Source organism: Bradyrhizobium sp. CCBAU 51745 (genome assembly GCF_028128715.1).
In the GTDB taxonomy this organism is placed as follows: domain Bacteria; phylum Pseudomonadota; class Alphaproteobacteria; order Rhizobiales; family Xanthobacteraceae; genus Bradyrhizobium; species Bradyrhizobium manausense.
Genome location: NZ_LBJP01000001.1, coordinates 149,013 through 206,523 on the forward strand (window position 1 = coordinate 149,013; position 57,511 = coordinate 206,523).

General features: G+C 63.7%; 51 protein-coding genes and 1 pseudogene (2 of these 52 only partly in view). 31 read left to right on the top strand and 21 right to left on the bottom strand.

What is annotated here, in order from left to right; translation table 11 throughout:
* A protein-coding gene (locus tag XH98_RS00690; RefSeq protein WP_271601405.1) for a S24 family peptidase crosses the window boundary here: on the top strand, window positions 1-503 show its 3' portion. Its footprint begins 106 nt before the window's first position; the window shows 503 of its 609 coding nt (coding positions 107-609); the start codon falls outside the window, past its left edge; it ends in the stop codon at window positions 501-503.
* A gap of 102 nt (window positions 504-605) precedes the next feature.
* Window positions 606-878 (top strand): annotated as a pseudogene (locus XH98_RS00695) (hypothetical protein).
* Between the two features lie 39 nt (window positions 879-917).
* On the opposite strand, the gene XH98_RS00700 reads toward XH98_RS00695, so the two are convergent.
* On the bottom strand, window positions 918-1,892 hold the full coding sequence (locus XH98_RS00700; protein WP_057749707.1) for a quinone oxidoreductase family protein: 975 nt from the start codon (window positions 1,890-1,892) through the stop codon (window positions 918-920).
* Window positions 1,893-2,120: 228 nt separating this feature from the next.
* Between XH98_RS00700 and XH98_RS00705 the strand changes: the two genes are divergently transcribed.
* The 3 genes from XH98_RS00705 (at window position 2,121) to XH98_RS00715 (ending at window position 4,772) form a co-directional block, all read left to right on the top strand.
* Window positions 2,121-2,321: a hypothetical protein gene (locus tag XH98_RS00705; RefSeq protein WP_271617477.1), complete on the top strand. Its 201-nt coding sequence runs from the start codon at window positions 2,121-2,123 to the stop codon at window positions 2,319-2,321.
* Window positions 2,322-2,466: 145 nt separating this feature from the next.
* Entirely contained in the window at window positions 2,467-3,414 is a 948-nt protein-coding gene (locus XH98_RS00710) for an AAA family ATPase (protein WP_220001011.1), read from the top strand.
* 5 nt (window positions 3,415-3,419) lie between these two features.
* On the top strand, window positions 3,420-4,772 hold the full coding sequence (locus XH98_RS00715; RefSeq protein ID WP_271617478.1) for a vWA domain-containing protein: 1,353 nt from the start codon (window positions 3,420-3,422) through the stop codon (window positions 4,770-4,772).
* A 48-nt stretch (window positions 4,773-4,820) separates the two neighbouring features.
* Here the strand turns inward: XH98_RS00715 and XH98_RS00720 are convergent, their stop codons facing one another.
* Complete coding sequence (locus XH98_RS00720; protein WP_271601409.1) at window positions 4,821-5,003, bottom strand: hypothetical protein; 183 nt, start codon at window positions 5,001-5,003, stop codon at window positions 4,821-4,823.
* A 351-nt stretch (window positions 5,004-5,354) separates the two neighbouring features.
* Between XH98_RS00720 and XH98_RS00725 the strand changes: the two genes are divergently transcribed.
* Complete coding sequence (locus XH98_RS00725; RefSeq protein WP_057749720.1) at window positions 5,355-5,576, top strand: hypothetical protein; 222 nt, start codon at window positions 5,355-5,357, stop codon at window positions 5,574-5,576.
* An 8-nt stretch (window positions 5,577-5,584) separates the two neighbouring features.
* Here the strand turns inward: XH98_RS00725 and XH98_RS00730 are convergent, their stop codons facing one another.
* Genes XH98_RS00730 through XH98_RS00740 form a run of 3 tightly spaced genes read right to left on the bottom strand, consistent with a single transcriptional unit; the run spans window position 5,585 to window position 9,528 of the window.
* Window positions 5,585-6,976 (bottom strand): NCS2 family permease, encoded by a 1,392-nt coding sequence (locus tag XH98_RS00730; RefSeq protein WP_271617479.1) that lies wholly within the window; start codon window positions 6,974-6,976, stop codon window positions 5,585-5,587.
* A gap of 10 nt (window positions 6,977-6,986) precedes the next feature.
* Entirely contained in the window at window positions 6,987-8,852 is a 1,866-nt protein-coding gene (locus XH98_RS00735) for an adenine deaminase (protein WP_271617480.1), read from the bottom strand.
* Between the two features lie 13 nt (window positions 8,853-8,865).
* Window positions 8,866-9,528 (bottom strand): TetR/AcrR family transcriptional regulator, encoded by a 663-nt coding sequence (locus tag XH98_RS00740; protein WP_271617481.1) that lies wholly within the window; start codon window positions 9,526-9,528, stop codon window positions 8,866-8,868.
* 227 nt (window positions 9,529-9,755) lie between these two features.
* Here XH98_RS00740 and XH98_RS00745 point away from each other — a divergent pair, with 227 nt between their 5' ends.
* Together XH98_RS00745 and XH98_RS00750 are read left to right on the top strand one after the other, a co-directional pair.
* On the top strand, window positions 9,756-10,769 hold the full coding sequence (locus XH98_RS00745; protein WP_271617482.1) for a formamidase: 1,014 nt from the start codon (window positions 9,756-9,758) through the stop codon (window positions 10,767-10,769).
* 86 nt (window positions 10,770-10,855) lie between these two features.
* Complete coding sequence (locus XH98_RS00750; protein ID WP_057749730.1) at window positions 10,856-12,175, top strand: dicarboxylate/amino acid:cation symporter; 1,320 nt, start codon at window positions 10,856-10,858, stop codon at window positions 12,173-12,175.
* A 9-nt stretch (window positions 12,176-12,184) separates the two neighbouring features.
* Here the strand turns inward: XH98_RS00750 and XH98_RS00755 are convergent, their stop codons facing one another.
* Window positions 12,185-13,558, bottom strand: coding sequence for a hypothetical protein (locus tag XH98_RS00755; protein WP_271617483.1), 1,374 nt, complete (start codon window positions 13,556-13,558; stop codon window positions 12,185-12,187).
* 82 nt (window positions 13,559-13,640) lie between these two features.
* Entirely contained in the window at window positions 13,641-14,900 is a 1,260-nt protein-coding gene (locus XH98_RS00760) for an allantoate amidohydrolase (protein ID WP_271617729.1), read from the bottom strand.
* A gap of 402 nt (window positions 14,901-15,302) precedes the next feature.
* On the opposite strand from XH98_RS00760, the gene XH98_RS00765 reads away from it, so the two are divergent.
* From XH98_RS00765 to XH98_RS00790, 6 genes are read left to right on the top strand one after another with little or no spacing between them, the layout of a single operon-like run.
* Window positions 15,303-16,415 carry a BMP family ABC transporter substrate-binding protein gene (locus tag XH98_RS00765; protein ID WP_271617484.1) on the top strand — a complete coding sequence of 371 codons (1,113 nt, stop codon included), beginning with the start codon at window positions 15,303-15,305 and terminating at the stop codon, window positions 16,413-16,415.
* Window positions 16,412-17,524: an ABC transporter permease gene (locus XH98_RS00770; protein ID WP_271617485.1), complete on the top strand. Its 1,113-nt coding sequence runs from the start codon at window positions 16,412-16,414 to the stop codon at window positions 17,522-17,524. The genes XH98_RS00765 and XH98_RS00770 overlap by 4 nt, the downstream gene beginning before the upstream one ends.
* Window positions 17,524-18,450, top strand: coding sequence for an ABC transporter permease (locus XH98_RS00775; RefSeq protein ID WP_057749742.1), 927 nt, complete (start codon window positions 17,524-17,526; stop codon window positions 18,448-18,450). The genes XH98_RS00770 and XH98_RS00775 overlap by 1 nt, the downstream gene beginning before the upstream one ends.
* A gap of 11 nt (window positions 18,451-18,461) precedes the next feature.
* Entirely contained in the window at window positions 18,462-19,145 is a 684-nt protein-coding gene (biuH, locus tag XH98_RS00780) for a biuret amidohydrolase (protein ID WP_271617486.1), read from the top strand.
* A complete protein-coding gene (locus tag XH98_RS00785) occupies window positions 19,142-20,674 on the top strand; it encodes an ABC transporter ATP-binding protein (protein WP_271617487.1) in 1,533 nt (510 codons plus the stop codon). The genes biuH and XH98_RS00785 overlap by 4 nt, the downstream gene beginning before the upstream one ends.
* Window positions 20,675-20,687: 13 nt before the next feature.
* On the top strand, window positions 20,688-21,173 hold the full coding sequence (locus tag XH98_RS00790; RefSeq protein ID WP_271617488.1) for a nucleoside deaminase: 486 nt from the start codon (window positions 20,688-20,690) through the stop codon (window positions 21,171-21,173).
* 192 nt (window positions 21,174-21,365) lie between these two features.
* Here XH98_RS00790 and XH98_RS00795 read toward each other — a convergent pair whose 3' ends face one another.
* On the bottom strand, window positions 21,366-22,472 hold the full coding sequence (locus XH98_RS00795; protein ID WP_057750732.1) for a hypothetical protein: 1,107 nt from the start codon (window positions 22,470-22,472) through the stop codon (window positions 21,366-21,368).
* Between the two features lie 557 nt (window positions 22,473-23,029).
* Between XH98_RS00795 and XH98_RS00800 the strand changes: the two genes are divergently transcribed.
* The 4 genes from XH98_RS00800 to XH98_RS00815 all read left to right on the top strand — a co-directional run bounded on the left by XH98_RS00800 (window position 23,030) and on the right by XH98_RS00815 (window position 27,736).
* Entirely contained in the window at window positions 23,030-24,601 is a 1,572-nt protein-coding gene (locus XH98_RS00800; protein ID WP_271601420.1) for an ABC transporter ATP-binding protein, read from the top strand.
* On the top strand, window positions 24,585-25,676 hold the full coding sequence (locus tag XH98_RS00805; protein ID WP_271601421.1) for an ABC transporter permease: 1,092 nt from the start codon (window positions 24,585-24,587) through the stop codon (window positions 25,674-25,676). The genes XH98_RS00800 and XH98_RS00805 overlap by 17 nt, the downstream gene beginning before the upstream one ends.
* Window positions 25,663-26,580, top strand: a complete 918-nt coding sequence (locus XH98_RS00810) for an ABC transporter permease (RefSeq protein ID WP_271601422.1) — start codon at window positions 25,663-25,665, stop codon at window positions 26,578-26,580. Before XH98_RS00805 ends, XH98_RS00810 begins: the two co-directional genes overlap by 14 nt.
* Window positions 26,581-26,659: 79 nt before the next feature.
* Window positions 26,660-27,736, top strand: coding sequence for a BMP family ABC transporter substrate-binding protein (locus XH98_RS00815; RefSeq protein WP_271617489.1), 1,077 nt, complete (start codon window positions 26,660-26,662; stop codon window positions 27,734-27,736).
* Window positions 27,737-27,836: 100 nt separating this feature from the next.
* Here the strand turns inward: XH98_RS00815 and XH98_RS00820 are convergent, their stop codons facing one another.
* Window positions 27,837-29,186 (bottom strand): 8-oxoguanine deaminase, encoded by a 1,350-nt coding sequence (locus XH98_RS00820; RefSeq protein ID WP_271601424.1) that lies wholly within the window; start codon window positions 29,184-29,186, stop codon window positions 27,837-27,839.
* 154 nt (window positions 29,187-29,340) lie between these two features.
* Here XH98_RS00820 and XH98_RS00825 point away from each other — a divergent pair, with 154 nt between their 5' ends.
* Together XH98_RS00825 and XH98_RS00830 are read left to right on the top strand one after the other, a co-directional pair.
* Window positions 29,341-30,168 (top strand): FAD binding domain-containing protein, encoded by an 828-nt coding sequence (locus XH98_RS00825; RefSeq protein ID WP_271617490.1) that lies wholly within the window; start codon window positions 29,341-29,343, stop codon window positions 30,166-30,168.
* A complete protein-coding gene (locus XH98_RS00830; protein WP_271617491.1) occupies window positions 30,165-32,891 on the top strand; it encodes a molybdopterin-dependent oxidoreductase in 2,727 nt (908 codons plus the stop codon). Before XH98_RS00825 ends, XH98_RS00830 begins: the two co-directional genes overlap by 4 nt.
* Here the strand turns inward: XH98_RS00830 and uraD are convergent.
* The 4 genes from uraD to XH98_RS00850 all read right to left on the bottom strand — a co-directional run bounded on the left by uraD (window position 32,888) and on the right by XH98_RS00850 (window position 35,516).
* Window positions 32,888-33,775: a 2-oxo-4-hydroxy-4-carboxy-5-ureidoimidazoline decarboxylase gene (gene uraD / locus XH98_RS00835; protein WP_271617492.1), complete on the bottom strand. Its 888-nt coding sequence runs from the start codon at window positions 33,773-33,775 to the stop codon at window positions 32,888-32,890. The genes XH98_RS00830 and uraD overlap by 4 nt on opposite strands.
* A gap of 7 nt (window positions 33,776-33,782) precedes the next feature.
* Window positions 33,783-34,718: an allantoinase PuuE gene (gene puuE, locus XH98_RS00840; protein ID WP_271617493.1), complete on the bottom strand. Its 936-nt coding sequence runs from the start codon at window positions 34,716-34,718 to the stop codon at window positions 33,783-33,785.
* The gene (locus XH98_RS00845; protein ID WP_057750758.1) at window positions 34,719-35,132 is read right to left on the bottom strand and encodes a DUF3830 family protein; all 414 of its coding nucleotides are present in this window, start codon (window positions 35,130-35,132) and stop codon (window positions 34,719-34,721) included. It abuts the gene before it with no gap.
* Between the two features lie 96 nt (window positions 35,133-35,228).
* The gene (locus tag XH98_RS00850) at window positions 35,229-35,516 is read right to left on the bottom strand and encodes a hypothetical protein (protein WP_205668255.1); all 288 of its coding nucleotides are present in this window, start codon (window positions 35,514-35,516) and stop codon (window positions 35,229-35,231) included.
* Between the two features lie 224 nt (window positions 35,517-35,740).
* Here XH98_RS00850 and XH98_RS00855 point away from each other — a divergent pair, with 224 nt between their 5' ends.
* The 4 genes from XH98_RS00855 to XH98_RS00870 all read left to right on the top strand — a co-directional run bounded on the left by XH98_RS00855 (window position 35,741) and on the right by XH98_RS00870 (window position 40,240).
* Window positions 35,741-35,959: a hypothetical protein gene (locus tag XH98_RS00855; RefSeq protein WP_271617494.1), complete on the top strand. Its 219-nt coding sequence runs from the start codon at window positions 35,741-35,743 to the stop codon at window positions 35,957-35,959.
* A gap of 862 nt (window positions 35,960-36,821) precedes the next feature.
* Complete coding sequence (locus tag XH98_RS00860) at window positions 36,822-37,850, top strand: metallophosphoesterase (RefSeq protein ID WP_271601430.1); 1,029 nt, start codon at window positions 36,822-36,824, stop codon at window positions 37,848-37,850.
* 257 nt (window positions 37,851-38,107) lie between these two features.
* Window positions 38,108-39,292, top strand: a complete 1,185-nt coding sequence (locus XH98_RS00865; protein ID WP_271601431.1) for a hypothetical protein — start codon at window positions 38,108-38,110, stop codon at window positions 39,290-39,292.
* Window positions 39,293-40,240, top strand: coding sequence for a glycosyltransferase family 2 protein (locus XH98_RS00870; RefSeq protein ID WP_271601432.1), 948 nt, complete (start codon window positions 39,293-39,295; stop codon window positions 40,238-40,240).
* A 612-nt stretch (window positions 40,241-40,852) separates the two neighbouring features.
* On the opposite strand, the gene XH98_RS00875 is transcribed toward XH98_RS00870, so the two are convergent.
* The 4 genes from XH98_RS00875 to XH98_RS00890 form a co-directional block, all read right to left on the bottom strand.
* Window positions 40,853-41,248, bottom strand: a complete 396-nt coding sequence (locus XH98_RS00875) for a hypothetical protein (RefSeq protein WP_271617495.1) — start codon at window positions 41,246-41,248, stop codon at window positions 40,853-40,855.
* Window positions 41,249-41,369: 121 nt separating this feature from the next.
* On the bottom strand, window positions 41,370-42,689 hold the full coding sequence (locus tag XH98_RS00880) for an alpha/beta hydrolase (protein ID WP_271617496.1): 1,320 nt from the start codon (window positions 42,687-42,689) through the stop codon (window positions 41,370-41,372).
* A 121-nt stretch (window positions 42,690-42,810) separates the two neighbouring features.
* Window positions 42,811-44,598, bottom strand: coding sequence for a chloride channel protein (locus XH98_RS00885; RefSeq protein ID WP_271601435.1), 1,788 nt, complete (start codon window positions 44,596-44,598; stop codon window positions 42,811-42,813).
* Window positions 44,599-44,610: 12 nt separating this feature from the next.
* Window positions 44,611-45,258 carry an L-fuculose-phosphate aldolase gene (locus XH98_RS00890; RefSeq protein WP_057751379.1) on the bottom strand — a complete coding sequence of 216 codons (648 nt, stop codon included), beginning with the start codon at window positions 45,256-45,258 and terminating at the stop codon, window positions 44,611-44,613.
* A gap of 485 nt (window positions 45,259-45,743) precedes the next feature.
* Between XH98_RS00890 and XH98_RS00895 the strand changes: the two genes are divergently transcribed.
* From XH98_RS00895 to XH98_RS00910, 4 genes are all read left to right on the top strand, one after another.
* On the top strand, window positions 45,744-46,313 hold the full coding sequence (locus tag XH98_RS00895; RefSeq protein WP_271617497.1) for a YciE/YciF ferroxidase family protein: 570 nt from the start codon (window positions 45,744-45,746) through the stop codon (window positions 46,311-46,313).
* 214 nt (window positions 46,314-46,527) lie between these two features.
* Window positions 46,528-46,911 (top strand): Hsp20/alpha crystallin family protein, encoded by a 384-nt coding sequence (locus XH98_RS00900; RefSeq protein WP_057751381.1) that lies wholly within the window; start codon window positions 46,528-46,530, stop codon window positions 46,909-46,911.
* An 8-nt stretch (window positions 46,912-46,919) separates the two neighbouring features.
* Window positions 46,920-49,307, top strand: a complete 2,388-nt coding sequence (gene lon, locus XH98_RS00905) for an endopeptidase La (protein ID WP_271617498.1) — start codon at window positions 46,920-46,922, stop codon at window positions 49,305-49,307.
* Between the two features lie 5 nt (window positions 49,308-49,312).
* Window positions 49,313-49,468, top strand: a complete 156-nt coding sequence (locus XH98_RS00910; RefSeq protein ID WP_271617499.1) for a hypothetical protein — start codon at window positions 49,313-49,315, stop codon at window positions 49,466-49,468.
* A 70-nt stretch (window positions 49,469-49,538) separates the two neighbouring features.
* Here XH98_RS00910 and XH98_RS00915 read toward each other — a convergent pair whose 3' ends face one another.
* The 4 genes from XH98_RS00915 to XH98_RS00930 all read right to left on the bottom strand — a co-directional run bounded on the left by XH98_RS00915 (window position 49,539) and on the right by XH98_RS00930 (window position 53,653).
* Window positions 49,539-49,841, bottom strand: a complete 303-nt coding sequence (locus XH98_RS00915; RefSeq protein ID WP_008139488.1) for an HU family DNA-binding protein — start codon at window positions 49,839-49,841, stop codon at window positions 49,539-49,541.
* A gap of 334 nt (window positions 49,842-50,175) precedes the next feature.
* A complete protein-coding gene (locus tag XH98_RS00920) occupies window positions 50,176-51,408 on the bottom strand; it encodes an acetyl-CoA C-acetyltransferase (protein ID WP_271617500.1) in 1,233 nt (410 codons plus the stop codon).
* A gap of 235 nt (window positions 51,409-51,643) precedes the next feature.
* The gene (locus XH98_RS00925) at window positions 51,644-53,107 is read right to left on the bottom strand and encodes a GH1 family beta-glucosidase (protein ID WP_271617501.1); all 1,464 of its coding nucleotides are present in this window, start codon (window positions 53,105-53,107) and stop codon (window positions 51,644-51,646) included.
* A 141-nt stretch (window positions 53,108-53,248) separates the two neighbouring features.
* On the bottom strand, window positions 53,249-53,653 hold the full coding sequence (locus XH98_RS00930; RefSeq protein WP_271617502.1) for a hypothetical protein: 405 nt from the start codon (window positions 53,651-53,653) through the stop codon (window positions 53,249-53,251).
* A gap of 383 nt (window positions 53,654-54,036) precedes the next feature.
* Between XH98_RS00930 and XH98_RS00935 the strand changes: the two genes are divergently transcribed.
* The 3 genes in view from XH98_RS00935 to XH98_RS00945 are tightly spaced (at most 30 nt apart) and all read left to right on the top strand, a layout consistent with a single transcriptional unit that may run on beyond the window.
* Complete coding sequence (locus tag XH98_RS00935; RefSeq protein ID WP_057750794.1) at window positions 54,037-54,990, top strand: sugar-binding protein; 954 nt, start codon at window positions 54,037-54,039, stop codon at window positions 54,988-54,990.
* Between the two features lie 30 nt (window positions 54,991-55,020).
* On the top strand, window positions 55,021-56,523 hold the full coding sequence (locus XH98_RS00940) for a sugar ABC transporter ATP-binding protein (protein ID WP_271617503.1): 1,503 nt from the start codon (window positions 55,021-55,023) through the stop codon (window positions 56,521-56,523).
* Window positions 56,524-56,535: 12 nt separating this feature from the next.
* Window positions 56,536-57,511, top strand: partial view of an ABC transporter permease gene (locus XH98_RS00945; RefSeq protein WP_271617504.1) — the 5' portion only. The gene runs 38 nt beyond the window's last position; 976 of the gene's 1,014 nt are visible here — the first part of the coding sequence; the start codon lies at window positions 56,536-56,538; its stop codon lies off the right edge, out of view.

Sequence of the window (57,511 nt, forward strand, 5' to 3'; positions counted from 1 at the left end):
TCGGTGGTGAACGCCTGGTGAAGGCCTCGGAAATCATTCCGATCATGGAATATCTTGAGCTGAACCTCGCGCCGATCATGGGTCGCGTCGGGGCCGGCGCCGTGATCGAGCCCGACGTCGAGCAGGTTCCGCCGGAAGGGCTCGGCGACATCGCGCTGCCCTTCCCGATCATGGAGGAGACCGTCGCGTTCGAGATCGTCGGCGATTCGATGCTGCCCAAATATCAAAGCGGCGACGTGATCGTTGTCTACAAGGACCAGCGTCACCCGTTATCGAGCTTTTACGGCGAAGAGGCCGTGGTCCGACTCAAGACCGGCGAGCGCTATCTGAAGACCATCGAGCGGGGCAAATCACCGTCCGTCGTCAACCTCACCAGCTTCAACGCCAAGCCGATCGTCGGCGTCAAGCTGGATTGGGTCGGAGAGATCTGCCTCTCGATGCCGAAAGGCCAGCTCGAGCGGTTGCGCGCCAAATCGGCCCGCTCGCGCAAGAAGGGTCGGTAAGCGAAGATTTTCCGATTCTCGGAAGTAAATCTTCACTTCCTTGTTATTTTCAGAAATTCTCTCTGCCGCGCCCCGATCATCTAGGCGCGGCAGGATCGTTTGATGCAGTATTTCGTCGTGATGACCGATTACGGGCGCCGCGGTCGCGAGGCGGTGGTCGATCCTGAAATCACCAGGCGCGAGGTCATCTCCCGCGTCAGCCCCGGCGAATATCAGAACATTTTGTTCATCACGAAGTCGCGGACAATTCCGTCGACAACGTGACCGAAGCCATTTTGGCCGAGGCCGCCCCCCGAAATCCCGCCTGAAGACGTTGACCTCCAGGCCAGCCGCCATGACCACGCTTGCGACCTGCGCAAGCACGAAAAAGCGTGATGCAGGCTGAAACAACCTGCGTCACGGCTCAACCCAAGCTCACACCGTCAGAACGGTCGATCCCGTGGTCTTGCGCGCGGCAAGGTCGGCATGCGCCTTGGCGGCATCCTTCAGCGCATAGGTCTGGTGCACCTCAATCTTGACCGCCCCAGACTTGACGACGTCGAACAGCTCGTTCGCCATGGCGACCAGGTTCTCGCGCTTGGCAGCGTAGGTGAACAATGTCGGCCGGGTAACGTAGAGCGAGCCCTTCTGCGCCAGCAGACCAAGATTGAGCGGTTCGACCGCGCCTGAGGACGCACCGAACAGCGCGGCGACGCCAAGCGGCGCGAGGCAGTCCAGCGACTTCAGGAACGTGTCCTTGCCGACGGAATCGTAGACCACCGGCACCTTCTTGCCGCCGGTGATCTCGTCGACGCGCTTCACGAAATCCTCGCGCGTATAGATGATGACGTGGTCGCAGCCATGCGCCTTGGCGAGTTTCGCCTTCTCGTCGCTGCTGACGGTGCCGATCACGGTTGCGCCGAGATGCTTCGCCCATTGGCTCAGGATCAGACCAACGCCGCCGGCGGCGGCATGCAGCAGAATGGTATCGCCGGCCTTCACCCGGTAGGTCTGCCGGATCAGATATTGCGTGGTCAGCCCCTTCAGCATCATCGCCGCCGCGGTCTTGTCGTCGACGCCGTCTGGCAGCTTCAACAGCCGGTCGGCCGGGATCAGCCGCTCCTCGGAATAGGCGCCGAGCGGCGAGGCGCCGTAGGCCACGCGATCGCCCGGTTTCAGATCAGTAACGCCGGGGCCGACCTCCTCCACGACGCCAGCTGCCTCGCTGCCGAGCCCGCTCGGCAATTGCACCGGATACACACCCGAGCGGTTATAGATGTCGACGAAGTTGAGGCCCACGGCAGTGTGGCGGATGCGCGCCTCTCCCGGGCCAGGCTTGCCGACACTGACCTTCTCCCAAACCAGGACTTCCGGACCACCGGTCTTGTGAAAACGAATGGCGTGAGTCATGGGCGTTGCTCCCTTATCGTTGCGTTGATGGTCCGACAAAAAGCGGATCGGCCGGAGAAATAGCCATTTGGTCCGCCCGTTACAGTATAGAAGACGTAACAAGAATGTCACAGTGAACGACAAACCCTCGCCGTTCCGCCTCTGTTCGAGAAAGTTGATGAGGGTCTGGGAGCCACCGGCAGTAGCTTCTGCGCGGGGTTTGGTGGTCGCCTGCGAAGGAGAGCCGAGATGCCAGCTTATGTACAGCATCATCAGGACATCGAAATCGCGCCTGTGATTTGCCCGACATGCATAGGGTTCCTGCCGATGTATGTGCGCGAGGTCGAGCCGCACTGGAGCCTTGCCAAGATCGACTTCGTCTATGAATGCGCCGATTGCGGCGCCGAGGTCAGGCAGACCATCCGCAAGCCGGAGCTGCTGCGGCACTGATCGCACGATCAGCTGCCCCTAAGTATTTGCGCTGAACGGAAAAAGTGCCGCTCAGCGCGGGTCAGGCCGTCCCAAACGAGGCTTGTTCTTTGCCGGGAACGCAGGCAGAACAAGCTTCAAGCAAGACATTTGGGAGCGCCATTTCGTGGCTGATCAGAACGCTTCGACCTCGATCGAGGCAGTGGAGAGCGGCCTCGCCGCGCAAGGCTATATCGCGAGCCGGCAGATCGCGACCGCCGTCTACCTGTCGCAGCAGATCGAGAAGCCGATCCTGGTCGAAGGCCCCGCGGGCGTCGGCAAGACTGAGCTCGCCAAGGCAATCGCCGCCTGGCGCGGCAAGAAGATGATCCGCCTGCAATGCTACGAAGGCCTCGACGAGGCCAAGGCGCTCTACGAGTGGAAATACGCCAAGCAGCTGCTCTACACCCAGATCCTCAAGGACAAGCTCGGCGAGGTCCTCGGCGGCGCGCAAACGCTGCATGCCGCGCTCGATCAGCTTCATGATTTCGGCGACGTGTTCTTCTCCAAGGAATTCGTCGAGCCGCGCCCCCTGCTCCAGGCGCTGGAACAGCCGGGCGGCTGCGTGCTGCTGATCGACGAGATCGACAAATCGGACGCCGAATTCGAATCGCTGCTGCTGGAGATCCTCTCCGACTTCCAGGTCACGATCCCCGAGCTCGGCACCGTCTCGGCGATCACACCGCCGACCGTGATCCTCACCTCCAACAGCGAGCGCGATCTCGGCGATGCCCTGAAGCGGCGCTGCCTGCATCTGCATATCGGCTTCCCCGAGCAGCGGCTGGAAGAGCGCATCGTCGAGAGCCGTGTGCCAGGCATCTCGCAGACGCTGCGCCGGCAAATGGTCGGCTTCATCCACGAGATCCGCTCGCTCGATCTGAAGAAACTGCCTTCGGTCAGCGAGACCATCGACTGGGCCCGGGTCCTGGTGCTGCTCCAGGCTTCCGAGCTCGACACCGAGATCGTCAAGGACACGCTCAACGTCCTGCTGAAATATGAGGCCGATATCGAGGCGGCATCGCCGCAAGTGACGACCTTCATCGCCAAGGCAGCCCGGTCCAACGTCTTCGGTTGACGCCGATGCGCGAGAACCTCCATCGTTTCTTTCGGGCGGCGCGGGGCGCCGGCGTCCATGTTTCGCCCGCCGAAAGCATCGATGCAATGCGTGCGGTCGCGCAGGTCGGCATCACCGACCGCACCATCCTGCGCGACGCCCTGCTGCTGACGCTGGCCAAATCTCAGGACGAGAAGCTCGCACTCGGCGACTGCTTTGATCTGTTCTTCAGCCAGCCCGAGCCGCGGCAGGATCAACCCGAGGCCAACGACAATGACGAGGCGTCGCCCGGCTCGAACAGCGAAGCGGGCGGTGGTCAGCCGCAAGGATTGGGCCCGCTCGCCGAGATGCTGCTCTCGCAGGATCGCAACGCGATATCAGCTGCGATCGCCAGCGCCTCCGGTGCGGCCTCGCTCTCCGACATCCGCTATTCCACCCAGCGCGGCATCTTCTCAAGCCGCATCCTCGACGCCATGGGCCTTCAGCGCCTGCGCGACGATCTTGACGAGTTGACCGGGACCAATCCCGCAGTGGCCGAGCGCCTGCGCGCCGCGCTCGAGGCCTTGCGCGAGGCGGTGCGCGACACCGTCTCGCAGGGTCTTGCGCTCTATGCCCGCGAAGAGGCTGAAAACCTCCGCAACGAAATCCTGCGCAATGCGCCTCTTGCCCGCATCGAGCGGCGCCAGGTGGCGGAGATGCGTGCCCTCATCCGCCAGATCGCGCGTCGCCTGCGCGAGCGCTATTCGAAGCCGCGCAAGCGTCAGCGTCGCGGTCATCTCGACGTGCGCCGCACGCTCCGCCGCAACGCCGCCTGGGGTGGCGTGCCGTTCCTCACCGCATGGAAGCGCAAGCACCGCGACCGGCCGAAGATCGTAGCACTGTGTGACGTCTCCGGCTCCGTCGCACAGGTCTCCGATTTCTTCCTGCTCCTGATCCACTCACTGCACGAAGTTGTGGACGACGTCCGCTCCTTTGCATTCTCGTCGCATCTGATCGAGGTCAGCGAGATCCTGGAGAAGAAGTCGCCGGAAGAGGCGATGGCCGAGATCATGTCCAAGGTCGGATTCGGCTCGTCCGACTACGGTTCGTCGCTGGTCGATTTCGAAAAAGACTTCATGAGCGCGCTGACGCCCCAGACCACCGTGATCGTGCTCGGCGATGCCCGCAGCAACAATCTCGATCCGCGCGCGGACATCCTGCGCCGCATCTCCGAACGCTCGAAGCGGTTGGTCTGGCTCAACCCCGAAGGAAGACTCGCCTGGGGCTTTGGCGATTCCGAGATGCCGCGTTATGCGACCTTTTGCAGCGTGGTGCGGCAATGCGCCACCGCGCAGCAGCTCGAGCGCGCAGTCTCCGATATCGTTGCCACTTATCAGTAAGTCTCGTCAGTTAAGTCTTGTCAGTAAGGCTTGGGCTCGCGGCGAACGTCAGTTTCGTGCAAGCTCTGCGTGAGCGACATTACACTCGCGAAAGTGAGAGGCAATTTCGTCGAGCGCACGCCGTTCCCATTCCTGGGCTTGCGCCAGCCAGAAAACCCGACGCTCAAAATCGAGCGCCGCGCGCTCCCGGCACAGGGATTCCTGACCGCGAATTTCGACCAGCCTGTTCATGCACTCACACTCCCTCTGCGTGAAGCCATTCCCAGCGAATCAGCCTAACAGAGTCACGAACCCAGCGTCTCACCCTTTCTGGGCCTATCGCGACGCAGAATGAGACAGCAAGGCTTCCCGTGCACTGCGCCCGTCGCAACGCAGCATCAAATCAAGATCATCAATTAGTGATCGGCGATCGGGACGATCGTCGCATCTGGCCGATCTTAACTATTATGGCGCAACAGACTGCGGCAATTCGTGAAGAAGAGTTCTAAACAGCTCACCGAATTCCGGACTCATTGTCGTCGCATCATCTTCATGCCGCGCCGCTAACAGGGGCGCGCGAACGTGACTATCGCTTGAGGCAACATGAGCAACGACGTCGACTTTGATCTTTCACCGGACCAGTGGGAGGCGCTGAGAGCGCTCCGCAACCCGGAGCCGAGCGGTCGCCTCGCGAAGGCTTATCTGCTCGAAGGTCTCGCCAAGCTTGGCCTCGTCGACGTCAATGACGGAGTGCCTGCGATGACGCCAGCCGGACGCAAGGTGCTGGTGCGCGGATCATGCCGGTTGCTGGATCTGGCGGCGTAACGCGCATATCAAAAAATCTGGGCTGTCACGATCGCGTAGGCGATGAACACAACGCCCAGTCCCCACACCATGGCCGGAATCTGTGACCGCCGGCCGACCGTTACTTCCAGTGCGATGTAGCTCAGTGTCCCCAAGGCCATTCCGTTGATGAGGTTGTTGGTCAGCACGGTGACGAGCAACGTCAGAACGATCGGTATCGCGTTGCCGAGATCGGTCATGTCGATGCGGGCAAGGCCCTGCATCATCAGCACCCCAACCAGCACCAGCGCAGGTGCGGTTGCTTGCGATGGGATGATGACAAAGATCGGCCAGAAGAACAGCGCCAGGAAGAAGAACCCGGCCACGGTCAGCGACGTCAGGCCGGTGCGGCCGCCGGCCTGCACGCCGGTGATCGATTCGATATACGCCGTCACCACCGACGTGCCGAGCAGCGGGCCGACGATGGACGCCGTCGCATCGGTCGCAAAGGCCGCGGTAGCATTCGGGATCGAGCCGTCCGGCTTGCGCAGATTGGCAGCGCCCGTCACGCCGATCAGCGTGCCCAGCGTCGAAAAGAATTCGGCACACAGGAAATAAAACAGCAGCGGCAGTGCCACGACGAAATGGCTGAAGAGATAGCCGACATCGAGCGCCATGAAGGTGCTGGTCGGCCAGCGCGGCCATGACATGATCGCTGATGGCATCGACGTCACCATCTTGCCATTGGCGCCCGGAACGAAGAAGCCAATCACGGTGAGCAACACGATCGACAGGATCAGCGCCGCCGGGACCCGGCGGACCACCAGCACTGGCGTGAGCAGGAGGCCGAACAGCGTCAGCAGCACGGGCGGGCTGCGCAGCGATCCCATGGCGATGTAGGTCGACGGATTCTGGACGACGAATCCGGCGCCTCGCAGCGCAATAAACACGATGAGAGTGCCGACCGCCGCCTGGATGCCGATCTTCAGCGCTTCCGGCACGTCCTTTGCGACCTTCTCGCGCAGCTTCGACAGGCTGAGGATCAGGAACAGCACGCCGGTGAAAGCGACCATGGCGAGCGCGCCCTGCCAGGGCATGCCCATCTGCTTGACGATGACATAGGTGAAGATGACATTCGATCCCATCGCGGGCGCGACCGCGAGCGGCAGGTTGGCCCACAGTCCCATCATCACCGAACCGAAGATCGCGGCCAGCGCCGTGGCGCTGACGAGATCGGCGCGATCCATACCGGCGTTGGACATGATCGCGGGATTCACGGCGATGATATAAGCCATGGCCGCGAAGGTGGTCGCTCCGGCCATCGTCTCGCGCCCGACACTCGTGCCACGCTCGGTGAGGCGGAAGGCCCGATCGAGCAGCCCGGCAGCTCCCCCTGGCGCCGGCTCTGCAGAAGCAGCTTGCGGCTTCGTCATCTCGTCCATCCCAGTCCTCCTACCAGACCACCGGGTGCGCTTCGCCCGTCTGCACATTGATGAAACCGAGCGGCGCCTGCTCGCACGGCGCCACCAGGACCCAGCTCCATGGCGCACAAGTCAGCGTTGCAAACATGAGCCTTTCAGGAAATCCCGGATACCAGCGCGGCCGGAATGTCGGCTCGTACATCCAGTCGACCTTGCGGCCTTCCGCATAAAGCGCCTGCATCTCGGCATCGAGCGCCTGCGCCGAGCGGCAGCTCATCAGCCCGCCGACCTCGAAGCGTACGGTGGCGACGAGCTTCCCCTCGCGCACCAGCGCCCATCCGCCCTGAAGCTCGACCAGCGCGTTCACCGCCTTTGCCATCGCCGCGTCGGACGAGCCGACCACCCAGATATTGTGCTTGTCGTGCGCCACCGAGCAGGCGAGCGCCGTTTCCGGCGTGCGCGGTCCGCAGCCGCGCCAAAACATCTTGGCGACACGACCGTCGCCGGAAAAGCGGTCGATGATGGCGAATTTGGTAATGGCTTCGCTCTCGTCGCGCTGCACGGCCCCGCCTCGCACCGGCAGGTCGAGCGTGTAGAACTCCGGATGCCAATGGAAGGGGCGGATCACCGCCGCCTTCATCGTGCTCCGGCCAGGCTCGGCCCGCAGCTCAAAATCCTCGGGCTTGATCGTGCGCTTGATGTTGACCGTCTTGGTCGCCCACTCCGGCCATTCGATCCTAGGCACCTCGCCGAGATAGCAATTTCCTTCGGACACCTGCGCGCCGTCGGCCCACACTTCGGCGATCGTCAGCTTGGCGACATCCGACAGCAGCACGACGTCGCCGAAGCGCCCCGGCGCCAGACTGCCGACGAACGGCGTAAGGCGCATGTGCCGCGCCGGGTTGATGGTGAGGCACTGAATTGCGACCTCAGGCGCAAGGCCGGCCTCGATCGCGACCCGCGCATTGTGATCGCTGGCGCCGAGTTCGAGCGTGTGACTGGCACTGCGGTCGTCAGTGGTGAAGGCGACCTGCGACCAATCCTGCAAACCCTTCGCAAGCAGCCATTTGACGATCTCGTCCATGGCATAGACGCGCAGCTCGACAAACAGGCCCCGCGTGAGCTTGTCCCAGGTCTCCTCCGGAGTCTGCACCTCGTGATCAGATGCAAGCCCGGCCGCGGCAAAGGCGTTGATGGAGGGCAGATCCCGCAGGCCGGACGCGTGACCTTCGACGACGCCGCGCGCCGCAAACGTCGCCTCGATCATGCCCCAGAGCCGCTTGTAGGACGGGTTGTCCGGATTCCACACAGCCGGCCAGTCCATGACTTCGTCGAGCCCTGTGACCATCAGGCTTTCGGCCATGAAGCGTGCCTGCTCATCGCGGCCGTACCAGCCGCCGCCCCATTCATATGCGGTCGGTGGCACCGCCGAACCGGGCTGCGGAAAGATCTTGAGCGGCGAGCCGCGGCGACGTGCCTCGAACCAGAATTCGAGATTGCGCGCGCCGTTGACGTTGGAGAATTCGTGGCTCGCCTCGCAGGTCCAGGTATTGCCATGGGGCAGCGCCAGCGCCGCTTCCCATTCCGGCGTCAGATGCGAGCTTTCAATGTGCTTGTGCACCTCGCCAAAGCCGGGCACGGCCGCGAGATCCGGCCGATGCACACGCTCGCGAACCTCGCCGGGATAGCTTCCGGCCGGCCCGACCCAGGCGATGCGCCGGGCCTTGAAGACGATCTCCTGGTCCTCGCACCAGGTGCGGCTGTGCACGTCTAGTAACTTGCCAACCCGCAAGGCGCGATCGGCGGGACGGCGACCGAGCGCCGTCAGCACCAGATCCTGACGAATGCGAACCTCGTCGGGCGCGTTGATCATGAGATCGTCGGGTAACGCATTCATGGCCTGCCTCACTTTATGCCGGCACTTTCGCAGCTGCGGTCCGCTTGCGCGGCGATTTGCCGGACCTGCCACCGCGCGCGGCGGCGGCATCGCGCTGACGGACGTCCTTCAAAAGGGTCGTGAGCGCCCATTCGATCGCGTCGGCGATCTCGGCGCTCGTCATGCCGAAATCCTCGCGCATCGCATTCCAGGCCAGCACGTTGTTGAGGTAGGACGCGAGCGCCTCGGCCTGGCGGACCTCCTTCGCGGGGAGATGCCGCACCAGCGGCGCCATCGCCTTGCGATGCTGGTCGATCAGGTGCCGCCGGAAGCCGGCGCGCACCCGGCGGCCTGCCCTCGTCATGGCGATGGCGCGCGCCAGATGCGGATGACGGTCGAACCGCTTGCACAGCTTGCGGAAGATCTCGGGCAGTTCGTCCGGCGAGGTGAAGGGAATGTAGCTGAAGACATTGTCCTCGATCCATTCGCCGGCCGCGGCAAACAGCTCCGCGCGGGTCTTGAAGTGCCGATAGATGGTTCGCTCGGCCACTTTGGCACGCTTGGCCACCGCGGCCATGGAAATGTCGTCGGCCTCTTCATCCTCCAAAGTCTCGACAAACGCCGCAACGATGCGCCGGCGCGTCATCTCGGCATACTCGTCGCGAAGGCTTGCGCCATGTCGTTCGACTGTACTCATGTCATAAGTCTGACACTCGTCGATTTGGAGGGTCAAGCCGAGACTTGAGGCACGCCGCGCCGCAACAATGGGCGCCGACCTGCTCCCGGAGGCCAACGGCCACCGCGAGCACGACCACCGCCTGCCGCCTGAAAAATGGACTTTTGCCCGCCGCGAAAATCGGATTTGCTCCGCCGAGAAAGCAGCGCGGGCAACGACGCCGCGCCAGACACGCAAGGGAGCTGGTCATGAACGGGCTTGGCGGACTGAACAAATCTCCCAATGGCGTGGTCGTTGGGCTCGTGCAATTGCAGCTGCCGAACGTCGTGACCCGCGCCGATCTTGCCCGGCAGACCGAGCGCATCGTCTGGATGGTCGGCAAGGCCCGCCGCAACCTCTCCACCATGGATCTGGTGGTGTTCCCCGAATACTCGCTGCACGGCCTCTCGATGGACACCAATCCCGAGATCATGTGCCGGCTGGACGGGCCGGAGGTCGCGGCGTTCAAGCAGGCCTGCATCGACAACAGGATCTGGGGCTGCTTCTCCGTCATGGAGTTCAACCCGCACGGCAATCCCTACAATTCCGGCCTGATCATCGACGACCACGGCGAGATCAAGCTCTATTACCGCAAGCTTCATCCCTGGATTCCGGTCGAACCGTGGGAGCCCGGCGACATTGGCATTCCCGTGATCGAGGGGCCGAAAGGCGCCAAGATCGCGCTGATCATCTGCCATGACGGCATGTTCCCGGAGATGGCGCGGGAATGCGCCTACAAGGGTGCCGAGATCATGATCCGCACCGCCGGCTATACCGCGCCGATCCGCGACGCCTGGCGCTTCACCAATCAGGCCAATTCGTTCCAGAACCTGATGGTCACGGCAAACGTCTGCATGTGCGGCTCGGACGGCTCGTTCGATTCCATGGGCGAAGGCATGATCGTCAATTTCGACGGCAGCGTGCTGGCGCACGGCACCACCGGCCGCGCCGACGAGATCATCACCGCCGAGGTGCGACCCGATCTCGTGCGCGAGGCCCGCATCAATTGGGGCGTCGAGAACAACATCTACCAGCTCTGGCACCGCGGCTATGTCGCGGTGAAGGGCGGCGCGATGGACTGCCCCTACACCTTTATGCAAGACATGGTTGCAGGCAGCTATCGCCTGCCGTGGGAAGATCAGGTCAAGGTCACCGACGGCACCTCCTGTGGCTTCCCGGCGCCGACGCGGATGTTCGGCAGGACGGCCAAAGCCGCGGAATGAATGGTTTTCCGGCCGAAACCGCGACGTTCTGGCACGGTTGTTGCTCCTTTTGACGCTCAAGTTCCGTCAAACCGGGGGAATCCACCATGTCGACCATTACCGCGGCACCCACGGCTGAGCCCAAGCCGCTCTATACGTCCCTGTTCGTCCAGGTCCTGGCCGCACTGGTCCTGGGCATCATCCTCGGCGTGGCCGCTCCGGACTTTGCCATCGGTCTGAAGATCCTCAGCGACGCCTTCCTGAAGCTGATCTCGATGATCGTGGCGCCGATCGTATTCTGCGTGGTTGTGCATGGCATTGCCGGCGCCGGTGACCTCAAGAAGGTCGGCCGGGTCGGCGTCAAGGCGCTGCTGTATTTCGAGGTCATGACAACGGTCGCGCTCGTGGTCGGCCTGTTGCTCGCCTACATCTTCGGTCCCGGCCACGGCATGAACATCGATCCCTCGACGCTCGATGCCAAGGCGCTCAACACCTACGCCGATAACGCCCACAAGCTGGCGGGCGGTGGCATCGGTGCATTCCTGATGAACGTGATCCCGACCACCTCGTTCGACGCGCTGTCGCGCAACGACGTGCTCCAGGTGCTGTTCTTCGCCGTGCTGTTCGGTGTCGGCTTGGCGCTCGTCGGCGGAGAGAAGGGTGCGCTCGTCACTTCGGTGATCGACGCGGCCTCCACGGTGCTGTTCCGCGTCATGGGACTGATCGTTCGCGTTGCCCCGCTCGGTGTGCTCGGCGCGGTCGCCTACACCGTCGGCAAATATGGCGTCGGCTCGCTGAAGCAGCTGGTTTCGCTGGTGATGCTGTTCTACATCTCGGTCGGCATCTTCGTGCTCGGCGTGCTCGGCAGCGTGATGGCGCTCGCCGGCATCAATATCCTCAAGTTCCTGTCCTACCTGCGCGAGGAATTGACCATCGTGCTCGCGACCGCCTCTTCCGATGCGGTGCTGCCGCAGATCATGAAGAAGCTGGAGCGCATGGGCGTGAAGGATTCCGTGGTCGGCCTCGTCATCCCGACCGGCTACTCCTTCAACCTCGACGCCTTCTCGATCTATCTCACGCTCGCCGTCGTCTTTATCGCGCAGGCCACCAACACACCGCTGTCCTTTGGCGATCTCCTGCTGGTGCTGGGCGTCTCCCTGATCACGTCGAAGGGCGCGCACGGCGTCCCGGGCTCGGCGATCGTGATCCTGGCCGCGACGCTGAACGCGGTGCCGAGCATTCCGGCGATCGGCCTCGTGCTCGTGCTGTCGGTCGACTGGTTCATCGGCATGGCCCGCGCAGTCGGCAACCTCATCGGTAATTGCGTGGCGACCGTGGTCGTCGCCGCCTGGGAAGGCGACCTCGACCGCGCCAAGGCGGCCAAGGTGCTCGAGGGTGGCGAGTTGGTGGACGTGACGGCGGGATAGCGCGGCGGTTCAGTCGTTCCACTGGAAGAGCGGCGTTCCGTACGCCCTCCTCCACACCGACAGGAAGCGCGGGAACCAGGAGTGCGCCACCGCGCCCTTATAGGCCCAGGTGCGATACTTCAGCCCCTGCTCCGAGATCAGCTCCTGATAACCGCCGTGGACTTCGGTCGCGGTGCGGATGTCTTTCAATATCCCTTGCGCGCAGGCGCGATAGGTATTGCTCCCCGAGAAGTCGTCAAAGTCCAGCATGCGATCGGCGAACTCGACATTGAACGTCGGCCACGACGAGCGACCCTGATAGGCCGGTGCCGCAATCTTGTGGATCATCTTGTTCCGCGGATTATCCGCCGACACCAGGAAGTGGAACGTGCTGGGGATGCGGAAGCGAGGCTCGGCGAGGATCAGATTCGTCGTGGCCGCGAACAGCGCACGCTCGCTCGGATCGTTCAGGTCCCAGAAGCCGCGATGCACGCTGACGAAATCCAGCGCGACCATGGAGGCCGGCGCGCCCGCCGGGCCGTCCAGCGAATGCCTGATGTAGCCGTCCTTGCCGAACAGGCGGAGCAGCCCTTTCTTGTACTCTGCGAGGTCGCGCCCGAGCAGCCGCTTCAGCTCATTTTCATCGACGATGCCGAGTTGCACGCCCCACACGAACGTCGTGTAGACGCAGGCATTGGTGACAAAGCGCCGGCGCTCGGCGCGGGTGTCGGTTGCCGCCGAACGAGGGCCGCTGGCGTCGCAGAGCAGATATCTGGCGCCGTCGGCATCGAACGGCTCGAGCTCGCTTGCGAGCTTCAGGGTCGCACGCTTGAGATCGCCGCCATATTCGACCAGCAGCAGGCGACCGGCATGCGCGCATTGCGACATCGCCAGATAGGACGACGCCCGCCTCTCGGCCGAGAGCATCTGCTGCAGACCAGCCAGAATACCAAGCAACGTATCCGAGGGACGCGAGAAATAGTTCACGCCGAGATATCGGCCGCGCCCCGCCGGAACGATTGTCGTCGTGACGACATGGGCGCGAACCGCCTGCAGCAACAGGCGGACGCTCTTTTCGAGCAGACGGGCCCGACGCACCGCATCCTGCGCGTCCATGATGGTCTCGGGGTCGAGGACGTCAGGATAGAACCAGGCAAAGTCGCGCGGATAGTAGGCGGAGGCGTGCGGAGCACCTGTGACGAGGAAAGCCTCGGTCACCGAAAAAGCGCTGTCCATCGAGTGGCGATAGAGGTCCTCGATCGCCGACAGCGAATGCTGCGACTTTCTCATGAAGCGGTCGCCAAGAAAATTCACCGCCTGAAGCGCGTTGGCGACCAAGGTCGCAGCCGCGCCCTGGTAAAACCGGTTCTCTTGATGGCTTGAGAAGGAGATGTCGCTGTTCATTTGTCTAAGTCGGCTGACGCCTGCTGAAGTTACGCGATTTTACACTTCTCTGATTCGTGTCTCTACCCGGTGACTTCCGGGCCTACGCCGCTCTCGGCTTGAAATTCTCGATCACCCTGAGCAACACCCGCGCGCCGGCGTCGGCGTCTGCAAGTTCGACATGCTCGTCGGGATGATGGCTGATGCCGCCGCGGCAGCGAACGAAGATCATGCCGACATCGGCGATGTCGATCATCGCCATGCCGTCATGCCCCGCTCCGCTCGGCAGCTCGAAGATGGAAAAACCTTCGGCTGCGATCGCCTGCGCGATCTGATCCTTCAGCCAGGGCGCGCAAGGCACAGTGCGGTTCTCATGGGTGACATCGAGCTGAAGCGCCAGTTGCCGGCGCTTGGCTATCGCCTCGATCTGGCGGACCACGTCGGCGACCGCGCGCTTGCGATGCATGTCGGTCGGCGCGCGCATGTCGATGGTGAAGGATACCTCACCCGGAATGACATTGGTCGCGCCGGGCCTCGCTTGGATGTAGCCGACAGTGCCGACCAGCCCGTCCTCGTCGGTGCGGCAGAATTGCTCGATGGCGCCGATGCATTCGGCCGCGCCTGTAAGTGCGTCACGGCGCAGCGCCATGGGCACGGTGCCGGCGTGACCGGCCATGCCAGTCAACCGTGCCGCCAGCCGTGTCGCGCCCGCAATCGCGCTGACGACGCCGACAGGGAGATTCCGGGCTTCCAGCACCGGCCCCTGCTCGATGTGCAATTCCAGGTAGGCGAGCAGCTCGCGCCGGGCGCGCGCCGCCGCGCCGATATGGTCAGGGTCGAGGCCAAATGTGATGAGCGCATCGCGCATCGACACGCCGTCCCGGTCGCGCGTGTTCAAAACGCTCTCGTCGAACGTGCCGGCCATTGCACGACTGCCGAGCAGGGTCGAGGCGAAGCGAACGCCTTCCTCGTCGGCAAAGCCGACCACTTCGATCGCGAACGGCAGACGCTTGCCCCGGCGGTTGAGGTCGGCGACACAGACAATTGCCGTGATCACACCGAGCGGCCCGTCCCATTTGCCGGCATCGCGCACCGTGTCGTAATGCGAGCCGAGCATCAGGCAGGGCGCCCCCGGCTGTTCGCCGTCATAGCGGCCGCAAACATTGCCGATCGCGTCGAGATGCGCGCTCATGCCGGCCTCGCGCATCCAGCCGAGAATGACGTCCGAGGCCGCGCGCAGCTCCTTCGTGAGAAAGATGCGGGTGAGCTTGTCGCCGTCTTCCGAGATCGCCGCGAGCTCGTTGACCCGACGCACGATCTCTTCGCCGAGCGATGCATTCTGAACGGCGTTACCAGCACCCATCCCGGTCAAGCTTTCCATCCTGGAGACCGCGGGGGGCGGTCGCAGCGTCAATCGATACAAGTTCGGTGCCAGCGAATTCAGACCAGCGCCGTCGCGAGTCAGCCGCGTGGTTAGCATGAATGTGGACGATCAGCCGGCCGCTGCAGTCGTCCGTCCGCGCGACAGACGGTCTAAGATTGCTTAACTGAATTGCATACAATCAAAAAATACTGCCCATAATTTAATCCCAAACCATCCTGATCAAAATTTGCACATTTGATATACATCATATTTTACAAATAGTTACGCCGATATGCATACCCCTTAACCTCTGGCACGAAGCTTGCGACACCCCATCCCGGGCTCCGCCAGACCGGCGCAGCCACGAGATTGAGGCGGTCAATCCGCCAAGGGGAGCAAGCAATGGATTTTGGCAGGATTTCACGACGTCATTTGTTGCAGGGCGGTGCCGCCTTCACCCTCGGCGCAGCGGCAGGCGCCCGCCCGGCCTTCGCGGCCGAGACCACGATCGGCTTCATCTATGTCGGCTCGCGCGACGACTACGGCTATAACCAGGCCCACGCGCAGGGCGCGGCGGCGCTGAAGAAGATTCCGGGCCTCAAGGTCGTGGAGGAAGAGAAAGTGCCCGAGACCGACGCGGTCGAGAAGACGATGGAGTCGATGATCAACCTCGACGGCGCCACCCTGCTCTTCCCGACCTCGTTCGGTTACTACAATCCGCACATGATCAAGATGGCCACCAAGTACCCGAAGCTGCGCTTCGAGCACTGCGGCGGCCTCTGGACCGACAAGGACCCGAAGAACGCCGGCAGCTATTTCGGCTATATCGACGAAGCCCAGTACATCTCGGGCATCGTCGCCGGCCTGACGTCGAAGAGCGGCAAGCTCGGCTTCGTCGCGGCCAAGCCGATCCCGCAGGTGCTGCGCAACATCAATGCCTTTACGCTCGGTGCGAAGTCCGTCAATCCGAAGGCCACCACGCAAGTGATCTTCACCGGGGACTGGTCGATGCCGGTCAAGGAGGCTGAAGCCACCAACAGCCTGATCGACCAGGGTGTGGACGTGCTGACCTGTCACGTCGACGGCCCCAAAACCATGGTCGAGAACGCCGCGCGGCGCGGCGCCTTCGTCTGCGGATATCACACCAACCAGTCGGCGCTGGCGCCCAAGGCCTATCTCACCGGCGCGGAGTGGAACTGGGAAGCGCTCTATCCGAAGTTCGTCAAGATGATCGCCGCCGGCGAGGGCATCCCGAACTTCTACCGCGGCGGCCTGAAGGAAGAAATCGTCAAGACCTCGCCCTATGGTGAAGCCGTCTCGGCCGAGGCGCGCAAGGCGGCAGACGAGGCCAAAGCCAAATTCCTATCCGCGGAAGGCTTTGCCATCTTCAAGGGCGGCCTGGTCGACAACAAGGGCAAGACCGTCATTCCGGCCGGCACCGATCGCGGCCAGAAGGACCCTGAGCTTGAGAAGATGGACTATCTCGTCGAAGGCGTGATCGGAGCGACTTCGTGACATCAGAAACAGCGGATTCTGCCGAGGCGGTTGGGACGATTACCCCGACCGCCGACCCGGGCTTTCTGCAACGCCACGGCGGCACGATCGAGTATGTCCTGATCCCCGGCGCGGCGCTGGCCGGCGCGCTCGTGGTCTTCGGCATCTTCGTCATGCTGTTCGGCAAGAATCCGCTGGATCTTTATTTCTATATGTATCAGGGCGCCTTTGGCACCTGGTTCTCCTGGCAGAATACGCTCACGCGCGCTGCGCCCCTCATTCTCACCGCGCTTTGCACCGCGCTGCCGGCGCAGCTTGGCATGGTCATCATCGGCGGCGAGGGCGCGCTGTTGATCGGCGCGCTGTCGGCGACCAGCGCAGCACTGCTGCTTCAGGGCATGCCGCCGCTCGTCGTGCAGATCGGCATGGTGATCGCCGGCGTGATCGGCGGCGGCTTTTGGATCATGCTCGCCGGCGCCTTGAGGCAATATCGCGGCGTCAACGAGACGATCTCGAGCTTGCTGCTCGTCTACATCGCCCTCGCGATCCTCAATCATCTGGTCGAAGGCATGATGCGGGATCCCGCAAGCCTCAACAAGCCGTCGACCCGCGAGATCGGCGCCGCCAACATGATCGGCTCCATCCCGGGCACCGACGTGCATTGGGGTCTCGTCTTCGGACTGATCGCCGCGGTAGCGGCCTACATTCTGATCTATCACACCGTGTTCGGCTTTGCCGCGCGCGTTGCCGGCGGCAACATCCGCGCCGCGAAAATCGTCGGCCTTGGCGTCAGCAAGCTGATCCTGACTGTCTGCTTCCTCGCCGGCGGCGCCGCGGGTCTTGCCGGCATGGTCGAGGTGGCCGCCGTGCAGGGCCGCACCAACGCCAATCTCGCCGCCGGTTACGGTTTCACAGGCATCCTGGTCGCCTTCCTGGCGCGGCAAAATCCGCTCGCCATCATTCCCGTCGCGATCCTGCTCGGCGGCATCAGCGCCAGCGGCGGCTTGTTGCAGCGCCGCCTGGGACTGCCTGATGCATCGGTGCTGGTGCTTCAGGGCATCATCTTCGTCTTCGTTCTGGCCAGCGATGCGCTCTACGGCCGCATTGGATTCCTGAAGGGCAAGTCCTGATGGCTGACGGATCGATCGGACTCTGGACCGTCCCGCTCGCGGTGCTCGGCGGCGCCATTCGCGTCTCGACGCCCTTCCTGTTCGTGAGCTTGGGGGAATGCATCACCGAGCGTTCGGGCCGCATCAATCTCGGCCTCGAAGGCACACTTGTGATGGGCGCGATGAGCGCCTACGGCATCTCTTACCTGACGGGATCGCCCTGGCTCGGCGTGCTCGCCGCCGGCATCACCGGCGCCTTGCTTGGCGCGCTGCATGCCGGCATCTGCTCACTGCCGCGCGTCAACGACGTCGCGGTCGGCATCGCCTTGATGCTGTTCGGCACCGGTCTTGCCTTCTATCTCGGCAAGCCGCTGATCGAGCCCACCGCGCCGCGCCTGCCTGCGATCGATTTCGGCTGGTGGAGCGACATCCCGCAAGTCCGCGCCGCGCTGCGCATCAACGTGCTGTTCCTGATCGGCGTGGTGCTGGCGCCGATCCTCTATTGGGCCTTCCGCATCACGCGCTGGGGCCTGCTCATCCGCACCGCCGGCGAAAGCTCGGACGCCGCGCGCGCGATGGGCCATTCCGTGCTGCTGATCCGTCTGCGCGCCACCATGGTCGGCGGCTTCCTCGCCGGCATCGGCGGCTCCTTTCTGTCATTGTTCTATCCCGGGAGCTGGAACGAGGGCCTCTCCTCAGGCCAGGGCATCACCGCGGTCGCACTGGTGATATTCGCGCGCTGGGATCCCCTGCTCTGCCTCTGGGCCTCGCTCGCCTTCGGCGGCGCGGCGGCGCTCGGGCCGGCGCTGCAATCGGTCGGCGTCACCTCTGGCTATCACCTCTTCAACGCAGCGCCCTACATTCTGACGCTGGCGATCATGATCATCACCTGCTCGCCGAAACGCACGCTGACCGGAGCCCCGGCCGAATTGTCGATCACCCGCTAGAGAGCGAAATCATGCCCGAGCGCACCATCAAATCCGAGCCCTACGCGTGGCCCTACAATGGGGATCTCCGCCCACAAAACACTGCGCTCATCATCATCGACATGCAGACCGATTTCTGCGGCGTCGGAGGCTATGTCGACAAGATGGGCTACGATCTGTCGCTGACGCGGGCGCCGATCGAGCCGATCAAGAAGCTGCTCAGCGTCATGCGCAAGCAGGGCTTCCACATCATCCATACCCGCGAAGGCCACCGCCCCGACCTCTCCGACCTTCCCGCCAACAAGCGCTGGCGTTCGCGCCAGATCGGCGCCGGCATCGGCGATCCCGGCCCGTGCGGCCGCATCCTGGTGCGCGGCGAGCCCGGCTGGGACATCATCGAGGAGCTGGCGCCACTGCCTGGCGAGCCCATCATCGACAAGCCAGGCAAAGGCTCGTTCTGCGCCACCGATCTGGAACTGATCCTGCGCGTGCGCGGCATTGAAAATATCGTGCTGACCGGAATCACCACCGACGTCTGCGTCCACACCACCATGCGCGAGGCCAACGACCGCGGCTTCGAATGCGTGCTGCTGCACGATTGCTGTGGCGCGACCGACAAGAGCAACCACGATCACGCGCTGAAGATGATCAAGATGCAGGGCGGCGTGTTCGGCGCGGTCTCGACCTCGGACGCTTTCATCGGAGCGATCTCGTGATCATTGGCGAGCCGCCTCCGCCGTCAGGCGCCTTCGGCGTCGATGCCCTCGCCATGACCATGCGCTTCGGCGACTTCCTGGCGCTTGATAATGTCGAGCTGAAGGTACGGCCGGGCTCGTTCCATGCGCTGCTCGGCGAGAACGGCGCCGGCAAGTCCACGCTCGTCAAATGCATTATGGGCTACTATCACGCGACGGAGGGCGACATCCTCGTCGGCGGCCGCGAGCAGGCGATTGCCAATCCGAAGGATGCTCACGCGCTCGGCCTCGGCATGGTCTACCAGCACTTCACGCTGGTGCCGGCGATGACGGTTGCTGAAAACCTCGTGCTGGCACGCGATGATGTGCCGGCCGTGGTGAACTGGCCGAAGGAGATGAAGGAGCTCGAGGCGTTCCTGGCGCGCATGCCCTTCAAGGTGCCTCTCGCCGCAAAGGTCTCCGACATCTCGGCCGGCGAACGGCAGAAATGCGAGATCCTCAAGCAGCTGTATCTGAAGCGCCGTTTCCTGATCCTGGACGAGCCGACCTCGGTGCTGACGCCGGCGGAAGCCGACGAGGTGCTCGGCATGCTCCGCGACATGGTCGTCAAGGGCGAGCTGACGATCCTGATGATCACGCACAAGTTCCGAGAGGTCATGGCCTTCGCCGACGAGGTCACGATCCTGCGCCGCGGTAAACTCGCCGGCGCCGGCAAAGTGTCCGAACTGACGCCGGATGCAATGGCCCGCACCATGATCGGCGCCGAGGAGCTGACCGTTCAGCCGCCACGCACCGGAGAAGCCGGCAAGGCGCGCCTGGAGCTGGAAAAGCTTCGCGCGCTCGACGATGCCGGCGCCATGGCCGTGCATGACGTCTCCCTCACCGTGCGTGCCGGCGAGATCGTCGGGATCGCCGGCGTCTCCGGCAACGGCCAGCGCCAGCTCGTCGAGGTTCTGGCCGGCCAGCGCGAGGCGGAGGGCGGCGAAATCCGCGTCGCCGGCGATCCCTATCACGCCAGCCGCGAGGAGATGCGGCGCCACAAAATGTCGCTCCTGCCCGAGGAGCCGCTCAAGAACGCCTGTGTCGGCGGCATGAGCGTTGCCGACAACATCGCCTTCCGCGAGTTCGACCGTGCACCTTTTGCCAGCGGCGGCTGGTGGCTCAACCGCGGCGCTTTCCGCGACGATGCCAAGAAGAAGATCCGCCAGTACAAGATCAAGACGCGCACGCCGGAGACGCCGATCTCGGCGCTCTCAGGCGGCAATGTGCAGCGCGCCGTGCTCGCCCGCGAGCTTGCGAGCGATGTCGAGGTGCTGATTGCGGCCAATCCCTGCTTCGGCCTCGACTTCGCGGCCGTGGCGCAGATCCACGCCGAGATCATGGCCGCACGTAACCGTGGCGCGGCGGTATTGCTGGTGAGCGAAGACCTCGACGAATTGCTCGAACTCTCGGACCGGCTGGTGGTAATGTTCCACGGCGAATTCGTGTATGAAGCACGGACGAGCGAGGCCGATCTCACCGAGGTCGGCCGGCACATGGCAGGGCACTGACTGCGGAGGCGCGATGGACGGCACGAGCGAGCGCGACGAGCAGTTCCTGCGCCTGTCCTTCGCGGTGGCGAGCCGGTCCCTCACCCATGGCAACCATCCCTTCGGCTGCATCGTCGTCGGCGCCGATGGCAAGGTGCTGATCGAGACCGAGAACGGCTACATGCCTGACCATGACGGCACTGCGCATGCCGAGCGCCTCGCAGCCACGCAAGCCTGCCGCACGCTCCCTCGCGAGGTGCTGGCAGCGGCGACGCTGTATTCCTCAGCCGAACCCTGCGCGATGTGTTCGGGGGCGATCTACTGGGCCGGCATCGGCCGCGTGGTCTACGGCCTTAGCGAACGCCGCTTGCGCGGCATCACTGGCAACCACCCGGAGAACCCGACGCTCGACCTGCCTTGCCGCGACGTCTTTGCGAGCGGCCAGCGACCGACCGAGGTGATTGGCCCGCTCCTGGAAGACGAGGCCGCAGCACTGCACAACGGCATTTGGACGAAGTAGGCGCAACAACATTCGATTTCGTAGGGTGGGCAAAGGCGCGTTCGCGCCGCGCCCACCATCTCTCTCGGTCGCAAAAATGCGTGGGCACGCTTCGCTTTGCCCACCCTACGGCAGTTGTGCCTCCGCGTCTCAAAGGCAGAATGGCGCCGCACATTCCTGCGCGACGCCATCCTAACCCTGAAGGTCGGGCGATCAGAACTTCACAGTGACACCGCCGTAGACCGTGGACTCGGTGCAGCTGTGGGTGCTCTGGCCGGTCGCGGCGACCGTGCAAACGCCGGGCATGGCGTTGTGGTCGAGGCCGAACTTGTTCTGCCAGTAGCGATAGGCGACCCAGAGGTCGACGAAGTGCGAGTACTTGTCACCGAAGGCCGCCTTCGACGCGTCGAAGGTCAGACGGATCGGTTCGCTGTTCAGCTCGGTCTTGGAAGCGGTCGAGAACCGGCCGATGCCTGAGAGCGCGGGAAGACCGTTCGAGTCCCCCTTCGGGCCATACCAGCCGGCGCGGCCGCTGATCGACCAGAACTGCATGTTCGGCGGCAGGAAGCCGAGGTCCATATAGTAGTTGATTTCGACCGCCCAGGTCGCACGGTAGCTGACGTTGCCGTCCGAGTTGCAGGTCACGCCCGCGACACCAGGGCCGAACAGGCCGCACTGCGTGAAGGCGTTATGGTTCGAGAACTCCCAATACACCAATGGCGCGACGTCGACGTATCCCTTGTAGGGAAGGTCGAAGGCGAACTGCAGACCACCGACAACGTCGCGCTTTGCGGGCGCCAGGAAGTTGTTTTCGGTGTTCGCGTCCATCCCGACTTCGAACGAGATGTTGTGCAGCGGGCCCATGGTGAAGGCCTTGGTGTTGAACAACTCGTTCCAGCCGAAGGTCGAACGGAACAGGCCATAGATCTCGGTGGCGCCGGCGCAGTTGCTGGCGGTGCCGTTGATGTTCACGCCCGGCGCGACACAGGGCGATGCGGGATCGTTATGACCCGACTTGAACATCGAGATCGTGAAGAAGTTGGTGCCGTAGGCCCAGAGGTCGAAGTGCGTGAACGAGTAGACTTGCTTGGCGGTGGTGCCGTTGATGCTGCCATCCGGCCGGGTGCTCCACATGCCGGGGTCGGTACCCTTCGGCATCCAGGAGAACGACACGCGGTCATCGATCACCAGGAAAAACGGAAGGTCAGGCGCCTTCTTGGCCGCCTTGACCGGCAGATCTGCCGCGTGAGCCCAGCCACCGATGGCCAGCGTAGCAAGTGACAGCGCCGATGCTGCAACTGCCTTGAAGCGAAACGACATCCTGAATACCCCCAAGTTTGGACACGTAAAATGAACGTCCCTAGGGCGACACTTGCTCCGAACTCCCGAGCTGAGAAGCCTCAACTTTTTTCAAGGCATGCCGCATGTTTCGGCAGCAAACGGCGATTCACCGCGGGAAATCTGAGGGTTCTCGCGTGACGTTGCCGCGCGGAATCGACAACGCAATGCCGAACATTCCCGATTGATTTCGTTTGCGTTTCACCTCGACCGCGCAATGCAAATGCTGTTGCTCGCAACGGCCGTCACGACGATCCCGCATTGCATACGCGTGCTGGCGCGATTTTGATCAACGTCACATCGAGCCTGCCCAGCGGGTTCCGATTTGGTTTAAACCGTCACAAATTTGCAACAGGCCTTCTGCAGGGCCGCGCCGCAACGGCCCCGGGCTCTCACCTATGGCCCCGCGAACCGCGCGACTCGCGACACCGTCCCGCTGCCGAAGCGTTAAGCAAGGGATGACGCTTTTTCACACCTTACGCGGCGGTTCAAACTAGCCCACTATTGAGGCACTGCATCCCATGCAAGCGCATCAACGCATGTTAGATCCGACGCCTAACGGCCTGCATTCCGGCGAGTCCCCGTTGCTCAAGACGGTCGGGCTGACCAAGCGCTATGGCGAGTTCCTCGCCAACGATTCCATCGACATCGACGTCTGGCCTAGGGAAATCCACGCCCTGCTTGGCGAGAACGGCGCCGGCAAATCGACGCTGGTGAAGGCGATCTACGGGCTGATCCAGCCCTCTGCCGGCGAAATCCGCTGGCAGGGCGAACCAATCGTGCTGTCCGGCCCCTCTGAGGCGCGCAGCCGCGGCATCGGCATGGTGTTCCAGCACTTTTCGCTGTTCGACAACCTCACCGTCGCTGAGAACGTCGCCCTTGGCCTCGACGGCAAGGAATCGTTCAAGGACATGTCGGCGCGGCTCGAGCAGGTATCCAGAACCTACGGACTGCCGCTCGATCCCAGACGGGAGGTCTGGCAATTGTCCGTCGGCGAGCGCCAGCGCATCGAGATCGTTCGCGCGCTGATGCAGGATCCAAAATTCCTGATTCTGGATGAGCCGACCGCCGTGCTGACGCCGCAGGAGGCGGACCAGCTCTTTGTCGTGCTGGAACGGCTCAAGGCCGAGGGCCGCGCCATCCTCTATATCAGCCACAAGCTCGAGGAGGTGAAGCGGCTCTGCGACACCGCCACGATCCTGCGCGGCGGCAAGAAGATCCAGACCTGCAATCCCAGGCAGGAGACCGCCGCCTCGCTCGCGCGCATGATGGTTGGCGGCGAGATCAAGGAAGTGAAGGCCGCCGCCGGGCGGCGGACGACGATCCCACGGCTCGTCGTCAACGATCTCTCGCTCGCGCCCGACGAGGCGCACGGGGTCCGGCTCGAACACATCTCGTTCGAATTGAAGGGCGGCGAAATCCTCGGCATCGCCGGCGTCGCCGGCAACGGCCAGGACGAATTGTTTGCCGCCCTGTCCGGCGAGCGATTGTCGAAAGATCCGGGGACGATCGTGATCGAAGGCATCGCTGCCGGCCACCTTTCGATCACCAAGCGTCGCAAGCTTGGCGCCGCCTTCGTGCCCGAAGAGAGGCTCGGCCACGGCACTGCGCCGCGCATGAAACTGTCGGAGAACGCGCTGCTGACGGGCCATGCCGCCAGCGGAATGGTCCATCACGGCTTCATCGACACCGCGGCCACGCTGAAGACGGTGGACAAGGCGACCGAGACGTTTGACGTCCGCAAGGCAAAGCGCGACCCGGAAGCCGCATCCCTCTCCGGCGGTAATCTGCAGAAATTCATTGTCGGCCGCGAGATCCTGCGCAACCCTGCAGTGCTGGTGGTGAGCCAGCCGACCTGGGGCGTCGACGCTGGAGCTGCCGCCGTCATCCGCCAGGCGTTGCTTGACCTGGCGACCGCAGGCGCCGCGGTGCTGGTGACCAGCCAGGATCTCGACGAGCTGGCCGAAATCGCCGACCGTATCGCCGTGATGTTCCACGGCCGCTTGTCTGCTCCGCTGGCAGCAAGCGAGGCGACGCGCGAGAAGCTCGGCCTGTTGATGGGCGGCAGCACCCTGGAACCGAAGGAGGCCGCGCATGCAGTTGGTGCTTGAGAAGCGCGCCGAGCGCTCCAACACGATCGCGCTGGTATCGCCGCTGATCGCGATCGGCCTGACGATCGTGACCATGACCATCCTGTTCGCGATTCTTGGCAAGAATCCGGTCCTCGCCCTGCACGCTTATTTCATCGCGCCTCTGACCGACGGCTATTCGCTTCAGGAGATCGCCGTGAAGGCGACGCCGCTGGTGATGATCGCGATCGGGCTGTCGCTCTGCTACCTCGCCAATGCCTGGAACATCGGCGCTGAGGGGCAATTCCTGATCGGCGCGGTTGCCGGAAGCTGGATTGCGGTCAAGACGCAAGGCACCGACGCCGGCGCCTGGGTGCTGCCGGCCATGCTCGTGCTGGCCGCTGCCGCCGGCGCGCTCTATGCGCTGATCCCGGCAATCTGCAAGGTGAAGTTCGGTGCTAGTGAAATCCTGACCAGCCTGATGCTGGTCTATGTCGCCGACCTCCTGATGGACTATCTCGTCCGCGGGCCCTGGCGCGACCCGAAGGGTTTCAATTTCCCGACCACGGCGGAGTTCGATCCCGTCGCGACGGTGCCGCTGCTGATCGAAGGCGGCCGGCTGCATTTCGGCTCGATCATTGCACTGCTGGTCGTGGCAGCCGCGGCAATCCTGCTTGGACGCACCATCAAGGGATTCGAGATCCGCGTGGTCGGTGCTGCGCCGCGCGCGGCGCGGTTCGGCGGCTTCAACGCCAACCAGCTGATCATCCTGACCTTCGCGGTGTCCGGCGCGCTGGCCGGCCTTGCCGGCATCATCGAAGTCGCAGGTCCCGTCGGACACCTCCAACCCGGCATCTCACCCGGCTACGGTTTCACCGCGATTATCGTCGCGTTCCTCGGCCGGCTGAACCCGATTGGAATATTAATTGCAGGCCTGTTTCTCGCGCTCACCTTTATCGGCGGCGAGCAGGCGCAGATCGCAATGAAGATCCCGTTGGACGTCACCAAGGTGTTCCAGGGCATCCTGCTCTTCTACGTGCTCGCCTGCGATTCTCTCATTCTCTACCGCTTCAAGCTGCTCTTCCCGAACCGACAGGTGACCCGTGGAGCTGGTTGAAGCCATCATCCTGTCGGTGCTCGCCGCCTCGACACCGCTCCTGATCGCAGCAACCGGCGAGCTCGTCACCGAGCGGTCCGGCGTGCTTAATCTCGGCGTCGAGGGCATGATGATTGTCGGCGCGGCCTGCGGCTTTGGCGGCGCGTGGTTGACCGGATCGATTCTGATCGGCGCGCTGTTCGGCATCATCGCGGGAGTGCTGATGTCACTGATCTTCGCGCTGATGGCACTCGGGCTCGCTGTCAACCAGGTCGCAACAGGGTTGGCGTTGACCATCCTCGGCATCGGCCTCTCCGGCCTCATCGGTGCAGGCTTCGTCGGCGAACGGCTCACGCCGGCCGCACATTTATACATTTCTGGACTCACCGACATTCCTTTGGTCGGCCGCGTCCTGTTCGGCGAGGACGCCTTCGTCTATTTCTCGATCGCTCTCATCGTCGGCGTCTGGTGGTTCCTGTATCGCACACGCGCGGGATTGATCCTGCGCGCCTGCGGCGACAATCATATCTCGGCACACGCGCTTGGCTATCCCGTGCTGCGCATCCGCACCCTCGCCGTGATGTTCGGCGGCGCCTGCGCAGGTCTTGCCGGCGCCTATCTGCCGCTTGCCTATACGCCGTTCTTCATTCCCGGCATGACTGCGGGCCGCGGCTGGATCGCACTCGCGCTGGTCGTGTTCGCATCCTGGCGGCCGGGTCGGCTCGTGGTCGGCGCTTACCTGTTCGGTGCAGTGACGATCCTGCAACTGCATGCGCAAGGCTGGGGCGTCGGCATTCCCTCGCAATTCATGTCTGCACTGCCGTATCTGGCGACGGTCATCGTGCTGGTCCTGCTCTCCCGCGCGCGCACCGGCGGCTCGACCGCGCCGGCCGCGCTCGGCATCGTGTTCGTGCCTGACCGCTAGCGTTTTGGTTTCCGCAGTGTGCGCGATGGGGCGCGCACGCTGCGGATCGTGGCTATCCCCTGATGTTTGGAGATTGATGATGAGGAAATCACTTCTTGCGCTGGCTGCCGGCCTTCTGCTTGCCGGGAGCGTCAGTGCAGCTTCCGCCGCCGATAAGCTGAAAGTCGGCTTCATTTACCTCGGCCCGATCGGCGATCTCGGCTGGACCTACCAGCACGATCAAGCGCGCCTGGCGCTCGAGAAGGAGCTTGGCGACAAGATCGAGACCACTTATCTCGAAAATGTCCCTGAAGGTCCCGACGCCGAACGCGCTATCGAGCAGCTTGTCCGCGCCGGCAACAAGCTGATCTTCACGACGTCGTTCGGCTACATGGATCCGACGCTGAAGGTCGCCAAGAAATATCCGAACGTGCATTTCGAGCACGCGACCGGCTACAAGCGCGACAAGAATATGTCGACGTATTCCTCGAAGTGGTATCAGGGCCGCTACATTCAAGGCCTGATCGCGGCCAAGATGTCGAAGTCGGGCGTGCTCGGTTATATCGGTTCGTTCCCGATCCCCGAGGTCGTCTCCGGCATCAACGCGACGATGATCGCGGCGCAGAGCATCAACCCCAACATCAAGGTCAAGATCATCTGGGCCAACACCTGGTTCGACCCGGGCAAGGAAGCCGACGCCGCCAAGGCGCTGATCGACCAGGGCGCCGACGTGATCATGCAGCACACGGACTCGCCCGCCGCGATGCAGATCGCCAGCGAACGCGGCAAGCTCGCCTTCGGCCAGGATTCCGAGATGATCAAGTTCGGGCCCAAGACCCAGCTGACCTCGATCCTCGACACCTGGGCCCCCTACTACATCGCCCGCGTCAAGGCCGAGCTCGACGGCACCTGGAAATCGGAAGACACCTGGGGCGGTCTCGACAGCCACATGTTCGCGATGGCGCCGTATACCAATATGCCCGACGACGTGAAAAAGATCGCCGAGGATGCCCAGGCGGCGATCACCGCCGGCAAACTGCACCCGTTCAAATGCCCGGTCATTGGGCAGGACGGCAAGGAGATCGAGTGCAAGGGCGGCGCCAATCTCGATGACGGCCAGATCCTCGGCATGAATTTCTACGTCAAGGGCATCGACGACAAGCTGCCGGGCAAGTAGCACGCTTCTTGCATTGCCTAAATCACCTGCTCCTCCCGGAGGAGGTTCGGAGGGGGTGGCCAGAAGCACCCGGCACTTGTGGCCGCCCCCTCTTTCTATCCTAGCCCGCCTGCATCGCCCGCGCCGCGGCGCTGTGCCGGCGGATCAGGTCCGGAACGTCCAGTCCCGGGATCGCGCCGTCGATCACGGCCCAGTTCCCCGCCACCATCACCCTGTCAGCCCGATGCGCGCCGCACAGCACCAGCGCGGCCAGGGCATCGCCGTGGCCGGAGAAACGCAGCTCGTCGAGCTTGAACAGCGCAAGGTCGGCGGCCTTGCCGACGGCGATCTCGCCGAGTTCCGGGCGGCCGACGCAGGCTGCCGAGCCTTGGGTGGCCCAGCGCAGCGCATCCTTGTGGCTGACCTTGGTCACGCCATAGCGCGCCCGCTGCAGCAGGAACGCCGCGCGCACCTCCTGCATCAGGTTCGACCCATCATTGGAGGCCGAACCGTCGACGCCAATGCCGATCCCGACCCCGGCCTCCTCCATCTCGCACACCGGACAGCAGCCGGAGGCCAGCAGCTGGTTGCTGCACGCGCAATGGCTGATGGTCGTCTTGGCCTTGCCGAGCCGCTTCATCTCGTCGGCGTTGAAAAAGATGCCGTGCGCGAGCCAGGTCCGCGGATTGAGCCAGCCGCATTGCTCGAGATAGTCGAGCGGACGGCAGCCATACATCTGCTGGCAGAATTTGTTCTCGTCCTCGGTCTCGGCGAGATGGGTGTGCAGGCGCACGTCGAGCTTGTCGGCGAGATCGGCGGTGGCGCGCATCAAGGACGTCGTCACCGAAAACGGCGAGCACGGCGCAAGCGCAATCTGCACCATCGCATCCGCGCCGCGCTGGTGATGCTTGGCCACCACGCGCGCGCTGTCGGCCAGGATGGTGTCCTCGTCCTGCACGACGCTGTCAGGCGGCAGGCCGCCGTCGCGTTGCGACAGGTTCATCGAGCCACGCGTCAGCAGCACACGGACGCCGAGCCGCCTTGCGACGCCGACCTCGATATCGACGGACTCCTCGAGCCCTTTCGGGAAGACATAGTGATGATCCGTCGTCGTCGTGCAGCCCGAGAGCAGCAGTTCCGACATCGCCACGGTGACGCCGAGCTCGAGCGCCTCGGGCGTCATCTTCGCCCACACCGGATAGAGCGCCTGCAGCCAGGGAAACAGCTCGCGATCCATTGCCGCCGGCAGCGCCCGCGTCAGCGTCTGATAAAAATGATGATGGGTGTTGATGAGGCCGGGCAGCACGACATGCTCGCTCGCATCGAACACCGTGACACCGGCAGTCGCCGGTGTTCCGCCTGAAGGCACGAGTTCGACGATACGACCATCCTTAACGACGACCCCGCGGCCAGCGCCGTCAGCGAGAATGGCCTGGGGATCCCTGATCCAGATCGGCTTTGCGTCGCTCATGTCTCCATTTCTCCTCGCCCTCGTTAACGAATCGCCTGCAAGGCAAAGGCCATTCCGAGTGCGTCATTGCTGCGACTTGTTGTTGCTACTTGGCGCTGGTCTTGCAAGAATTTACCTCGACACAAATCATCCGGCGCAGGCGTTCTCGCAAGTCATGGACTTGAATACCATCACAGCGGTTTCCCGTCCGCAAACGCGCTCCGAACTGCCCGTTTGGACGCCAGGTGATGCTTGGCTCGCGGGCGGTACCTGGCTGTTCTCCGAGCCGCAGATCCACCTCACGCGGCTGATCGATCTCGCCGATCTGAAATGGCCGGCACTGACGATCACCGACAGCCATCTCAGCATCGCAGCCACCTGCACCATCTCGCAACTCGACGCGTTCACCTGTCCGCCTGACTGGCTCGCGGCCCCACTGATCAGCCAATGCTGTCGCGCCTTCCTCGCCTCGTTCAAGATCTGGAAAACGGCGACGGTCGGCGGCAATCTCTGTATGTCGCTGCCGGCGGGACCGATGATCTCGCTCACATCCGCACTCGACGGCATCTGCACCATCTGGAAAGCCGGCGGCGGCGAGCAGAGGATGCCCGTCGCTGACTTCGTCACCGGCAACCAGCGCAATCGCTTGTCGCCGGGCGACCTTCTGCGCCAGATCGACATTCCGCTTCCTCCCCTGAAGCGTCGCTCCGCGTTTCGCCAGATCTCGCTCGCACCGGTCGGCCGCTCCGCGGCCCTGCTGATCGGAAGCCTCGATGGCAATGGCGCGTTGAAGCTGACCGTAACAGCATCGACCGTGCGCCCGATCCAGATATCGTTTCCCGGGCCGACCGATGCGAGCACGCTTCGCACCGCGATCTCCGAGGAGATCCCCGACGATCTCTATTACACCGACATTCATGGCAAGCCGCTTTGGCGCAAGCACATGACGCTGCGGCTCGCCGAGGAGATCCGTGCCGAACTGCTGGGTGCAACGCCGTCATGAGCTTCGAGGTCAACGGCACGACATTTCCGCAAATGCCGCGCGCCGGCCAATGCCTGCGCACGTTTTTGCGCGAGCTTGGCCAGTTCGGAGTGAAAAAAGGCTGCGACGCCGGCGATTGCGGGGCCTGCACCGTGCTGCTCGACGGCGAGCCGGTGCACAGCTGCCTGATCCCCGCGTTCCGCGCGGAGGGACGCGCCATCACCACGATCGAAGGGCTCGGCAGCGAGGACGGAACGCATCCGATGCAGCAGGCTTTTCTCGACGCGCAAGCGTTCCAGTGCGGCTTCTGCACCGCCGGCATGATCCTGACCTGCGCCTCGTTGAACCAGGCGCAACGTACCGACCTTGGCGCAGCGCTGAAGGGCAATATCTGTCGCTGCACGGGCTATCGCGCGATCGAGGACGCGATCCACGGCAAATGCAATGTCGAGGCGCGCGTCGAGGCCGGCGGCGCGTTCGGCCGCAGCCTGCCGGCGCCTGCAGGGCCGGACGTCGTCCGCGGCAAGGCGCGCTACACGTTCGACACCGAGATCGAGGGCCTGCTGCACATCAAGCTGCTGCGCTCGCCGCATGCCCATGCCCGGATCGTGTCGATTGACAAGTCGGCGGCGATGGCAGTTCCGGGCGTGCACGCCATCCTGACGCATGAGGATGCGCCAATGGTGCTGACATCGACGGCGCGGCATGAGAAGGATTGGATGGATCCCGAGGATACCCGCATCCTCGACGACGTCGTCCGCTTCATCGGCCAGAGGGTCGCGGCGGTGGTGGCCGAGAGTGAAGGCGTGGCCGAGGAGGCCTGCCGGCGACTGAACGTCACATACGAGATTCTGCCCGCGTTGATCGATCCGGAGCAGGCGATGATGCCGGGCGCGCCGCTCGTTCACCCTGATAGGACCAGCGCCAACCGCGTTGCCGACGCGCAACGCAACCTGGTCGCCGAGATTCATGGCGAGTTCGGCGATGTCGCCTCCGCACTCGCCACCTCCGCCGTGACGTACGAGGCCACGTTCCACAGCCATCGCGTGCAGCATGCGGCGCTGGAGACCCATGGCGGCCTCGCCTGGCTCGACGAAGCAGGCGTGCTCAACGTCCGCAGTTCGACGCAGGTGCCGTTCCTGACCCGGCGCGCGCTGTCGGACATCTTTAGGCTTCCGATGGACAAGGTCCGTGTGTTTTGCGAGCGGGTCGGCGGCGGCTTTGGCGGCAAGCAGGAGATGTTCGTCGAGGATATCCTGGCGCTGGCCGCGCTGAAGACGGGACGCCCCGTCAAGCTCGAGCTCACCCGCGAGGAACAGTTCATCGCGACCTCGACACGGCATCCGATGCGGGTCCACATCAAGGCCGGCGCCGACTCTAGCGGCAAGCTCACCGCGCTCCAGCTCGACGTGCTCTCCAATACCGGCGCTTACGGCAATCACGGCCCCTCCGTGATGTTCCACGCGGTGAACGAATCGATCGCCGTCTATAACTGCCCCAACAAGCGCGTCGATGGCTTCGTCGTCTACACCAATACGGTGCCCGCCGGCGCATTTCGCGGCTATGGCCTGCCGCAGTCGGTGATCGCGGTGGAAGCCGCGATCGACGAACTGGCCAGGCAGCTCGGCATCAGCCCTTACGACATGCGCCGCCGCAATATCGTCAGGCCCGGCGATCCCATGCTGTCGCCACCTGAGTCCGAATATCATGACGTGTTGTATGGCTCCTACGGGCTCGACCAATGCATCGACCTCGTCGAACGCGCCATGCTGGCGGACCAGCCGCAGCCCGAGCTGTCGCCGGACTGGCTGACCGGCGACGGCATCGCGCTGACCATGATCGACACCGCACCGCCCGCCGGCCACATCGCCGACGCCATGATCGCGCTCAACGAGGATGGCGGCTTCGATCTCACCGTCGGGACCGCCGAGTTCGGCAACGGCACCAGCACGGTGCACCGGCAGATCGCCGCCACTGTCCTGGCGACCACCGTCGACAGGATCCGCCTGCGCCAGTCCGATACCGCCCATGGCGGCCACGACACCGGCGCCTATGGCAGCACCGGCACCTTCGTTGCCGGCAAGGCGACGCAGGCCGCCGCAACGCAGCTTGCCGCCGAATTGAAGGCGGCCGCCGCTGGCGCGTGGCTTTGCGATGTCGCGAGCTGCACGCTCGAGGACGAATTCGTCGCCAGCGGCGTGCGGCGTATGTCCTTTGCCGAGCTCGCCAAGCACGCGCGCGAGGCGGGTCGTCCGCTCGCAGCGCAAGGCAATTCCGAGGGAACGCCACGCTCGGTCGGGTTCAACGTCCAGGGCTTTCGCGTCGCCGTGAACAAGGGCACCGGCGAGATCAGGATTCTCCGGAGCGTGCAGGCCGCCGATGCCGGCGTCGTCGCCAATCCCATGCAATGCCGCGGCCAGGTCGAGGGCGGCGTCGCGCAAGCCCTCGGTGCTGCGCTCTACGAGGAGATGGTGATCGACGCGGAGGGGCGCGTCACCAATCCCAAATTCCGTGACTACCATCTGCCGTCCTTCGCGGACGTGCCGCGCACGGAGGTGTTGTTCGCCGAGACATCCGATACGATCGGGCCGCTTGGCGCGAAGTCGATGAGCGAGAGCCCGTACAATCCGGTCGCCGCCGCCCTCGGCAACGCCATCGCCGATGCCACCGGCATCCGCTTCACCGCGCCGCCGTTCAAGCCGGACCGGCTGTTTCCAGCCCTGCACGACAAGTTCGGCGACTAGCTGCCGCGATAGGTCGAATAGCTCCACGGCGTGACCAGCAGCGGCACGTGGTAATGGCTTTCCGGCTCGCTGATCGCAAACCGTAGCGGGATCTCGTCGAGGAACGGCGGATCCGACAGCGGCACGTTGCGCTCGGCGTAATACTTTCCGACGTTGAAGCGGAGCTCGTAGCGGCCGATCGGCAGCGGGCGACCGCCGATCAGCGGCTCGTCAGTGCGGCCGTCGGCGTTGGTGACGGTGCGCGCGATGATACGGTTCTCGCCGAGCGCAGCGAGCTCGACCAGCTCCACGGGAATCCCCGGCGCTGGCTTGCCGGCGTGATTGTCCAGCACATGAGTCGAGAGCCGGCCGTGCACCTTCAGTCTATCGTCGGCGATGACCAGCTGATCGAGCCGCAGCGCCGAGATGCGGCCGATCTCCTCAATCGCGCGACGCGTCTCGGTCTTGGCGATATTGCGCAGCCGCGTCTCGAAGTCGCGCAGCACCGAATCCTTGGTGTGACGTCGCACGCAGACGATATAGGGGAAGCCGAACTTTTCGCGGTAAGCGTTGTTGACGCGCTCGAACGCCGAATATTCGGCCTCCGACAGCCGATCGAGGCCGGCGCTGTTCTGCTCATCGGTCGATTCCGCCGTCAGGCCCGCCGCGCGCTGGGTCTTGTTGGCCAAGTCAGGATGCGCGCGGATCAACGCCAGCTGCACGTCGGGTTCGGCCGCCTGGATTGCCGCGATCAGCGCGGCGTGCAACTGATTGATGCCGGCGAACGGCCGCTGCGCCGCGATTTGCTCGGCAATCCACGGCGAATATTCGACGACATTGGCGAGCGCGGCGACGAAGTCGGCCTTGCTTGCGGCGTTGAGATCGGCGAGCGGGATTTGCGCCATCACATCTCTACCGGATCTCGAACGCGTCGGCCGCGAGATGCGCATGCTTGTTGTGCCAATGCTGCGCGATCTGCAGCCGCGTCGGCACCCAGACGCGATCGTGCTTGCCGACATAATCGAGGAAGCGGATCAGGCCTGCGGCACGGCCCGGCCGGCCGGCGAGGCGGCAGTGCAGTCCCACCGACATCATCTTCGGCGCGGTCTCGCCTTCGGCGTAGAGCACGTCGAAGGCGTCCTTCAGATAGGTGAAGAACTGCTCGCCTTCGGCAAACCCTTGCGGGTTGATGAAGCGCATGTCGTTGGCGTCGAGCGTATAGGGAATCATGAGCTGCTTGCCGTTCGCGCCCTTGACCCAATAGGGCAGATCGTCGGCATAGGAGTCGCAGAGATAGAGGAAGCCGCCCTCCTCCATCAGCAGACGGTTGGTGTTGATCGAGGAGCGCCCGGTGTACCAGCCGAGCGGCCGCGATCCGACCGCCTCGGTGTGAACGCGGATGGACTCGGCGATCTCGGCGCGCTCCTGCGCCTCGGTCATGTCCTTGTGCTCGATCCATTTCAGGCTGTGGCTTGCGATGTCCCAGCCTGATTCCTTCATCGCCGCGACGATCTCGGGATTGCGCTTCAGCGCAGTGGACACCCCGAACACGGTGGCCGGCCATTTGCGCTCGCCAAACAGGCGCCACAAGCGCCAGAAGCCGGCGCGCGAGCCATATTCGAACATGGATTCGATATTGGCGTGGCGCTGGCCCGGCCAGGGCTGCGCGCCCAGCACGTCGGACAGGAACGCTTCCGAGGCGCGGTCGCCGTGCAAGACGTTGTTCTCACCGCCCTCCTCGAAATTGACAACGAACTGCACCGCGACCCGGGCGTTGCCGGGCCACTCTGGATGCGGCGGGTTGCGACCGTAACCGCGGAGATCGCGCGGGTAGCTGTTGTCAGTCACTCAGACTTCCTCGAAGCGGATCGGCAGCGCACCCTTCCACAGCACGCTCTTGCCCAGCGGTGCCAGGTTCTCCAGCCCCGAAGTCACGGTGATGAAGTGATTGCCGGCGAGCTGGCCCATCTTGCTGGCGAAATGCACGCCGCCATAGGCGAGCAGGATCTCGGTCTCGCTGATGCCGCCGGGATAGAGGATGATCTGGCCCGGGGCAGGATAGCTGGTGTGGTTCTCGTAGCCGACACCGAAGTCGAGATCGCCGAGCGGCATCCAGACGCCTTCGCCGCTCCAGCGCACATGGATGATGTGGCTTTCGAACGGCAGCGCCTTGCGGAACGCCGCGACGGTCTTGGGTGCGGCCTGCTCTTCGAAGCGGGCATCGAAGGTGAAATCGCCGGCGCGGATAACGAGTTTGCTCATCTCATCTCTCTGGGTCGGGGGCCAAAAGGTTCGCCCCACGGGGAACTTGCACGCAAAGAGCATTCCAGCGGGCTTCGCGCAAGGGCGTGAGGTCCGTTACCTGCGGTCGTAGGACCAGCCGAAAATGCCACTCCGCCGTACCTCCGGCTCGGGCTCCGCAGCGGCGGCGGCGGCCGGCGGCGCCTCCTTCAGTTCCGCCTGGGGCGGTGGCGGAGACGGCGCCGGCAGGTTCTCGCATTTCATGGAATAGACCAGCTTGCCGTCGGCGGTGCGTCCGATCGGAGTGCAGGGGTCGGGATGCGCCGCCGCGGCTTTGGGAGCGGGTTTGACCTGCGCCACCGCCGGCGAGGCGATCAAAAGCAGGACCAGCAGATATTTCGACATCATTGTCGCGCCTGAAACCTTCATTGCTCCCATTCAACCGGATTGCACCAGCCAAGTCCATCCGCACCCGCCAGGCGACTGCCGAATATTTAGCCGGGACCAAAAAATTCGCTCGCCCCATCGTGAACCCGGCCAGGGTGATATCAGGCCGGAGGCATCGCCATGTCATGCGAGACGACGATGACATTTCTCACGACCGGGACGTCGTCACGGGAGAAACATCCATGCGAAAGACTCTTGCCATTCTCGGCGCCACGCTGATCACCGCCATCACCATCCAGACCGCCGCCGCGAACGACCGTCAGCACGTTCGCAAGGCACGACCTGCCCCCATCACCCAGTCGGTGCGCGACTCCAATGCAGCCATGTGGCCGTCGCAGCCTCCTGAACCCGACTGGTCGCGCTACGCCAATGGCGCAATGTCGGCACCGGCGGGACGGTGAGACGGAAGGTATAGAGCGCTCTCGTGTTCCGGACGCGCTGCAGCGCGTAGCGTTGCTGCGCAGAGCCGGGACCCACGCGACACGGATTGCTCGGAGATGTGGGCCCCGGCTCTGCAGCGCACCGTCGAAGAGACGCTGCGCTGCGTCTGGGGCACGAGAGAGTATGAGGCGCCCACATCGCTTCTCCAATTGAAGCTGTCATTCCCCGCGACCCGGCTATGCCAAGGCTTCGCCGGGGTTGAGGTCCAGGGCAGCCGAAGCTTTTAGCGTAGGCGGCAGGCGGGGAATCCAGTACGCCGCGCCTTCTCGGCTCAATCATTGCTGTCTCTGAGTCCTGGATCGCCCGGTCCTAGTGCGCAATTGCGCACTGGCCGGGCGATGACAGCGAGTGTGTAGACGCAGTATGAGGGCACGGCATCGCTCTTCCGTTCGCAGGTGTCGTAGGGTGGGAAAGGCGCCAAGCGCCGTGCCCACCATGTGCTTGTGGTGGGCACGCTTCGCTTTGCCTACCCTACGATAGCGTCGTCTGTGGCAAGCAGCGCTCCAATCGCAGACACGCCTTCGCCTCCTCGCGGCTCATTTCGCCCAAGCTTTGCTTGATCTCTCCACCCTCTCAATCAAGAGGCGCAGGGAAGACCGGGTGCCGACCTCGCACCCGCGGTCTGCTGCGCGAAAATGTAGCGCAAGAAGATCGCACAGCAGCATACAGGTGAAGTCCAACACACGGCCTTCCCTGCGCAGGGGTTCTCAGGCAGCAAAAAATGTAATAATAACAACATTATGGGGCCGGTGTGTCCTCCGTTGTGTCCCGATTTGATCAGGGTCTTGGACGATATGGAGAGTTTCTGAGACCTATTGGAAGGTGCTGGATAACGACGCCTTACCATTCAATGTCCGGGCCGCGGTCACCGGTGCAAAGTATAGTTCCCAAAGCTTGAGCAATGACCTGATGCATGGAAAAGAGTGTCTTAAGACGTTGATAGAACGGATCGGCCATGAGCACGTCGAGCTGCGGTTGCAAACTGAACGTGAGCACGAGGCACAGCTGTTCGGCCAAGGGACGCTAATCTTTAATCTCGAGAACTTATATTTGGCGCCGTTTGTTATCGAGTTTGGCCTCAAGCTCACGGGTCTTTATGGCGTTGCGCGGCGAAATGCCGAGCGTGTTCTCATCAAGAGAAATTTGATCCGCTCCGCATCTTTGCCTCGAAGCTTTGATGGTTTCACAATGCTCCACGTGAGCGATCTACACGGCGACACTAGTCTCGGTGCGATGGGTCATTTGGCTGATATCACTCGGGACCTTGTGTACGACATCTGTGTGTTAACGGGCGACTATCGCGGAAAGACCTATGGGTCATTCGAGAAGAGCCTGGAAGCTATCGCTCCGGTTATGGCAAGCCTAAAGCAACCAATTTTCGCGGTGCTCGGCAATCACGATAGCATTTTGATGACGCCTGCGCTCGAAGCGATGGGCGCAAAGGTGTTGTTCAATGAAACCGAGGTAATTGCGCGGGGAAATGATCAAATCTACCTTGCCGGAATTGATGACGCGCATTTCTATCGCGTTGGCGATATTGGCAAGGCGGCCCATGCAATTCCAGTCAACACCTACTCAATACTCCTCTCGCACACGCCGGAGGTCTACCGTGAGGCCGCACACAGAGGCTTCGACTTGATGCTAAGCGGACATACGCACGGAGGTCAGCTCTGCCTGCCCTACGGGGTTCCGATCAAGCTCGAAGCAAAGTTGCCGCGGCGGCTGGGTAGCGGCGCGTGGCGATATGGTCATATGGCCGGCTACACTTCGACAGGGGCTGGCACCAGCCTCCTGCCGGTCCGGCTCAACTGTCCAGCCGAAGTCACCTTGCATACACTACGGCAAGGATGAGGTTGGTAGAGAACTCTTAACAGTCAACGTGGACTGAACCGGACCCTGTGGCTGGCTGTCCCAAATACATTCACATTTGCCGCCCTGATAGAGCCGGACCATCCGGTCTGTTTCAGGGGGCAATCATCGATGTCCGCAGCACCAAGGGATTGGCGCATGCCGGGCAAGGTAAAGGTGGGGACCCCGTGATCCGCAATACGGCCTCCGGACGATGGCCGGACTAGCGGGCTCGCGCTAGTTGTGGTTATTGAGATCCTATGGCTGGGAAACTGATTTCGACCGGCGGGCGCACGCTGCGGCTGTTGAAGCTCGTCTTTGCGCTGCTCTGCTTGACCATACTGGTGACCAACATCCGCACGACGTCGGGTTGGAACGAAGCGCGCGGCGTCTACGATGACGTGTGCTACCTTCGGCAGGCGCACTTGTTTCAGCGCTTTGGCGTCAGTGGCTTGGACACAAACAGCTCGCGTGACGACGACGGCTTCTTCCAGGCCAAATTGAAAGAGATCGGGTATTCCGATTGGCGAGACCCGACCCGGTGGCCTTGCCATACCCCGATGTCAGACCACAAGATGGTCGTTCAATACCCACCCGGAACCGGGTTCTTGCTGGCCCTGTTCCCCGACGGCCATCAGGTGGTGCCACTCTACCTTGCCGCCACCCTGATCGTTTGTTGCTTTGCCCTCCTAGCCATTTTTTCAGCTCAATGGATTCCTGCGGTGCTTGCAGCCGGAGCGTTCGGGGCTCTGGCCCTGGTGCTGATGATCAATCCTACGAAGGCCAGCTACTCGATCGCGCCGACGATGGCGATTTGTGCACTCGCAGGGTTCTTAACCGCACGATGGATGGCAGAGGAGCGCGATAATAGCCTGTTGGCGATGGTCATCGGCTTGCTGCTCGGATTGTCGGTCAATCTTAGATTGGCCAACCTGTTCCTTGGATCGGGTTATTTCCTAGTCCTTGGAATCTCGTTGCTGCGCTCGCGCAAACCCAGCGCCTTCGCACAGACCATGGGATTTGGGATTGCGTTCGTGCTCGGCATGGCCCCAACATTGATTGCAAACGCCATTAACGCAGGTAGCCCCTTTGCGACGACGTACGGTACCGCCGACGTGATCGCCCCAGCGTTCGACCTCGGCGTCCTCGGCGAATATGCAAGAGATATTCAATCCGTGCTGATCATGCTTGCTGTGAGCTGGATCACATGGCTATTGCGGACGGATGAGAACGGCGTCCGAAGGGTCGCACTCCTCGTGGCGGGCAATCTCGCCATCAATCTCTTGTTTTTTCTAAGCCACCCGATCTTTACTCCCTACTACATTGTGCCGATTGCGATGCTTTCGCTTTGGAGCGTGTGCTTTGCTGGACTGATTCTCTCTGCAAAAGCTGCCGCGCCGACGCCTGTCTCGCTAGAAGCCGCAAGCCTCAAAGCACTTCCGTAAATGACATCTCCGCCCTTCCGCATCGCCGTTCTAGTGCCCTGCTATAACGAGGAAGCAACGATCGCGACGGTCGTTACTGACTTTCGCAAGGCTCTGCCTTCGGCAGAAGTCTACGTCTATGACAACAACTCAAGCGACCACACGGCCAGCGCCGCCCGCGACGCGGGAGCCAATGTCCGCAGTGAGTATCGGCAGGGCAAAGGCAACGTGGTGCGCCGCATGTTCGCCGATATCGATGCCGACGTATATGTGCTTGTGGACGGCGATGCCACCTACGACGCGCCAAGCGCGCCACGCATGATCGAAAAGCTGATCGACGACCATCTTGACATGGTCGCCGGTTTCCGAGTCGATCAGTCCGACGCTGCATATCGACGAGGCCATCGCGCTGGGAACAGGATGCTGACAAGCGTTCTCTCATCGACTTTTGGTCACACGTTCAAGGATATCCTCTCGGGTTATCGCGTGTTTTCGCGCCGGTTCGTGAAGTCTTTTCCGGTTCTATCCGACGGATTCGAGATCGAGACCGAGCTTGTTGTCTACGCACTGGAATTGTCGCTACCGGTTGCCGAGGTGCCGACGCCCTACTACGCTCGCCCGGAAGGCTCCTTCTCCAAGCTCAACACGTGGCGTGACGGCTTTCGTATCCTCGGCACCATGTTGCGGCTCTACCGCTCGGAGAGGCCGTTGCGCTTTTTCACGGCCATCGGGATCGTTCTCGCGCTCGCTTCGGTCATTCTGGCCATTCCAATTTTGATCACCTTCATTGAGACCGGATTGGTGCCGCGCCTGCCAACGGCTGTGCTGTCGATGGGATTAATGATCATGGCGATGTTGTCCGTGTCATCCGGTCTGGTGCTCGACACCGTAACGCGGGGACGGCGAGAGATGAAGATGCTGGCCTATCTTTCGCAGCCGTACCTCTCGACGTATCGATCACCACCATGAAATTCGCCGCCCACCAACTGGCGCGCTCGAAAGGCCGGGAATAGGGCCTATTGGGACCCAGCCCTTTCGGCGGCCATCGCCGTCCTCTTCGCCAGAGTTTCAGAAGCGCTTGTTTCGGCGGGGCTTTTTCATTTGTAGAGCATCGGGAAAAAGAGCTTGCAGCATGGACCACACGGTTTTGCCGTATGCGCGTTCGCCTGGTGCCGCAGGGGCTTTCGGCAGTGTGCACACGCGCCGAAAGCCTGTTGGCACGACGAACGAACAGCGCCGCTCATCCACACGCGGTCTCGGGCTCACAGGGACTACCCGCCCTGCCCGCACCCTCTCGTGCCGACGCTGCCGTGTCCACCGCATCCCCGGCTCGCAAACGTGACGACTACGATCGCCCCTCAAGGTGAGCCGGGATGGGCCATACATAATTTCGGTAAAGTGGAATATTTTTGCGGCGTAGGATTGACAGAGGGCGACACGCCGGCCTCTCCGTGTCATTCCGGGGCGCGCCTCTTGGCGCGAGCCCGGAATCCATTTCACAGCGTGACTTGGGCCCGATGGATTCCGGGCTCGATGCTGCGCATCGCCCCGGAATGACGATGGGGAGAGTCCGTGGCCATATCAATACGGATCGTAGTAGTAGCGCGGTCCACCATAGTAGCCATAGCCTGGACCATAATAGCGCGGGCCGCCATAGTAATAATTGTCGTAGTATTCCTGGCGCCGGCTCTCGGCGATCGCGCCTCCGATCAAACCGGCCGCGGCGCCCATGAATGCAAGGCCCGCAGCGCTCGGCCCGCGCCGGTAATAGCGATGACGGCGCGCGGCGCTGAAATCGGTCGCGTCGGATGAGCCCTGCCCGGCCGTGGCGGCGGGCGGAGCCTTGGCCGGACCCTTGGCCGCTGCCGGCGATCCGGCAGCCGACGGCGAGACGGACGCGACGGCCAGAGCAAGACCGGCGAAGGCGGCCAGTACAGTGCTGCGGCCATTTCTCGATTTCACCGACCTGTCACTCATCTTCGCGTCCTCTGCTCTCGCCAAAAAGGCGATATGGAAACACGGTATAATGCGCAAGGCACTGCAATGGTTTCGTGATCGCGGCAATCTGACACGCTTTGACCGATAGGACCGCCTCTAGCTAGGCCCTGTAGCTCCAGTACCTCCGCACCGCATCGCCCGCGGCCTGGAGGTCAAAACGCTGGTCGGGCGCGAGTTGCTGCACGATCAAACTGAACATGTCGTTCAGGATCGAGCGCTTCTCGCCGAAATAGGAATGGCGCAGGCCGACCAGGCTGGTATCGACCAGCGAGGCATCGATGGTGTCGACGCCGTCGACGATCGTCAGCGCCTCGCCAGCCTCGCCCGCCCGGGGATAACCGTGCACGAATTTCGAGGCCAGCAGCGCCACGTCACGCGACGAGGCATAGAGGGTCACGCGCGAGGCACAGCCTTTGAACTTGGCCGCGAGCTGGACAAAGCGGTCGCGGTCGATGTCAGGCGCGGCAAGGACGATCTGCCCAAGCTTTGCGGCACCTGATGGCATCTGCCAGGACGTCACGCCTTCGAGCGTGTTGATCACGGCGCGGTTGCCCATGCTGTGAGCGATGACGTGAACCTTGGCGGCACCGATCTCGCCGAGCGCGAGCTGGAGAAACGCCTCGAAATGATCGCGCGACCAGTCGATCGTGCTCTCATCCACGGTATACTTCCTGGTGTCCGCCGCCGACGCCCAGCTGTATAGCAGCGTCCTGCCGGCGAATTTCAGATCCACGGCAAGCTGCCCGGCGCGCCGCGCCGCGTCTTCAAATGTGACGTTGTAACCATGTACGAAGATCAGGACGTCGTGCAAATCTGCCGCCGCAAGCGAATCCTTCAAGGTGGCGACGAAGGCGTCCCTGCCCAGCGCGCCCACCGACTTGAGGATGACGTGCTTTTCCGGATTGGCCGAGAATTCGAGGTGCCACCAGCTCGGACTGGTGAGCTCGCCGAGGTCGCGGCCATGCGTGGGCACGCTGACCTCGGCGATCCCGAATGACGGCGTCCCGCGCGCAGCGCCAAAATAGCGCGCCGGCGTGTCGTCGCCGCGGCCGCGGTCGGTGCCGTAGAACACGGGGATGGTGACGATTCCGGTCGCCTCATCCGTGGTCGGCTCGACGATATCAGGGACGACCAGCGGCGAGACCCGGCCGCGGCGGGTCACGGTCTCGGTGGCGGGCGCGGGCGCCGCCATGTCTTCCATCACATGCGCGACAAGCTCCGTAGCGGGCGCCTCTGCGAGCAGCCGCGCGAGCAGCAGGTCGAGCGACTGGCGAAGCCTGGCCGGATCCTCGCCCTTGCCGGCGCGACCGGCCAATTCCTGCAATTCGTCGGCGTAAGGAGGCCATTTGTCGGCCAGCAGATCCTTCAGCCGGGGCCCGAGTTCGAGCAAGGCAAGCAACAGGCGAAGCGTGTCCGACATCGCACGTCCCTCGTCGCTGGATGCGGCCGGGGGCCAGCCCCGCCGTCGGTCCCTAGCCTAGAGGTTGTGAACGATCTGGCAAGTCCGCCCGGCGTGCCGGCCTCGACTTGCCTGGGCGCGATCAGGACAATGCACCCAGCACGCCGCGCGTGGCCTTGTCGATCTCCTCGACATAGCGGCGGCGGGCGGTGGTCTCGGTCAGGAAGCCGACCACCTTGCGGCTGTCGGTGGAATCGACCACCGCCAGCATTTCGGCCTCGGCCTCGTCGAACACCGCCATGGCCGACTTCACGTTCATTTCCGGGATCAGCACGATCTCGGTCAGCCGCGCGAGCTCGATCACCTGGATGTCGTCGGCAATGGTGTCGAGGTCGCTGGAGAACAAATCGGGCAGCAGGACCAGGCCGACATATTCGTCGGCGTTGTTGACGACGACGACGCCCGGGCGCGATCCCAGCGGAAATTCGCTGCGGGTCGCGGCGATGGTGGTGCTCGAGGGCACCTTGGCGACGTCGGAGCGCATCAGACGCTCGACGGTGAGGTTGCGCAGCCAGCCGACGTCATTGGCGCTGCGGATGGTCTCGCCGCGCAGATGCAGGCGCCAGGTCGAGAAGGAGTGGCCGAACATGAAGCGGACGCAGATCGAGGTGACGATGCAGCCGGCCAGCACCACGGCGGTGACGTCGACATTGCGGGTCATCTCGAGCACGAGGAACGACATGGTCAAGGGACCGCCGACGATGGCAACGCCCAGCGTCGCCATGCCGGTCAGCATCGCCACCAGCGGATCGATCACGAAGTTCGGGCTGATCAGGAGCAGCACCGCAGAGAAGAACTTTCCGATCAGGCTGCCGACGAACAGCGAGGCGAAGAACAGACCGCCGCGGAAGCCCGAGGCCAGCGAGATCAGGCAGGCCGTCACCTTCAGCCCGATGATGATCGCGACCAGGCCGATCGTCATGTCGTGGAAGAGGTCGAGCACCATGGCGCCGTGGCCGGCCGCCAGCACCTGCGGCGTGACGAGGGCGAAGCTGCCGACGATGAGGCCGCCGAACACCGGGCGCAGCCAGACCGGCAGCCATTTGAACAGGCGCTCGAACATCGGCGAGGAGCGCATCACGGCAATGCCGACGCCGCTGGTGACGAGCGCGAGCCCGATCAGCGCCAGATATTGCTCGACGCCGACGGCGCTGACCTTCGGTATTTCGATGGAGTACGGCGCGCCGCCGAGCCATTGTGCGGTCAGCGCGCCGGCGAGCGAGGCCGCCAGGATCGGCGCGGCGCTGCCGACCGAATAGACGCCGACGATCAGCTCGCAGGCGTAGAACGCGCCGGTGATCGGCGCGCCGAAGGCCGCGGCGATCGCAGCGGCGGCGCCGCAGCCGACGATCAGGCGAAGATCGTTACGGCGGAGATTGAAGAATTTGCCGAACAGGGAGGCGATGCCCGAGCCGATCTGGGTGTAGCCGGCCTCGAGGCCGACAGAGGCGCCGCAGCCGTTCGAGATCAGCGTCTGGCTCGACACCACCACGCTGTCGCGCATCGACAGATTGCCGCCGCGCAGCGCGTTGGCCTCGATCGGGTCGACCGCGCTCGAGATCTTCAGCCGCCGCCGCCACCATTCCATGATGCCGAGGATGAGGCCGCCGAGCGCCGGCGCGATCATCGCCGCGAAGGGATTGATATAGGCGTTGGCGGAAAGGCGCACGTCGATCGGAATGCCGAAGATCACGACATGGGCGATCTGCGCGATCACGGCCATCAGGGTCACGATCGCGCCGGCCAGCGTGCCGATGACGAGCGCGAGCGGGATCAGGTAGAACTCGTTGCTGCGCAACAGCGCGCGCAGCCGGACCATCGTGCGGTTGGTCCCCTTGCCGTCGACGAAATATCTGATCCGCGCGAACACCGCTTGCGAGCCCTACCCTTCCGACAGGCCGTAGCCGGCCATGCGCTGACGGACCCGCTCGATCTCGGCGCTCGAGAGCAGCGGCGGTTTACCGATCTGGAGGCAGCCGTGATATTGCCGCGCCAGCGTCTCGACCTCGACGGCGAGCCACATCGCCTTGTCGAGCGTCTGGCCGATCGCGATCATGCCGTGATGGTCCAGCAGGCAGGCGAGCCGCCCCTCCAGCGCGCGCACGGCGTGCTTGGACAATTCCACCGTCCCGAAAGTGGCATAGGGCGCGCAGCGGATGCTGTCGCCGCCGGCCGCCGCGATCATGTAGTGCACCGGCGGGATCTCCATGCCCATGATCGCCAGGATGGTGCAATAGGTCGGATGGGCGTGCACGACGGCGTTGACCTCAGTGCGCGCCTTCAGGATGTCCAGATGGAAGCGCCACTCGCTTGACGGCTTCTGGCTAGGTGCATGCGAGCCGTCCATCGCCATGAAGACGATCTGGTCCGGCGTCATGGTGTCATAGGGCAGGCTGGTGGGCGTGATCAGGAGCCCCTCGCCATGCCGCACGCTGATATTGCCTGAGGTGCCCTGGTTGATGCCGAGCGCATTCATGCGGCGGCAGGCGTCGATGATGGCCTGTCTCTTTGCGAGTTCGTCCGCTGTCATCGACTTCGATTTCATCTCCGACCTTCTTGACGATGGGCGTCTTGTTAGACCCGAAGTACGTCAAAGCAATATGGCTGCGCAAGCGAAAGCGGAACTGTTCAGGCGCCAGATTGCCGACGCGCCCGCATGGGCGATGAATTTATTGTAAAATCAACAGATTAACAGTTCGTCGCGGACCCAGAAGTCAGTCTCAACACAGGTTGGCCCGGACAGCCGCAATGCCGTTGATCGCGACTTGCACCGAATAGGCCCGGCGGCATGCCGATCACCCGCGAGCGTACCGCATTTCCGGTGCGGCCGAGCGTGCGCGCGCAGCAGCGTCATGAAGGCGGACAGGGCGAAGTCGAGCATGGCTTGGCGTCACGGAAGGCCAGCCACAGCGGCTCGCGCAGGCCTTCGCGAGGAACATTTGCCTGTCCCGGCTCTTGATCGCGAGAGGATTGAGGAAGGACGAGCCTTCCCATGTCGCCTCATGAGGAGGACCTATGGCGAAGAAAGCAAAGAAACGTGCACCCGCGAAAAAGGCCGCATCGCGCCGCCCGCGTCGGGCGCCCAAGATGCTGAGCGACCTTTTCCTGGAAACGCTGAAAGACATCTATTACGCGGAGAACAAGATCATCAAGACGCTGCCGAAGATGGCCAAGGCCGCGCATTCGAAGGACCTTGCGGCCGCCTTCAACAAGCACCTGCGGGAGACGCAGGGCCAGGTCAAACGGCTGGAGCAGATCTTCGGGATGCTGGACAAGCCCGCGCGCGGCAAGCCGTGCGAGGCGATCAACGGCATCACCGACGAGGGCGCCGAGATCATGAAAGACTTCAAGAACGCCCCTGCCCTCGACGCCGGCCTGCTTGCCGCGGCGCAGGCCGTCGAGCACTACGAGATCTCCCGATACGGCACACTTCGCACCTGGGCCGAGGAGCTCGGCATGCCCGAGGCGGCAAGGCTGCTGCAGGATACGCTGGATGAGGAAGAGGCGACCGACCACACCCTGACCGAGCTCGCCACGTCGGTCATCAACCTCGAAGCGGAGGCCGAATACCGCGAAGCCGCCTGATCCCGACCACCCGCCCAATTGTAGCCTCCGGCGCCGCGGAACATCTTTCGCGGCGCCGACGCGCCTCAGCACAAGGGCTTGGCGCAAGGACCTGGCGCAAGGGCCTGCTCCCGTTCGAGAGGCAGGCATGCCGCCAACGCGCGATGCTGGAATTTGCGGGAACCATCACCATATCCCCGTTTTCCAACCGCAGCGCCTTCTTCCGAGTTTTGCCATGCAACCCAAGAATCCCTTCGACTGGATGCTGTCCGAGGCCCTCGACCAGCTGACCCGCGGCGAACGCATGCGGCAGCAGTTCGGCCGTCAGGACGCCTGCTGGGAGCCGCCGATCGACGTGCTCGAGACCGAGCATGAGCTTCTGATCCTGGTCGCGCTCCCCGGCGTCAATCCGGACAATGTCGAGACGGTCATCCATGACGGGGTCCTGGTCATTTCGGGTCAGCGCACGCTGCCGCCGGAACTTCGCAACGCCCGCATCCACCGGCTCGAGCTGCCGCAGGGACGCTTTGAGCGCCGCATTGCATTGCCCCTTGGCCGCTACGCCATCAGCCGCTTCGTGATGGACGGCTGCGTCGCGCTGCGCCTCGCCAAATCCTGAGGTCGATCATGGCCACCGAACAGATGAATACCGCACAGACCAATCCTGACGTGAAGATCCCGGACGACGCCCTGATCATCATCCCCGTGCGCGAGATGGTGCTGTTCCCCGGCGCCATCGCGCCAATCGCGATCGCCCGGCCGAAATCCGTCGCCGCCGCCCAGCAGGCGCTGCGCGAGCAGCGGCCGGTCGGCATCGTGCTGCAGCGCAGCCCCGAGATCGACGAGCCCGGCCCCGATGATGTCTACAAGGTCGCGACCATCGCCAACATCGTGCGCTACATCACCGCACCCGACGGCACACATCACATCGTCTGCCAGGGCGTGCAGCGCGCGCGTATCCTCGACTTCCTGCCGGGGACGCCGTTCCTGGCTGCGCGTTTCCAGCAGATCCCCGAGCCGACCACGACCTCACCCGAGATCGAGGCGCGGGCGCTGAACCTGCAGCGCCAGGCCATCGAGGCGATCGAGCTGCTGCCCCAGGCCCCGCCGGAGCTGGTCGCGATGTTCCAGGGCACCAGTGCGCCCGGCGCGCTGGCGGACCTGGCGACGTCGTTCATGGACATCAAGCCGCAGGACAAGCAGGAGGTGCTGGAGACCATCGACCTCTCCTTGCGCGTCGAGAAGGTGTCGAAGCACCTGGCCGAACGGCTGGAGGTGCTGCGCATCTCCAACGAAATCGGCCAGAAGACCCGCGCCTCGTTCGACGAGCGGCAGCGCGAGGCGATCCTGCGCGAGCAGATGGCGACGATTCAGCGGCAGCTGGGCGAAGGCGACGGCAAGGCCGCCGAAGTCGCCGAGCTGACGGCTGCGATTGCCAAGGCCCACATGCCGCCGGAGGCGGAGGCGCATGCCAGGAAGGAGCTGCGCCGCTACGAGCGCATGCCCGAGGCGGCCGGTGAAGCCGGCATGGTGCGCACCTACCTCGACTGGCTGATCGAGCTGCCCTGGGCGCTGCCCGCGGAGAAGCCGATCGACATCAAGGAGGCACGTCGCATCCTGGATGCGGATCACTATGGCCTGGAGAAGATCAAGAGCCGGATCATCGAATATCTGGCGGTGCGCAAGCTGGCGCCGCAGGGCAAGGCGCCGATCCTCTGCTTCGTCGGCCCGCCCGGCGTCGGCAAGACCTCGCTCGGCCAGTCCATCGCGCGTGCGATGGATCGCCCCTTCGTGCGCGTCAGCCTGGGCGGCGTGCATGACGAGGCCGAGATCCGCGGCCACCGGCGCACCTATATCGGCGCGTTGCCCGGCAACATCATCCAGGGCATCAAGAAGGCGGGCGCCCGCAACTGCGTCATGATGCTGGACGAGATCGACAAGATGGGCCGCGGCGTGCAGGGCGACCCCTCCGCCGCCATGCTGGAGGTGCTCGACCCCGAGCAGAACGGGACGTTCCGGGACAATTATCTGGGCGTGCCCTTCGACCTGTCGCGCGTCGTCTTCATCGCGACCGCCAACATGCTGGACCAGATTCCGGGTCCGCTGCTGGACCGCATGGAGCTGATCAGCCTCGCCGGTTACACCGAGGAAGAGAAGCTGGAGATCGCACGGCGCTATCTGGTGCGGCGCCAGCTCGAGGCCAATGGCCTCTCGCCCGAGCAGGCCGAGATCGAGCCGGAGGCCTTGAAGCTGATCGTCAAGGGTTACACGCGCGAGGCCGGCGTGCGTAACCTCGAGCGCGAGATCGGCAAGGTGTTCCGCCATGCCGCGGTGCAGATTGCCGAAGGCACGACTGCAAAGGTCGTGGTCACTGCAAAGGACATCGCGGCCATACTGGGCCAGCCGCGCTTCGAGGGTGAGATCGCACTGCGCACCAGCGTTCCGGGCGTCGCCACCGGCCTGGCCTGGACGCCTGTCGGCGGCGACATCCTGTTCATCGAGGCCACGCGGGTGCCCGGCAAGGGCGCGATGATCCTGACCGGCCAGCTCGGCGAAGTCATGCGCGAGAGCGTGCAGGCTGCGCTGACGCTGGTGAAGAGCAGAGCCAGCCAGCTCGGCATCGATCCTTCGGTGTTCGAGAAGAGCGACATCCACGTTCACGTGCCCGCGGGGGCAACCCCGAAGGACGGACCGAGCGCGGGAGTTGCGATGTTCACGGCCCTGACGTCGCTGCTCACCAATCGCACGGTGCGGAGCGACACGGCCATGACCGGCGAGATCTCGCTGCGCGGCCTGGTGCTGCCGGTCGGCGGCATCAAGGAGAAGGTGGTAGCTGCGGCCGCGGCCGGCTTGAAGCGGGTGATGCTGCCGGCGCGCAACAAGCGGGATTACGACGACATCCCGAAGAGCGCGCGGGACAATCTCGAATTCATCTGGCTGGAACGTGTCGACGAGGCCATCGCCGCCGCGCTCGAGCCGGCGGAAGTCGGCGCGAAGGTCGAAGCGGCGGAGTGAATGCGATGAAGAAACTGCTGGAAGACGCGAAGCGATCGCGGACAACGCAGAAGCTGAGCCAGCTGCTGGGTCGGGCCATCGACCGGGTGCGCGATGCGCTTGCCGGACTGGAGCCGCGGCTTCAGCCGATCCCGGTCCGGGTGAAGCGCCGCAAGGGTTGAGCCCTCCGTCTCAGGCCCTCGCGGCTGCCCCAAGTCAAAAGGCCCCCTTATCGAGGGGGCCTTTGCGTTATCAGGCCACGGCGTCCTTGGCCGCCTTGACCGGGCGGGCGCGGACGATCTTCCGGGCCGGCTTGGCCTTGAACATCATCTCTTCGCCCGTGAACGGGTTGGTGCCCTTGCGCGCCTTGGTCGCGGGCTTCTTGATGACCACGAACTTGGCGAAGCCCGGCACCAGGAACAGGCCGTTCTTCTTGAGCTCCTTGTGGCCGACGTCGGTCAGCGTCTCCATGACGCTCTTGACGTCGCGCTTGGAAAGCTCAGTGGCGGTCGCAATCTTTTCGATCAACTGCGATTTGGACATTTGGGCTGGCATCGTGTCTCCTCTGATTCGTTGCCGGTTGCATATTAGACCAACCGGCGAAGGCCTGTAGCCTTCTGCACAGTTTTGTCGCGGTTTTACGGGCTTTTTTGGCCCCCTGAGACAAAAAACCCTGCCATTTAGCGGCTTCCAGAGCGGATGGCGCCTCGCGCAGCGGTTTTTGCCTTGTTTCAAAGGCCCGCAAGCTGCCTTGCTAAAGCTGATTCGATGCTTTCGACAAGCGACGACCGGCCTCTTTGTGAGAGGAGAAGCGCGATTCACCCTGAAAAATAAGGCTTGATCGTCGCCCTGCGACGTTTTTCCCTGCTTTTTACGGGGCCGCGGCGTGCTAGACGCGCTCGATGATGATGGCCGGCGCCATGCCGCCGGCCGCGCACATGGTGACGAGACCGCGCTTGAGGTCGCGCCGTTCGAGTTCGTCGAGCACGGTGCCGATCAGAATCGATCCGGTCGCGCCGATGGGATGACCGAGCGCGATCGAGCCGCCATTGACATTGACCTTGGCGCGGTCGAGCTTGAGATCCCTGATATATTTTTCGGTCACCACCGCAAAGGCCTCGTTGATCTCGAACAGGTCGATGTCGTCGATGGTGAGCCCGGCCTTCGCCAGTACCTTCTTCGTCGCCGGCACCGGCGCGTTCAGCATCAAGGTCGGGGAGTCCCCCATATTGGCCATCGCCACCACGCGAGCGCGGACTTTAAGGCCGTGCGCTCTAGCGTAAGACGGCGATGCGAGCAGGATCGCGGCGGCGCCGTCAACGACGCCAGACGAGTTGCCGGCATGGTGCACGAAGTTGATGTCGAGATCAGGATATTTTTGCAGGATCAGGCCGCGATAGGTCGTGCCCTTGTCGTCCAGCGCATAGTCGGCGATCGCGGGGAACGCCGGCTTCAGGGCAGCCAGCCCTTCCATCGTCGTCCGCGGCCGCGGATATTCTTCATGGTCGAGCGCGAGGCTGCCGTCCTCGCGATGCACGGGCACGAGGCTCTTCTTGAAATGGTCGCCGGCAATCGCCTGCGCGGCGCGCTTCTGGCTTTCGAGGCCAAGCGCGTCGACGTCCTGCCGGGTGATGCCTTCCAGCGTCGCGATCGCATCGGCGCAGACGCCCTGATGCGACTGCGGATGTCTGGCGCGAAGCCGCAGATTGCCGGAGTCCATCATCATCGGACCGCCGCCGCGGCGCCCCTCCATCGACATCATCTCGCAGCCGCCGGCGATGACGAGATCTTCCGCGCCCGCCATGATCGAGTTCGCCGCCATGTTGACGCTGGTGATGCCGGAACCGCAGAAGCGATCCAGCGTCACGGCGCTGGCCCGCACGTCATAACCGGCATCCAGCGCCGACATGCGGCCGAGATCGCCGCTTTGCGTTGCCACCTGCGCGCTGCAGCCCCAGACGATGTCGTCGACATCGGCGGTGTTGATCCCGGTGCGATCGGCCAGCGCGCGCAGCACGGTGGCACCTAATTGCTGCGGATGAATGCCGGAGAGAGCTCCCTTGCCGGCCTTGCCGACGCCGCGCGGGGTCCGGCAGGCATCGATGATCAGCGCGTCGGTCATGGACGTTGTCCTCTTGTTATGCGTGTTGAGGACGGTTTTGAATCAGGGGGAGAGGGGAGTCAATGAGAGGCGGCTATGTCCCCTCGCCGGCATTCCGCAGCGCGGTTAATGCACAAAGGTCTCCGCACGTCATGGCCGGGCTTGTCCCGGCCATCCACGCCCTGCAACGCGGCACAAAGAACGTGAATGCCCGGGACAAGCCCGGGCATGACGACCTTCTGCATGAATGATGAGATCACACCCCCGCCGCGTTCCTCGCGATCACGTTGCGGTAGAAGCTCGCGCTGAGTTTTGGCGTTCGCACCTGGGTGTCGAAATTGACGTGGTAGAGTCCGAAGCGCTTGTTAAGGCCGAACACCCATTCGAAATTGTCGAGCAGGCTCCAGAGGAAATAACCACGCACCGGCACGCCTTCCGCGGTGGCACGCTGAAGCTGGGCCAGATAGTTGCGCAAGTACATGATGCGGTCGGTGTCGTAGATCTTGCCGTCGGGCGTGACCTGATCCTCGCCGGAGGCACCGTTCTCGGTGATATAGATCGCATCGGTCTTCCAGATCTTTGCCGCGAGCTTCGGCACCCAATAGATCGTCTCGGGGCCGACGCGCAGCCAATCCGAATTCATGTGCGGAAAGGATTTCGGGATCGGCAGCGGCATGAAGCCCGCGCCCTGATCGGAGGCGACGATATAGTGCTGCGGCGCGTAGATGTTGAGGCCGAGGAAGTCGACCGGTGAGCCGATGACCTTCAACTCCGCGTCGGTGTATTTCGGCGCATCGGCGCCTGCATATTTCAGGAACGCGTCGGTGTAACGGCCCGTCATGATGACGTTGAGATAGCCGGCGTTCAGCTCGCGCAGCGCGATCTCGGTGGCGCGGACGTTCTCGGGCGTGTCGATCGCGGGAATGCAGGCATCGATGTTCTCGGCAGGTCCGACGCGCGTGCCGCGGCGGCCATGGGCGCGCACCGCCTGCACGGCGAGACCATGCGCGAGTGCGCTGTTGTGCCTGATCTGGTTCACGTCGGCCTGCGGCAGCGTCAGGCCGGGCGCATCGATGCCGATGCCGTAGCCGAAATAGACGAAGCGGCCGCTCTCGTTCAGCGTGAACACATTCCTGACGCGATCGGTCAGATGCTCGGCGACATAGGCCGAATAGTCGCCGAAGATCTTGCAGGTCTCGGTCGACCGCCAGCCGCCAAAGCGATCCTGCAATGATTGCGGCAGGTCCCAGTGATAAAGCGTCAGCCACGGCTCGATGCCGTTCTTCAGGAGCTCGTCGATCAGGCGATTGTAGAAGTCGAGTCCCCCAGGGTTCGGCTTGCCGTCGCCATCGGGGAACACCCGCGGCCAGGCCACCGAGAAGCGATAGGCTTTGCAGCCGAGCTCCTTGATCAGTGCAATGTCGTCCTTGTAACGATGATAATGCTCAACCGCGCGATCGCCATTGGTGCCATCCTCGATCTTGCCGGGGATGCGGACGAACTTGTCCCAGATCGAGACCCCTCGCCCGTCCTCCGCGACCGCCCCCTCGACCTGATAGGACGAGGTCGCCGTACCCCAGAGGAAGCCCGGCGGAAAACTGCTCCCGCTGCGCGGCGCCGCTGCCGGCTTGGCCTCGACCATTGCAAGGGGGCTTGCGATTCCTGCTGCGGAGAGTCCCGCGACTTTCGCGAACTGGCGACGCGAGACCTTATCCCACATTGATGCTGCCCCGAAAAGATTGATGCGGCGGCACCATGACGGGGCGCAGACGGTTTGAGAAGTGCCGGCGCCGAGATTTGTGGATGCGGAATTGCGCTGTCCCGACGCGCGATATCGAAGCAGGCGCGATGGCTTCCGCGCTCAGCGCGAGCGCCTCGGCAGCTTTGGCAGCTTGGCGGGATTGAACGCCGGGACCTCCTCGGTCCGTTCGGGCTCGGCCGGCTGTTCCGCCAGAATCAGCGTTCCCGAGAGGACGACTCCCCTCGCCTGCGCGGCCGTCGCCGTGTAGGTCGCGATCTTGCCGGGGCACGTGCCCTCGATGTGCAGCGTAAGTTCATCATAGACGCCGAACACCGTGTCACGTCCTTCGGTGTGACGCTTCGTCGACACGGTCGCGGTGAAACGGTCGCCATCGATTTCCAGGGAGCCGTGATACGTCATCAGGCTGTCGCGGCCCCAGATCTGGCCATCGGCGACATGGACAATGCCGGTGCCCTGGTCGAATGGCGTCTTGTACCACGCCGCGTAGGTCCCGTCCCTCAGCATGGGCCGTCTCCCCTGGTCTCGCTACGCCAATTCATCCGCACGATCAGCGCTAAAGCCCGGTTAATGAGCCGGCCCGTACGAATCCGGTCCCTCTGGCCTCAAGTTCCCTGTACATGTTCAGGAGGATGAACGCCGGAGAGGCGAACTTCGAGGGGACTTCGCGCGAACAACACCTGCTGTTGCACGCTCGACGTGCTTTTGCTACGGTTGAGGTACGCGCCTCATTTCACCTCATGGGCCGACCGGTGACCCCGCCCTTGCCGCAAAGTAGCGGATCGGCGGCCGACCTGTGCGTCCAGTGAGGAGGATGAGGCATGTGCCCGGTTCGGGCTGAAGCAGAGTTGGCCTTCATGAAGGGCCGACCGCCAAAGGGGAGGATGGTAATGAAGCGTCTCTTGCTCGCAGGTGTATCTGTCGCGTTCGCGATGTCTCTGGGCCTCGGCTCGGTCGATGCGGCCGACAAGAAGGTTCTGGCCTTCGTCGTCAACGGCGCGTCCGACTTCTGGAAGATCGCGGAAGCCGGCGTGAAGAAGGCTCAGGGCGAGCTGCCCAACTACAATCTTCAGCTCAAATATCCGGAACAGGCCGCCGCGGCCGTCCAGCAGCGCATGATGGACGACCTCGTCGCCGCCGGTGCCGCCGGCATCATGGTCAGCGCGGTCGATCCGAAGAACCAGGTCGAGCATCTCAACAAGATCGCTTCGCAGACGCTGCTGTTCACCACCGACAGCGACGCGCCGAACTCGAAGCGCATCGCCTATATCGGCTCGTCCAACGTCGACCTCGGCAAGGACGCCGGCAAGCTGATGCTGAAGGCGCTGCCGAACGGCGGCAAGTGCGTCGGCTTCGTCGGCCTGCCCGGCGCCGACAACGCCCGCGAGCGCATCGAGGGCGTCAAGGAGACCATCAAGGGCTCCAAGGTCGAGCTGGTCGACGTTCGCGGCGACGAGATCGATCAGACCCGCGCCAAGCGCAACGTCGAGGACATCCTCGCCGCCATGCCCGACGTGAGCTGCCTGGTCGGCTTCTACTCCTACAACACGCCGCGCATTTATGAAGTGCTGAAGGAGGCCGGCAAGCTCGGCAAGATCCAGATCATCGGCTTCGACGAGGATCCGATCACGCTGGGCGGCGTCAAGGAAGGCGCCATCGCCGGCACCGTCGTGCAGCAGCCGTTCGAGTGGGGCTACCAAGGCATGAAGCTGATGGCGAAGTACATCGAGGGCGACAAGTCCGGCGTACCCGCGGGCGGCATCATCATCGTGCCCGGCAAGGTCATCGACAAGAGCAATGTCGACGACTTCATGGCCTCGATGAAGGCGATGCTCAAGAAGTAGGAGACGCGCGGGCGTTGCCCGCAGCCTTCAATGACTGAGCCGTTTCTCGAACTCGTCGACATCAGCAAGAGCTATCCCGGCGTGGTCGCACTCGACCACGTCGGCCTTGCCGTGTCGCCGGGCGAGGTGATCGCGCTGATCGGCGAGAACGGCGCCGGCAAGTCGACCTTGATGAAGGTGCTCGGCGGCGTGGTCGAGCCGAGTGGCGGCCGCATCCGCGTCGACGGCGTCGAGCGCAGCGCGCTGACGGTGGCCGAGGCGATCGCCGCGGGCATCGCCTTCGTCCATCAGGAGCTCAACCTGTTCGACAATCTCGACGTAGCCGGCAACGTCTTCATCGGCCGCGAGCCCGTGCATGGCGGGCCGCTGCGGCTGATCGACCGCAAGGCGCTCTACGCCAGGACGCAGCCGCTGCTCGACCGCCTCGGGGCCGATTTCGCGCCGGACGCGCCGCTCGCCGAGCTGTCGCTGGCCCAGCGCCAGCTCGTCGAGATCATGAAGGCGCTGTCGCTCGATGCGCGCCTTGTGATCATGGACGAGCCGACATCGAGCCTGACCCTTTCCGAGACCGACCGCCTGATGCGGGTCATCGCGGCCCTGAAGGCCCACGGCGTCAGCATCATCTTCATCACCCATCGCCTCAACGAGGTGATGCAATGCGCCGACCGCGCGGTGGTGTTGCGCGACGGACGCATGGTCGGCGCGCTGACCCGCGCCGAGCTTTCGCCGGCCGCGATGATCCGCCTGATGATCGGGCGCGACCTCAAATCGCTCTATGTGCCGCCGGCCGCCCCGCCCGGCGAAGCCGTGCTCGACATCGTCGAGGCCGTGACCGACACCTATCCGGAGCGCACGGTGAGCCTTTCGGTTCGCCGCGGCGAGATTTTGGGGCTGGCCGGCCTCGTCGGCTCCGGCCGGACCGAGCTGGCGCGCGCTATTTTCGGCGTCGATCCGCTCCGGGGCGGCGCGATCAAGCTGAACGGCGAAGCCATCCGCGTGACCAACCCGCGCGCGGCGATCGACCATGGCATCTACCTGATCCCGGAGGACCGCAAGGGCTGCGGGCTGCTGCTCGACGTGTCGATCGCCGAGAACATTTCGCTGCCGGATCTGGCGTCCTATCTGCGCTTCCTCCTGGTGAACACCGCGCAGGAGACCAGGAACGCGCGGATCCAGCGCGAGCAGCTCAAGATCCGCGCGCCTGATGTTGCAACCAGTGTCGGCTCGCTGTCCGGCGGCAATCAGCAGAAGGTCGTGCTGGCCAAATGGCTGTCGATGCGGCCCAAGGTGCTGATCTTCGACGAGCCGACGCGCGGCGTCGACGTGGGTGCCAAGCAGGAGATCTACGAGATGCTGCGCCGGCTGACCGACGCCGGCGTCGCGATCCTGATGATTTCGAGCGACATGGAAGAGGTGATCGGGGTCAGCGACCGGATCGCCGTCATGCACGAGGGCGCGATCTCGGGGTTCCTTGATCGCAGCCAGTTCAGCGAGCACAACGTGCTTCAATTGGCCGTCGGCCACGCGGTTTGAGATGAGGGTGCCTTGAACAAGAAAGATCTGAGCCTGCTGGTCCTGATCCTCGTCGTCGGCGCGGTGGTGGCCTTCATCAATCCGCGTTTCCTCTATGTCGGCAATCTCTCCAACACGCTGAACCAGGTCGGGATGTTCGGCATCTTCTCGATCGCGGAGGCCTTCGTCATCATCATCGGCGGAATCGAGCTCTCGGTCGGATCGGTGATCGCCCTGCTCGGCGTGCTCTTCATCGACCTCATCGTCAATCACGACGTCAACTGGATGCTCGCCTTTGCCGCGATCATCGCGAGCGGCCTCGTGATCGGCCTCGTGCACGGCGCGCTGGTGACGCGGATGCATATCCAGCCGTTCGTGGTGACGCTGTGCGGGCTTCTGATCTATCGCGGCGCGGCGCGCTATTACACCGAGGACGCGACCGCCGGCTTCGGCTTCGGCGCCAGCTTCCCGACGCTGGAATGGCTGACCGCGGGCCGCACCAATGTGCTGGGCTTTCCCGTCCCGCACAGCATCGTGGCGCTGATTGTCGTTGCTGTCGTTGCATGGGTGCTGCTGCACCGCTCGGTGTTCGGCCGCTATCTCTACGCCGTCGGCAAGAACGAGGAGGCCGCGCGCTATTCGGGCATCCGCTCCGAGCGCGTGATGGTTTCGGCCTATGTCATCTGCGGCGGGTTGACCGCGTTTGCCGCGATCCTGTTCGCGATGTACACCCGCTCGATCTCGCCGGCCGTGCACGGCTCGTTCTACGAGCTCTATGCCATCGCCGCGGCCGTGCTCGGCGGCTGCTCCTTGCGCGGCGGCGAAGGCTCGATCGTCGGCGTCGTGCTCGGCACCGTGCTGCTGCAGGTGCTGCAGAACCTGGTCAATCTCCTGGGCATCCCGAGCTCGCTGAATTTCGCCGTGATGGGCGCAGTGATCCTGATCGGCGTGCTCGCCGACCAGTATCTCGTCCAGCGTCGGCAGCGCGTGAGCGCGGCCAAGGGCCGGA

Coding starts and splice junctions, on each gene's coding strand:
- XH98_RS00700 (WP_057749707.1), bottom strand. CDS start 1,892: ATGACTCACGCCATTCGTTTTCACAAGACCGGTGGTCCGGAAGTCCTG.
- XH98_RS00705 (WP_271617477.1), top strand. CDS start 2,121: ATGCCAGCTTATGTACAGCATCATCAGGACATCGAAATCGCGCCTGTG.
- XH98_RS00715 (WP_271617478.1), top strand. CDS start 3,420: ATGCGCGAGAACCTCCATCGTTTCTTTCGGGCGGCGCGGGGCGCCGGC.
- XH98_RS00720 (WP_271601409.1), bottom strand. CDS start 5,003: ATGAACAGGCTGGTCGAAATTCGCGGTCAGGAATCCCTGTGCCGGGAG.
- XH98_RS00725 (WP_057749720.1), top strand. CDS start 5,355: ATGAGCAACGACGTCGACTTTGATCTTTCACCGGACCAGTGGGAGGCG.
- XH98_RS00730 (WP_271617479.1), bottom strand. CDS start 6,976: ATGGACGAGATGACGAAGCCGCAAGCTGCTTCTGCAGAGCCGGCGCCA.
- XH98_RS00735 (WP_271617480.1), bottom strand. CDS start 8,852: ATGAATGCGTTACCCGACGATCTCATGATCAACGCGCCCGACGAGGTT.
- XH98_RS00740 (WP_271617481.1), bottom strand. CDS start 9,528: ATGAGTACAGTCGAACGACATGGCGCAAGCCTTCGCGACGAGTATGCC.
- XH98_RS00745 (WP_271617482.1), top strand. CDS start 9,756: ATGAACGGGCTTGGCGGACTGAACAAATCTCCCAATGGCGTGGTCGTT.
- XH98_RS00750 (WP_057749730.1), top strand. CDS start 10,856: ATGTCGACCATTACCGCGGCACCCACGGCTGAGCCCAAGCCGCTCTAT.
- XH98_RS00755 (WP_271617483.1), bottom strand. CDS start 13,558: ATGAACAGCGACATCTCCTTCTCAAGCCATCAAGAGAACCGGTTTTAC.
- XH98_RS00760 (WP_271617729.1), bottom strand. CDS start 14,900: ATGGGTGCTGGTAACGCCGTTCAGAATGCATCGCTCGGCGAAGAGATC.
- XH98_RS00765 (WP_271617484.1), top strand. CDS start 15,303: ATGGATTTTGGCAGGATTTCACGACGTCATTTGTTGCAGGGCGGTGCC.
- XH98_RS00775 (WP_057749742.1), top strand. CDS start 17,524: ATGGCTGACGGATCGATCGGACTCTGGACCGTCCCGCTCGCGGTGCTC.
- biuH (WP_271617486.1), top strand. CDS start 18,462: ATGCCCGAGCGCACCATCAAATCCGAGCCCTACGCGTGGCCCTACAAT.
- XH98_RS00790 (WP_271617488.1), top strand. CDS start 20,688: ATGGACGGCACGAGCGAGCGCGACGAGCAGTTCCTGCGCCTGTCCTTC.
- XH98_RS00795 (WP_057750732.1), bottom strand. CDS start 22,472: ATGTCGTTTCGCTTCAAGGCAGTTGCAGCATCGGCGCTGTCACTTGCT.
- XH98_RS00800 (WP_271601420.1), top strand. CDS start 23,030: ATGTTAGATCCGACGCCTAACGGCCTGCATTCCGGCGAGTCCCCGTTG.
- XH98_RS00805 (WP_271601421.1), top strand. CDS start 24,585: ATGCAGTTGGTGCTTGAGAAGCGCGCCGAGCGCTCCAACACGATCGCG.
- XH98_RS00815 (WP_271617489.1), top strand. CDS start 26,660: ATGAGGAAATCACTTCTTGCGCTGGCTGCCGGCCTTCTGCTTGCCGGG.
- XH98_RS00820 (WP_271601424.1), bottom strand. CDS start 29,186: ATGAGCGACGCAAAGCCGATCTGGATCAGGGATCCCCAGGCCATTCTC.
- XH98_RS00825 (WP_271617490.1), top strand. CDS start 29,341: ATGGACTTGAATACCATCACAGCGGTTTCCCGTCCGCAAACGCGCTCC.
- XH98_RS00830 (WP_271617491.1), top strand. CDS start 30,165: ATGAGCTTCGAGGTCAACGGCACGACATTTCCGCAAATGCCGCGCGCC.
- uraD (WP_271617492.1), bottom strand. CDS start 33,775: ATGGCGCAAATCCCGCTCGCCGATCTCAACGCCGCAAGCAAGGCCGAC.
- XH98_RS00845 (WP_057750758.1), bottom strand. CDS start 35,132: ATGAGCAAACTCGTTATCCGCGCCGGCGATTTCACCTTCGATGCCCGC.
- XH98_RS00850 (WP_205668255.1), bottom strand. CDS start 35,516: ATGTCGAAATATCTGCTGGTCCTGCTTTTGATCGCCTCGCCGGCGGTG.
- XH98_RS00855 (WP_271617494.1), top strand. CDS start 35,741: ATGCGAAAGACTCTTGCCATTCTCGGCGCCACGCTGATCACCGCCATC.
- XH98_RS00865 (WP_271601431.1), top strand. CDS start 38,108: ATGGCTGGGAAACTGATTTCGACCGGCGGGCGCACGCTGCGGCTGTTG.
- XH98_RS00870 (WP_271601432.1), top strand. CDS start 39,293: ATGACATCTCCGCCCTTCCGCATCGCCGTTCTAGTGCCCTGCTATAAC.
- XH98_RS00875 (WP_271617495.1), bottom strand. CDS start 41,248: ATGAGTGACAGGTCGGTGAAATCGAGAAATGGCCGCAGCACTGTACTG.
- XH98_RS00880 (WP_271617496.1), bottom strand. CDS start 42,689: ATGTCGGACACGCTTCGCCTGTTGCTTGCCTTGCTCGAACTCGGGCCC.
- XH98_RS00890 (WP_057751379.1), bottom strand. CDS start 45,258: ATGACAGCGGACGAACTCGCAAAGAGACAGGCCATCATCGACGCCTGC.
- XH98_RS00895 (WP_271617497.1), top strand. CDS start 45,744: ATGGCGAAGAAAGCAAAGAAACGTGCACCCGCGAAAAAGGCCGCATCG.
- XH98_RS00900 (WP_057751381.1), top strand. CDS start 46,528: ATGCAACCCAAGAATCCCTTCGACTGGATGCTGTCCGAGGCCCTCGAC.
- lon (WP_271617498.1), top strand. CDS start 46,920: ATGGCCACCGAACAGATGAATACCGCACAGACCAATCCTGACGTGAAG.
- XH98_RS00910 (WP_271617499.1), top strand. CDS start 49,313: ATGAAGAAACTGCTGGAAGACGCGAAGCGATCGCGGACAACGCAGAAG.
- XH98_RS00915 (WP_008139488.1), bottom strand. CDS start 49,841: ATGCCAGCCCAAATGTCCAAATCGCAGTTGATCGAAAAGATTGCGACC.
- XH98_RS00920 (WP_271617500.1), bottom strand. CDS start 51,408: ATGACCGACGCGCTGATCATCGATGCCTGCCGGACCCCGCGCGGCGTC.
- XH98_RS00925 (WP_271617501.1), bottom strand. CDS start 53,107: ATGTGGGATAAGGTCTCGCGTCGCCAGTTCGCGAAAGTCGCGGGACTC.
- XH98_RS00930 (WP_271617502.1), bottom strand. CDS start 53,653: ATGCTGAGGGACGGGACCTACGCGGCGTGGTACAAGACGCCATTCGAC.
- XH98_RS00935 (WP_057750794.1), top strand. CDS start 54,037: ATGAAGCGTCTCTTGCTCGCAGGTGTATCTGTCGCGTTCGCGATGTCT.
- XH98_RS00940 (WP_271617503.1), top strand. CDS start 55,021: ATGACTGAGCCGTTTCTCGAACTCGTCGACATCAGCAAGAGCTATCCC.